The sequence below is a fragment of the Streptomyces sp. NPDC051286 genome (assembly GCF_044455345.1).
In the GTDB taxonomy this organism is placed as follows: Bacteria; Actinomycetota; Actinomycetes; order Streptomycetales; family Streptomycetaceae; genus Streptomyces.
In genome coordinates, this window is sequence record NZ_JBITER010000044.1 from 1 (window position 1) to 54,223 (window position 54,223).

Annotated in this window: 48 protein-coding genes and 2 pseudogenes; 37 read left to right on the forward strand and 13 right to left on the reverse strand. The window is 68.5% G+C overall.

Translation table 11 applies throughout. The features are described from left to right. Positions 1 to 135: 135 nt before the first annotated feature. Entirely contained in the window at positions 136 to 936 is an 801-nt protein-coding gene (locus ACIBB8_RS30440; protein WP_398957544.1) for an IclR family transcriptional regulator, read from the reverse strand. 354 nt (positions 937 to 1,290) lie between these two features. On the opposite strand from ACIBB8_RS30440, the gene allB reads away from it, so the two are divergent. The 14 genes from allB (at position 1,291) to ACIBB8_RS30510 (ending at position 13,670) form a co-directional block, all read left to right on the forward strand. After that, on the forward strand, positions 1,291 to 2,634 hold the full coding sequence (gene allB, locus ACIBB8_RS30445; RefSeq protein WP_398957545.1) for an allantoinase AllB: 1,344 nt from the start codon (positions 1,291 to 1,293) through the stop codon (positions 2,632 to 2,634). 2 nt (positions 2,635 to 2,636) lie between these two features. After that, on the forward strand, positions 2,637 to 3,752 hold the full coding sequence (gene alc / locus ACIBB8_RS30450) for an allantoicase (RefSeq protein ID WP_398957547.1): 1,116 nt from the start codon (positions 2,637 to 2,639) through the stop codon (positions 3,750 to 3,752). Between the two features lie 154 nt (positions 3,753 to 3,906). Further along, entirely contained in the window at positions 3,907 to 4,236 is a 330-nt protein-coding gene (locus ACIBB8_RS30455; RefSeq protein ID WP_398957550.1) for a putative quinol monooxygenase, read from the forward strand. 211 nt (positions 4,237 to 4,447) lie between these two features. Continuing rightward, complete coding sequence (locus ACIBB8_RS30460) at positions 4,448 to 5,158, forward strand: NAD(P)/FAD-dependent oxidoreductase (protein WP_398957552.1); 711 nt, start codon at positions 4,448 to 4,450, stop codon at positions 5,156 to 5,158. 441 nt (positions 5,159 to 5,599) lie between these two features. Next, positions 5,600 to 6,112 carry a cupredoxin family copper-binding protein gene (locus tag ACIBB8_RS30465; protein WP_398957554.1) on the forward strand — a complete coding sequence of 171 codons (513 nt, stop codon included), beginning with the start codon at positions 5,600 to 5,602 and terminating at the stop codon, positions 6,110 to 6,112. Next, the gene (locus ACIBB8_RS30470; RefSeq protein WP_398957555.1) at positions 6,109 to 7,059 is read left to right on the forward strand and encodes a metallophosphoesterase family protein; all 951 of its coding nucleotides are present in this window, start codon (positions 6,109 to 6,111) and stop codon (positions 7,057 to 7,059) included. Before ACIBB8_RS30465 ends, ACIBB8_RS30470 begins: the two co-directional genes overlap by 4 nt. Then, positions 7,056 to 7,487 (forward strand): hypothetical protein, encoded by a 432-nt coding sequence (locus ACIBB8_RS30475; RefSeq protein ID WP_398957557.1) that lies wholly within the window; start codon positions 7,056 to 7,058, stop codon positions 7,485 to 7,487. The genes ACIBB8_RS30470 and ACIBB8_RS30475 overlap by 4 nt, the downstream gene beginning before the upstream one ends. A 308-nt stretch (positions 7,488 to 7,795) precedes the next feature. Beyond that, the gene (locus tag ACIBB8_RS30480) at positions 7,796 to 9,295 is read left to right on the forward strand and encodes a hypothetical protein (RefSeq protein WP_398957559.1); all 1,500 of its coding nucleotides are present in this window, start codon (positions 7,796 to 7,798) and stop codon (positions 9,293 to 9,295) included. A gap of 5 nt (positions 9,296 to 9,300) precedes the next feature. Beyond that, on the forward strand, positions 9,301 to 9,666 hold the full coding sequence (locus tag ACIBB8_RS30485) for a hypothetical protein (RefSeq protein WP_398957561.1): 366 nt from the start codon (positions 9,301 to 9,303) through the stop codon (positions 9,664 to 9,666). Positions 9,667 to 9,713: 47 nt separating this feature from the next. Beyond that, the gene (locus ACIBB8_RS30490) at positions 9,714 to 11,276 is read left to right on the forward strand and encodes a hypothetical protein (protein ID WP_398957562.1); all 1,563 of its coding nucleotides are present in this window, start codon (positions 9,714 to 9,716) and stop codon (positions 11,274 to 11,276) included. Continuing rightward, positions 11,273 to 11,692, forward strand: a complete 420-nt coding sequence (locus tag ACIBB8_RS30495) for a hypothetical protein (RefSeq protein ID WP_398957564.1) — start codon at positions 11,273 to 11,275, stop codon at positions 11,690 to 11,692. Before ACIBB8_RS30490 ends, ACIBB8_RS30495 begins: the two co-directional genes overlap by 4 nt. Beyond that, positions 11,689 to 12,102: a hypothetical protein gene (locus ACIBB8_RS30500; protein ID WP_398957566.1), complete on the forward strand. Its 414-nt coding sequence runs from the start codon at positions 11,689 to 11,691 to the stop codon at positions 12,100 to 12,102. The genes ACIBB8_RS30495 and ACIBB8_RS30500 overlap by 4 nt, the downstream gene beginning before the upstream one ends. Then, positions 12,099 to 13,319, forward strand: coding sequence for an acyl-CoA dehydrogenase family protein (locus ACIBB8_RS30505; protein WP_398957568.1), 1,221 nt, complete (start codon positions 12,099 to 12,101; stop codon positions 13,317 to 13,319). Before ACIBB8_RS30500 ends, ACIBB8_RS30505 begins: the two co-directional genes overlap by 4 nt. A 48-nt stretch (positions 13,320 to 13,367) precedes the next feature. Further along, the gene (locus ACIBB8_RS30510; protein ID WP_398957629.1) at positions 13,368 to 13,670 is read left to right on the forward strand and encodes a DUF6529 family protein; all 303 of its coding nucleotides are present in this window, start codon (positions 13,368 to 13,370) and stop codon (positions 13,668 to 13,670) included. A 167-nt stretch (positions 13,671 to 13,837) separates the two neighbouring features. Here ACIBB8_RS30510 and ACIBB8_RS30515 read toward each other — a convergent pair whose 3' ends face one another. Further along, positions 13,838 to 14,041 carry a hypothetical protein gene (locus tag ACIBB8_RS30515; RefSeq protein WP_398957570.1) on the reverse strand — a complete coding sequence of 68 codons (204 nt, stop codon included), beginning with the start codon at positions 14,039 to 14,041 and terminating at the stop codon, positions 13,838 to 13,840. A gap of 144 nt (positions 14,042 to 14,185) precedes the next feature. On the opposite strand from ACIBB8_RS30515, the gene ACIBB8_RS30520 reads away from it, so the two are divergent. From ACIBB8_RS30520 to ACIBB8_RS30535, 4 genes are read left to right on the forward strand one after another with little or no spacing between them, the layout of a single operon-like run. Continuing rightward, positions 14,186 to 15,406: a sensor histidine kinase gene (locus ACIBB8_RS30520; RefSeq protein ID WP_398957572.1), complete on the forward strand. Its 1,221-nt coding sequence runs from the start codon at positions 14,186 to 14,188 to the stop codon at positions 15,404 to 15,406. After that, on the forward strand, positions 15,403 to 16,137 hold the full coding sequence (locus ACIBB8_RS30525) for a response regulator (protein WP_398957574.1): 735 nt from the start codon (positions 15,403 to 15,405) through the stop codon (positions 16,135 to 16,137). Before ACIBB8_RS30520 ends, ACIBB8_RS30525 begins: the two co-directional genes overlap by 4 nt. Positions 16,138 to 16,188: 51 nt before the next feature. Continuing rightward, positions 16,189 to 17,367, forward strand: coding sequence for a cytochrome P450 (locus ACIBB8_RS30530; RefSeq protein WP_398957576.1), 1,179 nt, complete (start codon positions 16,189 to 16,191; stop codon positions 17,365 to 17,367). Positions 17,368 to 17,383: 16 nt separating this feature from the next. Continuing rightward, positions 17,384 to 17,803: a PaaI family thioesterase gene (locus ACIBB8_RS30535; protein ID WP_398957578.1), complete on the forward strand. Its 420-nt coding sequence runs from the start codon at positions 17,384 to 17,386 to the stop codon at positions 17,801 to 17,803. Between the two features lie 143 nt (positions 17,804 to 17,946). On the opposite strand, the gene ACIBB8_RS30540 is transcribed toward ACIBB8_RS30535, so the two are convergent. Next, the gene (locus ACIBB8_RS30540; RefSeq protein ID WP_398957580.1) at positions 17,947 to 18,954 is read right to left on the reverse strand and encodes a Gfo/Idh/MocA family oxidoreductase; all 1,008 of its coding nucleotides are present in this window, start codon (positions 18,952 to 18,954) and stop codon (positions 17,947 to 17,949) included. 220 nt (positions 18,955 to 19,174) lie between these two features. On the opposite strand from ACIBB8_RS30540, the gene ACIBB8_RS30545 reads away from it, so the two are divergent. The 7 genes from ACIBB8_RS30545 (at position 19,175) to ACIBB8_RS30575 (ending at position 26,049) form a co-directional block, all read left to right on the forward strand. Beyond that, complete coding sequence (locus ACIBB8_RS30545) at positions 19,175 to 19,933, forward strand: GntR family transcriptional regulator (RefSeq protein WP_398957582.1); 759 nt, start codon at positions 19,175 to 19,177, stop codon at positions 19,931 to 19,933. 92 nt (positions 19,934 to 20,025) lie between these two features. Beyond that, positions 20,026 to 21,039 carry a sugar ABC transporter substrate-binding protein gene (locus tag ACIBB8_RS30550; RefSeq protein ID WP_398957584.1) on the forward strand — a complete coding sequence of 338 codons (1,014 nt, stop codon included), beginning with the start codon at positions 20,026 to 20,028 and terminating at the stop codon, positions 21,037 to 21,039. A gap of 194 nt (positions 21,040 to 21,233) precedes the next feature. Further along, complete coding sequence (locus ACIBB8_RS30555) at positions 21,234 to 22,217, forward strand: sugar ABC transporter substrate-binding protein (RefSeq protein ID WP_398957586.1); 984 nt, start codon at positions 21,234 to 21,236, stop codon at positions 22,215 to 22,217. After that, entirely contained in the window at positions 22,214 to 23,266 is a 1,053-nt protein-coding gene (locus ACIBB8_RS30560; RefSeq protein ID WP_398957588.1) for an ABC transporter permease, read from the forward strand. The genes ACIBB8_RS30555 and ACIBB8_RS30560 overlap by 4 nt, the downstream gene beginning before the upstream one ends. Further along, positions 23,233 to 24,087 carry an ATP-binding cassette domain-containing protein gene (locus ACIBB8_RS30565; RefSeq protein WP_398957590.1) on the forward strand — a complete coding sequence of 285 codons (855 nt, stop codon included), beginning with the start codon at positions 23,233 to 23,235 and terminating at the stop codon, positions 24,085 to 24,087. The genes ACIBB8_RS30560 and ACIBB8_RS30565 overlap by 34 nt, the downstream gene beginning before the upstream one ends. Before the next feature lie 188 nt (positions 24,088 to 24,275). Further along, entirely contained in the window at positions 24,276 to 25,439 is a 1,164-nt protein-coding gene (locus ACIBB8_RS30570) for an ROK family glucokinase (RefSeq protein ID WP_398957591.1), read from the forward strand. A gap of 13 nt (positions 25,440 to 25,452) precedes the next feature. Continuing rightward, on the forward strand, positions 25,453 to 26,049 hold the full coding sequence (locus ACIBB8_RS30575) for a hypothetical protein (RefSeq protein ID WP_398957593.1): 597 nt from the start codon (positions 25,453 to 25,455) through the stop codon (positions 26,047 to 26,049). 21 nt (positions 26,050 to 26,070) lie between these two features. Here ACIBB8_RS30575 and ACIBB8_RS30580 read toward each other — a convergent pair whose 3' ends face one another. After that, positions 26,071 to 27,576: a long-chain fatty acid--CoA ligase gene (locus tag ACIBB8_RS30580; RefSeq protein ID WP_398957595.1), complete on the reverse strand. Its 1,506-nt coding sequence runs from the start codon at positions 27,574 to 27,576 to the stop codon at positions 26,071 to 26,073. A gap of 463 nt (positions 27,577 to 28,039) precedes the next feature. On the opposite strand from ACIBB8_RS30580, the gene ACIBB8_RS30585 reads away from it, so the two are divergent. The 6 genes from ACIBB8_RS30585 (at position 28,040) to ACIBB8_RS30610 (ending at position 34,712) form a co-directional block, all read left to right on the forward strand. Continuing rightward, positions 28,040 to 29,062 (forward strand): AraC family transcriptional regulator, encoded by a 1,023-nt coding sequence (locus ACIBB8_RS30585; RefSeq protein WP_398957597.1) that lies wholly within the window; start codon positions 28,040 to 28,042, stop codon positions 29,060 to 29,062. A 375-nt stretch (positions 29,063 to 29,437) separates the two neighbouring features. Continuing rightward, entirely contained in the window at positions 29,438 to 30,496 is a 1,059-nt protein-coding gene (locus ACIBB8_RS30590) for a 3-keto-5-aminohexanoate cleavage protein (RefSeq protein ID WP_398957599.1), read from the forward strand. Positions 30,497 to 30,601: 105 nt separating this feature from the next. Continuing rightward, the gene (locus tag ACIBB8_RS30595; RefSeq protein WP_398957601.1) at positions 30,602 to 31,573 is read left to right on the forward strand and encodes a quinone oxidoreductase family protein; all 972 of its coding nucleotides are present in this window, start codon (positions 30,602 to 30,604) and stop codon (positions 31,571 to 31,573) included. A gap of 289 nt (positions 31,574 to 31,862) precedes the next feature. After that, on the forward strand, positions 31,863 to 32,780 hold the full coding sequence (locus ACIBB8_RS30600) for a TauD/TfdA dioxygenase family protein (RefSeq protein WP_398957603.1): 918 nt from the start codon (positions 31,863 to 31,865) through the stop codon (positions 32,778 to 32,780). A gap of 79 nt (positions 32,781 to 32,859) precedes the next feature. Further along, a complete protein-coding gene (locus tag ACIBB8_RS30605) occupies positions 32,860 to 34,155 on the forward strand; it encodes an MFS transporter (protein ID WP_398957605.1) in 1,296 nt (431 codons plus the stop codon). Continuing rightward, on the forward strand, positions 34,152 to 34,712 hold the full coding sequence (locus tag ACIBB8_RS30610; protein ID WP_398957607.1) for an RBBP9/YdeN family alpha/beta hydrolase: 561 nt from the start codon (positions 34,152 to 34,154) through the stop codon (positions 34,710 to 34,712). Before ACIBB8_RS30605 ends, ACIBB8_RS30610 begins: the two co-directional genes overlap by 4 nt. A gap of 220 nt (positions 34,713 to 34,932) precedes the next feature. On the opposite strand, the gene ACIBB8_RS30615 is transcribed toward ACIBB8_RS30610, so the two are convergent. After that, positions 34,933 to 36,054 carry a PP2C family protein-serine/threonine phosphatase gene (locus tag ACIBB8_RS30615; RefSeq protein WP_398957609.1) on the reverse strand — a complete coding sequence of 374 codons (1,122 nt, stop codon included), beginning with the start codon at positions 36,052 to 36,054 and terminating at the stop codon, positions 34,933 to 34,935. 412 nt (positions 36,055 to 36,466) lie between these two features. On the opposite strand from ACIBB8_RS30615, the gene ACIBB8_RS30620 reads away from it, so the two are divergent. Continuing rightward, on the forward strand, positions 36,467 to 37,495 hold the full coding sequence (locus ACIBB8_RS30620) for a helix-turn-helix domain-containing protein (RefSeq protein ID WP_398957611.1): 1,029 nt from the start codon (positions 36,467 to 36,469) through the stop codon (positions 37,493 to 37,495). A 410-nt stretch (positions 37,496 to 37,905) separates the two neighbouring features. Continuing rightward, a complete protein-coding gene (locus tag ACIBB8_RS30625; protein WP_398957613.1) occupies positions 37,906 to 41,295 on the forward strand; it encodes a S8 family peptidase in 3,390 nt (1,129 codons plus the stop codon). A gap of 547 nt (positions 41,296 to 41,842) precedes the next feature. Here ACIBB8_RS30625 and ACIBB8_RS30630 read toward each other — a convergent pair. Together ACIBB8_RS30630 and ACIBB8_RS30635 are read right to left on the reverse strand one after the other, a co-directional pair. Next, positions 41,843 to 42,580, reverse strand: coding sequence for a response regulator (locus tag ACIBB8_RS30630; protein WP_398957615.1), 738 nt, complete (start codon positions 42,578 to 42,580; stop codon positions 41,843 to 41,845). Then, complete coding sequence (locus ACIBB8_RS30635) at positions 42,577 to 43,515, reverse strand: sensor histidine kinase (RefSeq protein WP_398957617.1); 939 nt, start codon at positions 43,513 to 43,515, stop codon at positions 42,577 to 42,579. The genes ACIBB8_RS30630 and ACIBB8_RS30635 overlap by 4 nt, the downstream gene beginning before the upstream one ends. A gap of 240 nt (positions 43,516 to 43,755) precedes the next feature. On the opposite strand from ACIBB8_RS30635, the pseudogene ACIBB8_RS30640 reads away from it, so the two are divergent. Beyond that, a pseudogene (locus tag ACIBB8_RS30640) lies at positions 43,756 to 43,943 on the forward strand (transposase); the annotation flags it as partial. A 62-nt stretch (positions 43,944 to 44,005) separates the two neighbouring features. Here ACIBB8_RS30640 and ACIBB8_RS30645 read toward each other — a convergent pair. Together ACIBB8_RS30645 and ACIBB8_RS30650 are read right to left on the reverse strand one after the other, a co-directional pair. Next, the gene (locus tag ACIBB8_RS30645; RefSeq protein ID WP_398957619.1) at positions 44,006 to 44,473 is read right to left on the reverse strand and encodes a transposase; all 468 of its coding nucleotides are present in this window, start codon (positions 44,471 to 44,473) and stop codon (positions 44,006 to 44,008) included. Positions 44,474 to 44,568: 95 nt separating this feature from the next. Beyond that, positions 44,569 to 44,733, reverse strand: a pseudogene (locus tag ACIBB8_RS30650) (hypothetical protein); the annotation flags it as partial. 392 nt (positions 44,734 to 45,125) lie between these two features. On the opposite strand from ACIBB8_RS30650, the gene ACIBB8_RS30655 reads away from it, so the two are divergent. After that, a complete protein-coding gene (locus ACIBB8_RS30655) occupies positions 45,126 to 46,079 on the forward strand; it encodes a ParB N-terminal domain-containing protein (protein WP_398957631.1) in 954 nt (317 codons plus the stop codon). Positions 46,080 to 46,205: 126 nt separating this feature from the next. On the opposite strand, the gene ACIBB8_RS30660 is transcribed toward ACIBB8_RS30655, so the two are convergent. From ACIBB8_RS30660 to ACIBB8_RS30675, 4 genes are all read right to left on the reverse strand, one after another. Further along, positions 46,206 to 47,009, reverse strand: a complete 804-nt coding sequence (locus tag ACIBB8_RS30660; RefSeq protein WP_398957621.1) for an alpha/beta fold hydrolase — start codon at positions 47,007 to 47,009, stop codon at positions 46,206 to 46,208. A gap of 108 nt (positions 47,010 to 47,117) precedes the next feature. Next, positions 47,118 to 47,747 (reverse strand): hypothetical protein, encoded by a 630-nt coding sequence (locus ACIBB8_RS30665; RefSeq protein WP_398957623.1) that lies wholly within the window; start codon positions 47,745 to 47,747, stop codon positions 47,118 to 47,120. A 102-nt stretch (positions 47,748 to 47,849) separates the two neighbouring features. Beyond that, positions 47,850 to 49,787, reverse strand: coding sequence for an ABC transporter ATP-binding protein (locus ACIBB8_RS30670; RefSeq protein WP_398957633.1), 1,938 nt, complete (start codon positions 49,785 to 49,787; stop codon positions 47,850 to 47,852). A gap of 50 nt (positions 49,788 to 49,837) precedes the next feature. Beyond that, positions 49,838 to 51,046: a cytochrome P450 gene (locus ACIBB8_RS30675; RefSeq protein WP_398957625.1), complete on the reverse strand. Its 1,209-nt coding sequence runs from the start codon at positions 51,044 to 51,046 to the stop codon at positions 49,838 to 49,840. Between the two features lie 404 nt (positions 51,047 to 51,450). Here ACIBB8_RS30675 and ACIBB8_RS30680 point away from each other — a divergent pair, with 404 nt between their 5' ends. Both ACIBB8_RS30680 and ACIBB8_RS30685 read left to right on the forward strand, forming a co-directional pair. Continuing rightward, positions 51,451 to 51,660 carry an MbtH family protein gene (locus tag ACIBB8_RS30680; RefSeq protein ID WP_358862693.1) on the forward strand — a complete coding sequence of 70 codons (210 nt, stop codon included), beginning with the start codon at positions 51,451 to 51,453 and terminating at the stop codon, positions 51,658 to 51,660. 150 nt (positions 51,661 to 51,810) lie between these two features. Beyond that, positions 51,811 to 54,223, forward strand: a 2,413-nt coding sequence (locus ACIBB8_RS30685; protein ID WP_398957628.1) for an AMP-binding protein, incomplete at its 3' end; no start/stop codon positions are given.

Below are 54,223 nucleotides of genomic sequence, written 5' to 3' on the forward strand. Positions count from 1 at the left end.
TCGTGGACCGGCGGCACGGGCGGGGGGTTTGGCTGGCCGGGGGGCGGCGGGACGGGTTCACCCGCGCACCCCCCACCCACCAGGGGGGGGCCCGCGGGGCCCCGCCCCGGGGGCCACCGCTGCGTCCGTGTGGTCTCAGCCGGTCGGACCGCTGCTGGCCAGCGCGTCGGACAGCTCCTTCGCGACCTGCTGGAGGATCGGCACAATCCGTTCCGTCGCCGCCTCCGTCACCCGTCCCGCCGGGCCCGAGATCGAGATCGCGGCCAAGGTGGGGGAGTCCGGTACGGAGACCGCCAGGCAGCGGACCCCTACCTCCTGCTCGTTGTCGTCGACCGCATAGCCCGCTCGGCGGACCTGGTCGAGCGCGTCCAGGAAACCGTCCGGGGTGGTGATCGTCTTCTCGGTGGCGGCAGGCATTCCGGTGCGGGCCAGCAGCGCCCGTACCTCCTCCGGCGGAGTATGTGCGAGCAGCGCCTTGCCCACCCCGGTGGAGTGGGGGAGCACCCGGCGGCCGACCTCGGTGAACATCCGCATCGAGTGCTTCGACGGCACCTGGGCGACGTAGACGATCTCGTCGCCGTCGAGCAGCGCCATGTTCGCGGTTTCGCCGGTCTCCTCGACGAGCCGCGCGAGATACGGGCGGGCCCAGGTCCCGAGCAGCCGCGACGCGGACTCGCCGAGCCGGATCAGGCGCGGGCCGAGGGCATAGCGCCGGTTGGACTGCTGGCGTACGTAGCCGCAGATGACCAGGGTGCGCATCAGCCGGTGAATGGTGGGCAACGGAAGTCCGCTGCTCGCGGAGAGTTCGCTGAGCCCGACCTCGCCCCCGGCGTCGGCCATCCGTTCCAGCAGATCGAAGGCGCGCTCAAGTGACTGCACACCGCCGCTGGAACCGGCGGGTTTGGAGTCGGATGTGCTGGCGTGGGACGGCGGCACGTCAACGGTCCTTTCGAGGCGTAAGGGCAAGGCAGCAGCCTACCGGGAGGTTCCCCATCGGCCCACTGCTCCCGGTGCGGCGTCCTGGCCGGTCAGGGCCTGTTTGTCCGGGTGTCCGGGATCATCCGGACCGTTTCGCGATGCCGCACCTGGTCCATGCTACGTTCCACCTTGCGAAATTGGTCTTTTACTTTGTGGAAATCTCCAGTCGGATGTGCGGACTGGTCCGCCGGCTGTCCGGCGAGGAAGGTGGGGTCTTGACGGGCTGGAATCCCGAGTGAAGACTCCTTCAACAGTTCGTTGAATTTCTTCGGTGGCCGTGAGCCGCCGACCATCCGGAAGTGAGGAGCACGGGTGTCCGGTGCGGACGTGAACCTGGTACTGCGCTCGACGCGCGTCGTCACCCCCGAGGGGACGTGCCCCGCGGCAGTGGCCGTCGCCGGCGGCACGATCGACGCCGTCCTGCCGTACGGCACCGAGGTGCCGGCCGGCGCCCGGCTCCAGGACTTCGGTGACGACGTCCTGCTGCCCGGCCTCGTCGACACCCATGTCCACGTGAACGACCCCGGCCGCACCGAGTGGGAAGGCTTCTGGACCGCCACCCGCGCCGCCGCGGCCGGCGGGATCACCACCCTGCTCGACATGCCCCTCAATTCCCTTCCGCCGACCACCACCGTCGGCCATCTGCGTACCAAGCAGCAGGTGGCAGCCGCCAAGGCGCACATCGACACCGGCTTCTGGGGTGGCGCGATCCCGTCCAATGTGAAGGATCTGCGGCCGCTGTACGAGGCGGGGGTCTTCGGCTTCAAGTGCTTCCTGTCGCCCTCCGGGGTCGAGGAGTTCCCGGAGCTGGACCAGGAACAGCTGGCCCGCTCCCTGGCCGAGATCGCCGGCTTCGACGGGCTGCTGATCGTGCACGCCGAGGATCCGCACCACCTGGCGGCCGCGCCGCAGCGGGGCGGACCCGCCTACGCCGACTTTCTCGCCTCCCGGCCGCGCGACGCCGAGAACACCGCCATCGAGAGCCTCATCGCGCACGCCAGGCGGCTGAACGCGCGCGTCCACGTCCTGCACCTGTCGTCCAGCGACGCGCTGCCGCTGATCGCCGCCGGCAAGCGGGAGGGGGTACGCGTCACCGCCGAGTCCTGCCCGCACTTCCTCACCCTTACCGCAGAGGAAGTCCCGGACGGAGCAACGGAGTTCAAGTGCTGCCCGCCGATCCGGGAAGCCGCCAACCAGGATGCGCTCTGGGCCGGGCTCGCCGATGGCACGATCGACTGCATCGTCTCCGACCACTCGCCCTGCACCGCGGACCTCAAGACGCCGGACTTCGCCTCCGCCTGGGGCGGCATCTCCTCCCTCCAGCTCGGGCTGCCCGCCATCTGGACCGAGGCGCGCCGGCGCGGCCACTCGCTCGACGACGTGGTCCGCTGGATGTCCGCCGCCCCCGCCGAGCTGGCCGGACTGACCCGCAAGGGCGCCATCGAGGCCGGGCGCGACGCCGACTTCGCGGTCCTCGCCCCCGACGAGGCCTTCACCGTCGACCCCGCCGAGCTCTTCCACCGCAACCAGGTCACCGCCTACGCCGGTAGGACCCTGCACGGTGTCGTGAAGTCGACCTGGCTGCGCGGGCAGCGGATCGCAGCCGACGGCGTCTTCACCGAGCCCACCGGCCGCCTCCTCGAAAGGAACCACTGACCATGGCGGCGACAGCGCACTTCATCGGTGACGCAGACCCGTACGGAGGCGGCGATCCGTACGCCGACTACCGCACCGCCGACTTCCCCTTCGCCCACCTCGTCGATCTCGCCGACCGGCGGCTCGGCGCGGGTGTGATCGCAGCCAACGACGAGTTCTTCGCCGAGCGCGAGAACCTGCTGAAGCCGGAGCCCGCGGAGTTCGACCCGGAGCGCTTCGGGCACAAGGGCAAGATCATGGACGGCTGGGAGACCCGCCGCCGCCGCGGCGTCAGCGCCGCGCAGCCGCACCCCTCGGACGAGGAACACGACTGGGCGCTGGTACGGCTCGGCGCGCCCGGCGTCGTACGCGGCATCGTCGTCGACACCGCCCACTTCCGCGGCAACTACCCGCAGGCCGTCTCCGTCGAAGCGGCCTCCGTGCCCGGCTCCCCGTCCCCCGAGGAACTCCTCGCGCCGGACGTGACATGGACAACCCTCATACCCCGTACGGCCGTCGGCGGCCACGCGGCCAACGGCTTCGCGGTCGACGCCGGCCGGCGCGTCACCCATCTGCGGGTCAACCAGCACCCCGACGGCGGAATCGCCCGTCTCCGGGTCTACGGAGAGGTCGCTCCTGACCCCGCCTGGCTGGCCGCCCTCGCCACCTTCGACCTTGCCGCGCTGGAGAACGGCGGCCAGGTCGAGGACGCCTCCGACCGCTTCTACTCCCCGGCCACCAACACCATCCAGCCCGGTCGCTCCCGCACGATGGACGACGGCTGGGAGACCCGACGCCGCCGCGACAAGGGCAACGACTGGGTCCGCTACCGGCTCGCCGAGCAGGCAGAGATCCGGGCCGTCGAGATCGACACCGCCTGCCTCAAGGGCAACTCGGCGGGCTGGGCGAGCCTGTCGGTGCGGGACGGGAGGAGCGGCGACTGGGCGGAAGCCCTGCCGCGGACCCGGCTGCAGCCCGACACGAATCACCGCTTCGTCCTCCCGGAGGCCGTGCGCGCCACACACGTGCGGATCGACATCTTTCCGGACGGCGGTATCTCACGGCTGCGGCTGTTCGGCTCGCTGACGGAAGTGGGGGCCGCCCGCCTGGCCGCCCGCCACCAGGAACTGGGCGGCTGACGAGGACGGGCGGCCCCGCCGCCCTCGCGGGTGGCGGCGCCTGTCACTCCTTCGGGCGTGGCGGCTCCCGCCACTCCCTCGGATGCGCCCGATGCGTCCGCATTCAGGGCGTATGGGACGCTGGGTCCGTCGCACATCCCGAGCAGGAGTTGTCATGATCTTCATCGCCGTCAAGTTCACCGTCCACAGCGAAGAGCGCGACAACTGGCTGCCCGCCGTCGAGCCCTTCACCCTCGCCACCCGTCAGGAGCCGGGCAACGTGTTCTTCGAATGGTCGTACAGCGTCGAGAACCCGGACCAGTTCGTGCTCCTGGAGGCCTTCGCGTCTCCCGAAGCCGGAGAGGCGCATGTGAAGTCCGAGCACTTCGCGGCGGCGATGGACCAGATGGCGGACCTCGTCGCGGTGACCCCGGAGATCATCAATGTCGAGGTCCCGGGCGACGGTTGGTCCCGGATGACGGAGCTCAGGCCCAGCCGTCAGTAGTCCGTGAGTCCTGACGGTTCAGAACTCCTCGTGGCCATGCGTATCTCTGAGGTTCGCGGCGGTGACCCGCGCGAATGGCCTGTGTGACGCAGTCCGTGGAGTCGCTGGAGACCGCTGGAGACCGCGGGAATCCGCCGACGTCGGCGGGGGCTGGGATCGGCCTGGAGGTGGCCGCCGCCGCACGGGAGGCAGGCGTCGAGGCCACGTGCTGGTGGCAGGCGAACTGCCACTGCTGCGCTTCCTGGGCCCGCAGATCGCGCCCGTCTTCGCCGACCTCCACCGTGAGCACGGCGTGGACCTGCGGCTCGGTGCGCGGGTCACCGAGATCGTCGGCGAGAACGAGCAGGCCGCGAGCGTTCGGTTGGCCGACGGCACCCACATTGATGCGGATGCGGTCCTGGTCGGCATCGGAGCCACTCCCAACACCCAACTGGCCGCCGAATCCGATCTGCAGGTCAACAACGGCGTCGTGGTCGACGCCTCCCGGCGGACCTCCGACCCGGACATCCACGCGGCCAGCGATGTGGCCAACGCCCTTCACCCGATGTTGGGCAAGCACATCCGCGTGGAGCACTGGGCCAACGCCCTTCACCAGCCTGGGACGGCCGCGCGGTCGATGCTGGGCGAGCCCGCGCTCTACGACCGCGTCCCGTACTTCTTCACCGACCAGTACGACCTGGGCATGGAGTACGCGGGCTACGCCGAGCCCGGTAGTTACGAGGACGTGGTGGTGCGCGGCGATCTCGCAAGCCGGGAGTTCATCGCCTTCTGGCTGGCCGACGGTCGCGTCCTGGCCGGGATGAACGTCAACGTCTGGGACGTCAACGACGCGATCCAGCACCTGGTCCGCTCCGGCGAGCAAATCGACCGGGACAGGCTCACCGACCCGGATTTGCCGCTGGAACAGCTGACTTCCGGGTGACGTACGGCCGCGGGCCGCTTCACGGGTGGAGCCGTGGTGGCCCGGGCCGCGCCGGATCGACAGGCGATCGCGGCTCCGGCGCGCATGACGCCACCGGTGCCGGCCCCGGCCGGCGGTGCAGCAGGTCTTCGGTCGGGCCGAAGTGCAGTGTCTGTCCGCCTTTGCCTGCGGTCCATTACGGACACCGCAGAAACTCTCCTGACTTCAGGCGTACTGCTATCCGCCGTCACAGTGAAACAGCGAAGGATTCGCTCTGGATTCGCTTTGCTGAATGGAATCCACCGTCGGCCCACCTAAAGTGACCCACCGGGTTACGCCCCTTGGAATACCTCCCCCGGGGGCGTAACCCGGTCGCCTATCTGCCTGAAACGGGCCGACCCCGGATCGGTCTTGGATCACACCCGCCCGTGCGGCGGGGACCGCGTAGAAGGAACGATGGCCATGAATGCGAACTCCTCTGTGCTGGTCCGGCAGTCGCGCACGTGCCTGGCCGCTGTCGCCGTTGCCGGAGCACTGGGACTGCTCAGTGCGTGCGGCGGATCGTCACAGCCCAAACCAGCGGGCGCACTGAGTCCCGGCACTGGTCAGACCCTGCCTGGAACGCCCGGTGTCTCCGGAACGGGCGGCACGGTCACCCCACCACCAAGCACGCCCTCGACCTCACCTTCCGCCAGCCAGTCGTCCGCTCCGGCGGCCGCCAACGCGGTGACGATCAAGAACTTTGCGTTCTCCCCGGCCAAACTGACGGTCAAGGCGGGCACGAAGGTGACCTGGACCAACACCGACGCCGACACTCACACCGTCACCAGCAAACAAGGATCGGGCGGGCCGCTGAAGTCGGGAGGCCTGGCCACCAACGCCACCTACAGCTACACCTTCACCAAACCCGGCACCTACGCCTACTACTGCACCATCCACCCATTCATGACCGCCACCGTGGCGGTGACCCCATGACCGAACCCGCACACGACTCCACCGGCGACGGTGAGCATGGCATGAACCGCCGTCAGCTCATGCGGCACTCCGCCTGGTTCGGTGGCGCCGTCATCCTGACAGTCACCGGAGGAGAGGTGATCAGCCATATCGCCGGTTCGCCGGACCCCACCCCGGCAGGCAGCGCAGACCTGCGATTCATGCAGATCTCCGACAGCCACATCGGCTTCCGTGGCCCGCCCAACATGAATGTCACCGGAACGTTCACCGCAGCGCTCAACCAGGTCAACTCACTCGGATTCCGCCCCGACTTCGTCATGCACAGCGGCGATCTGACACACCTTTCCACCCCCGCCCAGTTCGACCAGGTCAAGCAGATGCTGTCGCAGCTGCGCACGGACCGGATCTTCACCGTGCCGGGTGAGCACGACTCGATTGGAGACAACGGACGCGCATACCGGCAAACCTTCGCCAAAAACACCCTCGGCGACGGCTGGTACAGCTTCGACACCCATGGTGTGCACTTCATCGCGCTGGTCAACACTCTGCACCTTGAGCGACTCGGCCACCTGGGCAGCGATCAGATCGACTTCGTCCGCAAGGACATCGCCGGCCTGTCGTCGGACACCGCAATCGTCGTGTTCAGTCATATCCCGTTGTTCGCGATGTATCCGAAGTGGGGCTGGGGCACCGACGATGCGGTGCAGGTGCTGTCGATGCTGCGCCGTTTCTCCTCAGTCACGTGCCTCAACGGGCACGTCCACCAGCTGTTCACCAAGACCGAGGGCAACATCACCTTCCACTCGGCCGCCCCCACCTGCTATCCGTTTCCCAAACCCGGCCACGGCCCCGGCCCCATTCCGCAGGTGCTGCCCGCCGGACGCCTCAAGGACGCACTTGGTATCCGCACCGTCAACTACCGGAAGGGCAGCCACACACTCGCGGTCAAGGACGAGAAACTCACATGAACACCCGGAGCTTGCCCGCCCTCGCATTGCGCTTGGTGCTCGCCACCACGCTCGCGGCAAGCGGATACATCCACGCCCAGCTCTACATCGACGGATACCGCTTCATCCACGTCATCGGCACGCTTTTCCTGCTGCAGGCGGGCGCCGCCTTCGCAGTTGCCGCACTTCTCCTGTTGGCGGCACCCCTGCTACTCCGAATGGCCGCCGCCGCAATTGCCATTGGCGCGCTCGCCGGGTTCGCCACATCCCGCACCATCGGATTGTTCGGGTTCACCGAACGCGGCTTGCAGCCCGCCCCGCAGGCGCTGCTCAGCCTCATCGCCGAGACGCTCACTCTGCTGACTGTCGTGGCCTGGCAGGCGTTCGAGGTCCGGCGACACCGCCGCACCCGGCCGCACCATGACAAGAACCAGCCGAGTGCGGCTTGACCCCCGCACCACGGGACCGGACAGATGAACCAGACACCGACGCGCCTCTCGCACGGCGGACACCACCCGGCGGCCGACAAGTGGCAGGCCGACCATCGACGAGAGATGATCGACAGGAAGCGTGCGCTGCATGCGCCGGCCGCGTGTCCGCGCGAACGGTAAAATTCTTCAGGAAAGCGCACCTGGCTGACCTATTGGGCTCGAATTTCTTGCACGGGCCACGGGAGGGTTGCGCACAATCTGCCGCACTTCGCCACTCCACCTGGTAGGAATCTCCCGAACATTTCGATCAGAAACGGGGCCTGCGCATGGGATGGCTCACCTTTGGTTACTTCATATCGTATGTTCCGTATGCCATGCTGGTAAAGGCGCTGGCCAGTGGAGTGACTCCGCTGTCGGCGAAGTCGGTCAACGGCTTTGAGTTGCTGCCCGCAGCCGTCCTGGGACAGCTCGTGGTGATGCCTGTGTTTCTAGCCCTGTCGGGTTGGTGGCGGCACATGCGGCGGGGTGGGATCGGGGGGCGTCGGATACCGGTGGCGGGTCGGGAAACGTTGGCAGCCGGCTTCTTTGCTTCGCTTATTGTCGGCACTACCACGATGAACTACACCTTTTCCGGTGTCTCGATCCTCTTCATGTTGTTGTTGATGCGCGGGGGGGTTCTGGTCGTCTCCCCGTTGGTCGACAAGGCGCGCAAACGGCGGGTGACAGCATCTTCCTGGGTGGCGTTGTGCCTCAGCCTGATCGCGGTTTCAGTGGCACTCGGTGATGTGAACAGCTACCACCTCTCGCTGGCTGCCGTGCTGAGTGTCCTGATCTATCTCGTCGGCTACATGGGCCGGTTCGAAATCATGAGCCGGGTGGCCAAGTCGGGGGTTCTCACAACAGACCGCCGCTTCTTCGTGGAGGAGCATGTCGCCGCACCCGTTTGGCTGGCTCTGCTGCTGGCGACAGGGGCGCTGGCCGGGCAAGCGCAGTTGCGTGCGGGTTTCACCACATTCCTCGGTACCCCTGCCGCGTTGGCGGCGGCGGGCATAGGCGTGGCGTATGAGGTGCTGTTCGTCTTCGCTTCGCTGATCTACCTCGACCGGCGCGCGTACACCTGGGGCGTGCCGGCATGGGCGTTCGCCAGCCTGATGTCCGGTCTGGTTGCCTCCTTCTCGCTGGCGTGGGTGGCCGGGCTCCAAGCTCCGGGGGACGCTCAGCTCCTCGCGCTCGTCTTTGGCGTCGGCGCGGCGGCGGCGCTGTCCTACCCGTCGGCCGTCACCTGGTGGCGGGTACGCACCCCCGGGGCGGTGTGCCGCGTGCTGTTCGTCTGCGGCGGGAACACCTCCCGTTCACCCATGGCCGAGGTCATCGCGTGGGCCCAGGCCGCGGAGGTGGGAGTCGCGCACGCCTTCCGGTTCTCCAGCGCGGGTGTTGCGACGACGCGGCCTGGGGACCCGATGGCTCCCGACGCCAGGTCCGCGCTCGCTGAGCTCGGACTGGGCCGAGTGCCGGGCCGGGGGAATCCCCGGCATCACCGGGCACGCCCGGTCACCCCTGAGCTCTGCCGGGACAGCTCCGTCATCTACTGCATGACCCAGGCACATCGCCACGGGGTGATCGCCATAGCGCCCGAGGCCGAGGGCCGCACCCTGCGTCTGGATCCGCGCTGTGACATTCCCAATCCGGAGGGGCAGCCCCCAGAGGTGTACGGCCGGTGCGCCAGGCACATCCAGCGGTCCGTCCGCGTCCGCCTGGGCGAACTACTTCGCTCCGACCTCCTCGCGGCGCACCGTCGAGCCGCAACACCCGGATGCGGCAGGTGATCGCGGTGATCGGCAGCGTCCCGGAGGCGTTGGTGGACGCTCGGTGCGAGGCGTTCGACCGCGGTGATCGGCCCACGCCTGATTACACCAACCGGCCGCCGTCGCTGGACGACGACGTCGAACGCCGTGCCCGCGCCGCCAGGCCGGGCGCGCCGCCGGCCAAGGGGGTCGCCGCCGCGGTCACCGCCGCCGCACGGGCCCACTCCCGCGACGCCCCGCGCTTCTACGGGCCGCCGACAGCCGGCTACGCGGATGTCCTGCGCCCATGGCTGGGCATCGACTCTGACCGTCCCATCGTGTGCACCCGGGCCGTCAATCGGTTCGTCCTGCCGCGGGCCCCTCGGGAGGAGTACGTCGAATGGATCGGCTGACGAGTGGGTGCGAAGCCGCCGTCACGCGGCGGGCTTGCATAGTCGCAGTGGTCGCCCAACCTGAGGATCTCACCACGCCTCGCCTGCGCGGCCTCACAGGGGTGGCCGACGCGCTGGAGGTGCGTGCCGACCTGGTCGGCGACCCCGATCCGCACCGGCTGCGCCGCCACTTCACCGGGCCGGTCACCTACAGCCTGCGCTCGCCGCGCCACGGCGGTCGCTCGGCTGCCGGCCCGGTCGAACGCCGCACCCGGCTCCTCCGCGCGGCGGACCACTATGACGTGGTCGATCTGGAGGCCGTGGACGACCTGGTCCCGGAACTGCTGGCGGGCATCCCCGCCCGGCAGCGGCGCGTCTCCTGGCACCAGCCCGAACCCGTACGCCCCGAGCGGAGCGCCGACCGCGGGGCAGGTGTGCTGGAGGCATCCGCGGAACTGCGGGAGCGGTTCGCCGCGATGGCCACCACACCTGCGCTGCTGTACCTCCTCGTGCCGCAGTCGGGAACCCAGTACGGGGCCGCCTCGCCGCTGCTGCTCACCGGGCTCGGGCGCTCCGACGTGACGGCGTTCGCGTCCGGTCCGGCCGGCACCTGGACCAGGGTGCTGGCGCCGTGGCTGGGCGCGCCCCTCGTCTTCGGCCGGGCCGGTGCCCCGGGGGCGGACGGAATGCCGAGCGTGGGCCAACTCCTGACTGACTACGGACTGCCGGCTCTGCCACCGCTCAGTGTCCTGTTCGGCATTGCCGGCCATGCCCCCGGACGCTCGCTGTCACCCCGGCTGCACAATGCGGCGTTGCGGGAGCTGCGGCTGCCCGCGCTCTACCTCCCCTTCCAGGTGGACACGTTCCCTCGCTTCTGGCACTGCGCCAACGGCTTCGGGGCGCTGGCCCGGCTGCCGCTACGCGGGCTGACCGTGACCGCTCCCCACAAGCAGAGCGCGGTCGAAGTAGCCGACATCGTCGGCCCGCAGGCGCTGCGGTGCGGCGCGGCCAATGTTCTGTGGCTCGACGCCGGGCGCTGGCGGGCGGCCACCACCGACACCGCCGCCGCCCTGCACGTCCTTGCCCGAGCCGGGGTCGATCCCAGCGGCCGCAGGGCCGCCGTCATCGGTTGCGGCAGCACCGGGCAGGCCGTCGCGCTGGCCCTGCTCCAGGCCGGAGCCCGGGTGACCCTGGTCAACCGAGGGTACGCGCGCGGCCGGGAAGCCTCCTCGCGCCTCGGGGCTCCCTACGTACCGCTCTCCCGGTTCTCCCCGGCAGGACACGCTGTGCTCGTCCACGCCACGCCCCTGGCGGAAAGGCAACCGTTTCCGGTCGCCGCCGTCGACCCGGACGCGGTGGTGTTGGAAACGGTCTACCGCGATCCTCCGACCGCGCTCATGAGCGCCACCCGCGCCCGCGGACTGATCGGCATCGACGGCAGGGACGTCCTGCTCGTCGAAGTGTGCGAACAATTCCAGCTGTTGACAGGCCATCCGATCCCCGATGCGCTGCCACTGCGTTCCCTCTGCTTCAGCCAGGTCGAGCGCGCCGACGTCCACGACCTCACCGAGGCGGGGGAATCGCTCCCGGCACAGTCCCCGATACAACCCACAAGCGGAGAGGCACGATGACGCCCCGTTCGGCCTCCCCCGCCGGACCGGCCGCACCGCGGCCGCCGGACACCCCCGACGTCTCGGCGCTGCTGGGCGACTGGGTCAACACCGACCAGGGCAGTTCGAAGGGCGCCCTACGGCTGCACGTGACGTGGCACGAGAAGGGCCTGTTCGTCAGAGCTTTCGGCACCGGCAGCCCGCAGCCGCGCGACTGGGGTGAGGTGTCGGCGGTCGTGTACACCTCACCAGGAACCCCATCGGCCGCCTGGTCGTTCTCGGCGATCTACACCTTTGGCCCGCTGCGCACTGTCCTGTGCGCCTACCACAAGACGGGCATCCTGGTGGCCACCACGAGCAGCATCTTCAGCGATGGCGGCGGCGGGGCCGACCACTGGGCCCGCTCGTTCTTCCACAGGGCGGAGGGGCGGGCATGACGGCACGGCCGGTGGATCCGGCGCCGCTGGCCGGTGGCTGGGTCAACTTCGACACCACCGCCACGGGTATCCACCTGGTCGATGCCGCGGTCGACGGCAGCCAGCTCATGCTGCGGATCACCGAGCGCGGCGGCCCGGACCCGTCACAAGAGGCACTCATACCGACCGCAACGCCCGTCACCGGTGCCACGCTGCCCGCCGTCCCTCTGGCCGATGACATGGACGCCCCCGAGGCCGTGGCCTTCCTCGCCGAAGGTCCGCTCGGCTCCCGCCAGGTCATCCTCTGCGGCTACCTCAACCGCGGCCTGTTGACCATCGATGTCCATGCCGTCCATACCATCGATCCGCAGATGCCGAACGTGATGTACCGCGCCCACTTCTACCGTTCGGAAGGGGCCGTCCTCCTATGACCGGCGACCTGGGCCACGGTCCAGCCCCCGTTCCGGTGGCCGGGGGCGACCGGGCCGTTCTCGATGCCGTGGCGAAGCTGGCCGCGGACAACTTCGCCCCCCGCGCCGAGGAGTACGACCGCAGGGCCGCCTTCCCCGCCGAGGACTTCGACGATCTGTTCTCCGGTGGGTTCCTGGCTGCCCCTGTGCCGCGGGAGCACGGCGGCCTGGGCTACGGCACCCAGCAGCGCAACACCCTGCCCCTGTGGGAGATGACCACCACGCTGGCCAAGGCCGATCTGTCGCTGGCCCGCTGCTGGGAGGGGCACGCCAACGCACTCGTCCTCATCGACGCCCTGGCCAGCCCGGAGCAGAAACGGCACTGGTTCACCGGCGTGGTCGAACACGGAGAGATTTGGGCCGCCTGGAGCGGCGAACCCCAGGCCCCCAAGCCGGGCGAGAGCGGTCACTTCGGCACCATGCTGACACCCGTCCGCAGCGGCTGGACCCTCCGCGGCAGCAAGGCGTTCGCCACCAGCGCCACCGGAGCCCAGTGGGCGATCCTGCTCGTCGATCCGGCCGGCCCCGGCGGAGCCCGGCACAGCCGGGAGGCCCAAGGAAGGCTCCTGCTGCTCGCCTGCGACCTGTCCGCCCCGACTGTGACTGTGGACAGTTCGTGGTGGGACCCGATCGGTATGCGCGGGACGGTCAGCCATGTGGTGCGGTTCCACGACACCTTCGTACCGCGGGAGCATCTCATCGGCCGCCCCGGCGGCTACTTCGAAGGCCACTGGCAGACCGCTTTCATCCCGCACTACGCTGCCAGCTTCCTCGGCGGCGCGCTGGCCGCGAACGAATACGGACTCGGGTATCTGATGCGGCAGGGCAAGGGCGGTGATCCCCATGTGCAGCAGCGGGTGGGCAGCATGGCGGTCAACATCGACACCGCCCGCCTCTGGCTGCGCTACGTCGCCGGTCTGTGGGACGAAGGCAGGGTCGAGGAGGCACGGATCGCCGGCAGCAGGGCCTGGCACGCGATCGGGCATCTGGCGGAAGAGACAGTGCACCACGTCATCCGCGCGTGCGGTGCCCGCAGCCTGATCCGCCCCAGCCCCGTGGAGCGGATCCTGCGCGACCTGACCTTCTACGAACTCCATGACAACGACGACCACGTCCTGGCGACCATCGGGCAGGCCGTACTCGGCGAGCAGCATGACCCGTCGTTCCACAGACCATGACTCCGAACCCCCAAGCCAGGTGAGGGAGCATGTCAGCGCAGGGAATCCATCGGCGGCGATGCATGGACGTGCGACGACGCCAGACTACTCAAAGCCCAACTCGGCTCCGCAGTAATGGGCCTGGCGCTCATTCAGCTGCTTCCAGCCCTCTGGATGTACGGCCGCCTGCCCGCACTGCGAACCGCACCGCACCGGGTCAACACGACGCACCGCCTCATCGGTCTGACCGCCTTCCTCCTCTCCCTCCCCATCGCTCAGCACTGCATCACCACCTACGGCGTCCAGCTGACCGACACCCGCCTGGCGCTGCACTCGCTCACCGGCTGCTTCCTCTACGGGGCCTTCGCATGATCTTCACGCCGCTCGCCGAGGCCGCGGTGACCCGGGTCCGGCCCCGCTGCCTGAGCCGGGCGGTCAGGGCCTCCCTCACGTGGGCTCCCGGCGTCGTGCGACTGCGCGTGCGGCGCTGTCGTCGACGCCGCACGACGCCGCTTGCACTCCCTGTCGCGGGGAGGCCGTCACTCCTTGAGCCGGTCCGCCGCCACCATCACCGAGGCGCCCGTCACCACCAGCACGATGTCGACGAAGACCGGGTGGCCACCGAGGAACTCCAGCCGCCGCACCACCGCCCAGAACCGGAACCAGCCCGTCCATTCGTGCAGCAGCCCGGCGATGCCCTGGATGAACACGATGAAGCCGGCCGACTCGCAGAGTTTCTTCATGGGGAGAGCCTCGCGGGCCCGTTCCGGCCGCGGCATCGGCCGCCGGTCTGCGGCACGGCGCCGAAAGTATCCGGTCCGGCGACTTTGGTCGCTTTCCGCTCCGCACGGCCGGTACGAGCCCGCCACTTGAGTAGTTTTGTCGATATGACGCGCACCGAGTACCGCTGGCTGCTGCCCTCGGCCATGGCCGATCCCGAGCTGCCCGGCGACCACGGCCGCCGGGCGCGCCGCACCGTACGGGACTGGGTCGTCGACATCACGGCCTTCCTCTGTGCGGCTGGCATCGGCCTGCTCGCGGCCGCCACGATCGAGGCCGACCACACCACCCCCCGCGGTGTCGTCCTCGCCGACTCGCTGATCGGCGCCGCGGCCTGCTGCGCGCTGTGGACGCGGCGCCGGTGGCCGGTCGGACTCGCCGTGGCCCTGACGCTGCTCGCCGCCGTCGAACCGGTCGCTGCCGGGGCGATGCTCGTCGCGCTGTTCAGCGTGGCGGTGCACCGGCCGTTCAAACCGGTGGCCGTCGTCGGCGCGCTGGCCCTGGCCGCCACCCCGGTACAGCCGTATCTGCGCCCCGACCCGAGCACCTCGTTCGTCGCCTCCACGATCATCGGTGTGCTGCTGGTCCTGCTGGTGCTGAGCTGCGGCATGGTTGTGCGGTCCCGGCGCCAGCTCGTCGTCACCCTGCGCGAGCGCGCACACCGGGCCGAGACCGAGGCCGAACTCCGCGCCGAGCAGGCGCAGCGGCTCGCCCGTGAGGCCATCGCCCGCGAGATGCATGACGTCCTCGCCCACCGCCTCACCCTCCTCAGCGTCCACGCGGGCGCCCTCGAATTCCGCCCCGACGCGCCCCCCGCCGAGGTCGGCCGGGCCGCCGGGGTGATCCGGGACAGCGCGCACGAGGCGCTCCAGGACCTCCGCGAGATCATCGGCGTCCTCCGCAGCCCCGGCGACAACGGGGAGGGCAACCGGCCGCAGCCCACCCTCGCCACCCTCGACGCGCTGATCGCCGAGTCCCGTCTCGCCGGCATGAAGATCACCCTCGACAACCGCATCGCCGACCCGGCCGCCGCCCCTGCCGCCACCGGCCGCACCGTCTACCGCATCGCGCAGGAGGGCCTGACCAATGCCCGCAAACACGCCCCCGGAGCCGAGGTCACCGTCACCGTCACCGGGGGGCCGGGCGACGGTCTCACCATCGAGGTGCGCAACCCGGCGCCCGTCGAACCGTTCGAGCGGGTCCCCGGCTCCGGCCAGGGCCTCATCGGTCTGACCGAGCGCGCCACCCTCGCCGGGGGCCGCCTCGACCACGGGCCCGAACCCGACGGCGGATTCGGGATCCGGGCCTGGCTACCGTGGACCTCATGACCAACCCCCTGGATCCTCCGGCCCAGCCCGTACGGCTGCTCATCGTTGACGACGATCCGCTCGTGCGGGCCGGGCTGACGTTCATGCTGGGCGGCGCCGCCGACATCGTCATCGTGGGGGAGGGAACGGACGGCTCCGAGGTCGCGGACCTCGTGGACCGGCTCCGCCCCGACGTGGTGCTGATGGACATCAGGATGCCGACCGTGGACGGACTGGCCGCGACCGAAGCGCTGCGCAGCCGCCCCGACGCCCCGGAGGTCATCGTCCTCACCACCTTCCACGCCGATGAGCAGGTGCTGCGGGCCATCCGTGCCGGGGCCGCGGGATTTGTCCTGAAGGACACGCCGCCCGCGCAGATCGTCGACTCGGTGCGCCGGGTCGCGGCGGGTGACCCCGTGCTGTCGCCCGCCGTCACCCGGCAGCTGATGGACCGGGCCGCGGGCGTCGCAGCGTGGACCGACGCCGACGACCACGCGGGCCGGGCCGAGCGGGCACGCCGGAGGATCGCCGGTCTCGCCGAGCGGGAGCGTGCAGTCGCGGTCGCCGTCGGACGCGGCCGTTCCAACGCGGAAATTGCCACGAGCCTCTATCTCAGCGTGGCCACCGTGAAAACGAACGTGTCACGCATTCTCGCGAAGCTCGAGTTCAACAACCGTGTCCAGATCGCGCTGTTGGTGCACGACGCGGGGCTGCTCGACGAGGAGGACGACGGGCCGGGCCACGTACGCTGAAACGGTTCGATCCGAGGTGATCGAACCGAACCGGCCGGGAGGGGCTGAACCGTGTCCGCAGTCGACATCGATCTTCGCGGGGTCCATGACTTCACCGCGAATCCCTACCCGACGTACGCGAAGCTGCGCTCCGAGGGACCGGTGCACACCATCCGCACCGATGACGCCGAGCGGATCTGGCTGATCGTCGGGTATGAGGAGGGCCGCGCGGCCCTCGCCGACCAACGGCTCAGCAAGGACTGGCGGACCTCGGACCGCTGGACCGGTGACGGCGATCTGATCAACGCCAACATGCTGGAGATGGACGCGCCACACCACACCCGGCTGCGCAGACTCGTCGCCCGCGAGTTCACCGCCCGCAGGATCGAGTCGCTGCGGCCACGGGTCCAGCAGATCACCGACGAACTGCTCGACGCGATGGTGCCCGCCGGGCGCGGCGACCTCGTCGACGCGCTCGCCTTCCCGCTGCCGATGACCGTCATCTGCGAGCTGATCGGCGTGCCGGACCTGGACCGCGACCGGTTCCGCCTGCTGTCGAACGGCATCGTCGCTCCGACGTCCCCGGACGCGGGAGGCGAAGCGGTCCGCGCGATGGGGGCCTATCTCGTGGAGCTCGTCGAGGACAAGCGGTGCGCGCCCGGCGACGACCTGATGAGCGCGCTGATCAGGCTGCGGGACGAGGAGGGAGACGGACTGTCGCCCGACGAACTCGTCGGTATGGCCTTTCTGCTGCTCGTCGCCGGACATGAGACCACCGTCAATCTGATCTCCAACGGGGTACGGGCCCTGCTCGGCCATCCCGGACAACTCGCCGCACTCCGCGCGGACCTCGGTCTGATCGACGGCGCGGTCGAGGAGATGCTCCGGTACGACGGACCGGTGGAGACCGCCACCTTCCGCTTCGCCCGGGAGCCGGTCGAGATCGGCAACCGGACCATTCCGCCGGGTGAGGCGGTCCTGGTCGCCCTGGCCGGTGGCGACCGCGACCCCGCCCGCTACCCGGACCCGGACCACTTCGACATCCGCCGCGACGTCCAGGGCCACCTGGCCTTCGGTCACGGCATGCACTTCTGCATGGGGGCGCCGCTGGCCCGGATGGAGGGCCGGATCGCGATCCGTACGCTGCTGGAGCGGTGCCCGGATCTCGCACTCGACCCGGCCGGTGCGGAGCTGGACTGGCTGCCCGGGATGCTGATCCGAGGGGTCCGGCACCTGCCGGTGCGCTGGTGAGGTAAGAAGGTGCGCCATGAGCGGACTTGACATGCAGATAGCGCAGAAGGTCCTCGACAGCCAGCCGTTCAGCGGGCTCGTCGGGGCACGGATCACCGCCTTCGGGGACGGCGCCGCCACCCTCGAAGTGGACATCCGGCAGGAACTCCAGCAGCAGAACGGCTTTGTGCACGGCGGCGTGCTGTCGTACGCCGCCAACAACTCGATCACCTTCGCCGCCGGGACGACCCTCGGGCCGGCCGTCCTGACCGGTGGCTTCTCGATCCAGTACATCCGTCCGGCGACCGGTCGCACCCTGATCGCCCGCGCCAACGTCGTGCACACCGGCCGTCGCCAGGCGGTGGTCCGCTGCGATCTGTTCGCTGCGGCGGACGGCGGTGCGGAAGTCCTGTGCGCGGTCGCCCAGGGAACCGTGCTCTCCGCCGAGGCGCGCTGAAGGGTCCCTCCTGGACCAGTCGAGCGGCCGAGGCGACCGAAGCCGCGGATATCGTCGGCCTCGCCGGACTCGGTGACCGCACGGGCCTGCTGATACGGGGCCGCGAGCGGCTGCCGGTCGCCCGGTAGCGAGGGGCCGCACCGTCAGTCGGTGCGGATCTCCGCCACCGCCACCGGCCGGTGCTCGCGCCGGGACAGCTCGCACGCCTCCGCGATCCGCAGCGCGTGCAGAGCCTCCCGGCCGTCGCACGGGTTGGCCGCCTCGCCCCGCACCACCTGGACGAACGCGTCGAGTTCCGCCTCGTACGCCGCGGCGAACCGCTCCAGGAACCCCGGCCACGGCTTGGCCGGCGCGGCGGGGCCCTGGGGTTCCACCGACGTCAGCGGCATACGGTCGTCCAGACCGACCGCGACCTGGTCGAGCTCGCCCGCCAGCTCCATCCGTACGTCGTACCCGGCACCGTTGCACCGGGTCGCCGTCGCCGTCGCCAGTGAGGAGTCGTCGAGGGTCAGCAGCGCCGCCGCCGTGTCGACGTCGCCCGCCGCCCGGAACATCGCGGGACCGGCATCCGAACCGGTGGCGTACACCTCCACCACCTCACGGCCCGTCACCCACCGCAGGATGTCGAAGTCATGGACCAGACAGTCACGGAACAGGCCGCCGGAGTGCGGCAGATACGCGGCGGGCGGCGGCGCCGGATCGGACGTCATGGCCCGTACGGTGTGGAGCCTGCCCAGCGCCCCGCTCCGCACGGCGGCGCGCGCCGCACCGTACCCGGCGTCGAAGCGGCGCATGAAGCCCAGTTGGAGCACGCTCCCGGCCCGCTCGACCTCATGCAGGGCGGCCAGTGTCCCCGCCAGATCCAGTGCGATGGGCTTCTCGCAGAACGCCGGCAGGCCCGCCCGTGCGGCCAGTCCGATCAGCTCCGCGTGGGCCGAGGTGGCCGAGGCGATCACGACGGCATCCACCCCCGCGCCCAGCACCTCGGCCACGGACCCGACGGCTGTCGCGTGGCCGATGCGGTCCGCGATCCCGGCCGCCCGCGCCCCGTCGATGTCCGTCACCACCAGGGTGTCCACCTCGGGGTGGCGGGCCAGTGCGCCCGCATGGAAGGAACCGATCCGGCCGGTGCCGATGAGTCCGATACGCATGGACCCAACGTGCCGCCCACCAGCTGCGCTGTCAACTATATGTCCTGACAAACTGGGGTGTGTTCGATGGATCGAGCCGCAGCACCCGCACCCCGTACGGCTCCGGCGCCCCATCGATTTCACGGGCGGAGCGACGCGGTGAGGCGCGGGCACTCGGATTGTCCGGACAACAGGACGACCTGACTACCGGTGTTCCGGACGTGACAGCTACGCTCCTGCCGTGTCCAAACCCACCGCCGACCCCGCCGCCCTCGAACTCGGCGTGGACCGCAGCAGCCCGGTCCCGCTCTACTATCAGCTGGCCCAGCAGCTGGAGGCGGCCATCGAGAAGGGCCGGCTCGCCCCCGGCAGTCTTCTCGGCAACGAGATCGAGCTCGCGGCCCGGCTCGGCCTGTCCCGCCCCACCGTCCGCCAGGCCATCCAGTCGCTCGTCGACAAGGGGCTGATGGTCCGTCGCCGCGGCGTGGGCACCCAGGTCGTCCACAGTCAGGTCCGGCGTCCGCTCGAACTGAGCAGCCTGTACGACGACCTGGAGGCGGCCGGGCAGCACCCCACCACCCGCGTCCTGCGCAACACGGTGGAGCCCGCCCCCGCCGCGACCGCCGCCGCCCTCGGCGTCCCGGAAGGCACCGAGGTCCACCTCGTCGAACGGCTGCGGTCCGCGCACGGCGAACCGATGGCCCTGCTCCGCAACCACCTGCCGGCCGGCCTCGTCGACCTGTCCACCGAACGACTGGAGGCCACCGGCCTCTACCGGATGCTGCGGGCCGCCGGAGTCACTCTGCACAGCGCCCGCCAGACCGTCGGCGCCCGCCTTGCCACGGCCGCGGAGGCGGCACAGCTCGCCGAACCCGAGGGCGCGCCGCTGCTGACCATGGAACGCACCACGTACGACGACACCGGGCGGGCGGTCGAATTCGGCTCGCACATCTACCGGGCGTCGCGCTACGCCTTCGATTTCCAGCTGCTTGTCCGCTGACGCCCGCATATCGGCCCGTTGACGGGGTCCCCGCTCCTCGCTAGAACTCCCCAAGCCGCACTCGGGCGGCCGGGAGAGAAGGCGGACCCACCATGCGTACTCCTCGCAAGGCAGCACCCCTGATCGCCATCTGCACCATCAGCCTCGCCGTCACCGTCGTCGCCGGATGCAGCAGCTCCGGTGGCAAGAGCTCCGAGGACAGGTCCGGCAGCGGCAGCGGGCAGGGAGCCAAGGGCGTCTCCACCCCCCGGATGAAGATCGCGATGATCACACACTCGGGGGAGGGCGACACCTTCTGGGACATCGTCCAGAGCGGTGCGAAGCAGGCGGCGGCCAAGGACAACGTCGAGTTTCTGTACTCCGCGAACAAGGAGGGCAAGGAGCAGGCCCAGCTCGTCCAGGCCGCCATCGACCAGAAGGTCGACGGGATCGTCGTCACCCTCGCCAAACCGGAAGCCATGGCGGACGTCGTCGCCAAGGCAGTGAAGGCAGGCATCCCCGTCGTCACCATCAACTCGGGCGCGCAGTTCTCCAAGGGCGTCGGCGCGATCGGCCATATCGGGCAGGACGAGAAGGTCGCGGGCGAGGCCGTCGGTGAGGAGCTCAACAAGCGGGGCCGCGAGAAGGCCCTCTGCGTCATCCACGAACAGGGCAATGTGTCGCTGGAGGAACGCTGTGCCGGGGTGAAGAAGACCTTCAAGGGGAGCGTCGAGAACCTCAGCGTCGAAGGCACCAACATGCCCGCCTCCACGTCCTCCATCGAGGCGAAGCTCCAGGCCGACCACGGCATCGACACGGTCGTCACCCTCGGCGCGCCGTTCGCCGCCGCCTCCGTCAAGGCCAAGGAGGGCTCCGGCTCCACGGCCGAGGTCGACACGTTCGATCTCAACGCCGAGGTCGTCAAGCGGCTGAAGGCCTCCGAGGTCGGCTTCGCCGTGGACCAGCAGCCCTACCTCCAGGGCTATCTCGCCGTCGACGAACTGTGGCTCGACAGGACGAACGGAAACGTCATCGGCGGCGGAAAGCCCGTGCTCACCGGCCCGGCGATCGTCACCGCCGCCGACGTGCCGCAGCTGGAGAAGTACACCGCGCGCGGTACCCGGTGACCCGCGTGCGGACCGCCGTGCCCACTCCGTGCCGGCACACACGGCCCGCCCCTGCCGGGCGGCGCCGAGTCGGGCTCGGGGATACTTGGCCAGCCGGACCGGGTGAAAACACCCCCGGTCGGCACCAAGCAGCACAGCGAGCAGCACAAGAAGGGCACCACGTCGTGGCAAGGGTTCGGACAGGGGTACGTGCGATGGGCGCCGTGCTTGCGGCGGTGCTCGGGGCCTCCCTCGTGGGATGCAGCAGCACCGGTGGCAAGCGGGCGGAGGAGCGCGCGGCCCAGGCCGCAGCCGAAGGACGGTCCGCGGTGAACACACCCCGCTGGACCTTTGCCATGGTCACCCACTCCGGCGATGGCGACACCTTCTGGGACATCGTCCAGAGCGGTGCGAAGCAGGCGGCCGTCAAGGACAACATCAAGTTCCTGTACTCGCACAGCGACGAGGCGCAGCAGCAGGCCCAGCTCGTCCAGGCCGCCATCGACCAGAAGGTCGACGGGCTGATCGTCACGCTCGCCAAGCCCGACGCGTTGAAGGACGTCGTCGCCAAGGCGACCCGGGCCGGGATACCGGTGATCACGGTGAACTCGGGCTCCGCCGAGTCCAAGGCGTTCGGCGCGCTCACCCACATCGGCCAGGACGAGTCCATCGCGGGCGAGGCCGTCGGCGACGAGCTCAACGCGCGCGGCCGCAAGAAGGCCCTGTGCATCCTGCACGAGCAGGGCAACGTCGGGCACGAGCAGCGCTGCGCCGGGGCGAAGAAGACCTTCGACGGGCAGATGCAGAACCTGTACGTCGAGGGCACCAACATGCCCGACGTCCAGGCGTCCATCGAGGCGAAGCTCCAGGCCGACAAGAGCATCGACGCGGTCGTCACCCTCGGTGCGCCGTTCGCCGACGCTGCTGTGAAGGCGAAGCAGACCGCGGGCTCCACGGCCGAGATCGACACCTTCGACCTGAATGCCAAGGTCGCCGCCGGACTCCAGGACAAGACCCTGGGCTTTGCCGTGGACCAGCAGCCTTACCTCCAGGGGTACGAGGCCGTCGACCTGCTCTGGCTCTACCGCTACAACCGCAATGTGCTCGGCGGCGGCCGCCCCGTCCTCACCGGCCCGCAGATCATCACCTCGAAGGACGCCGCCGAGCTGGCGGAGTACACGAAGCGGGGGACCCGATGACCACGACGGAGCAACCACCCGCCCTGTCCGGGGCCGACGAGCGGCTGCTGCGCACCTCACCGCTGCGCAGGCTCCTGGGCCGCCCCGAACTCGGATCGGTCGTCGGCGCGGCGGCCGTCTTCCTCTTCTTCTCGATCGTCGCCGACAGCTTCCTGCGCGCGTCCAGCCTGGGCACGGTGCTGTACGCGGCGTCCACCATCGGGATCATGGCGGCGCCGGTCGCCCTGTTGATGATCGGCGGCGAGTTCGACCTCTCCGCCGGTGTGCTGGTCACCAGCTCCGCGCTGGTCTCGTCGATGTTCAGCTACCAGATGACGGCCAACGTCTGGGTCGGCGTCTTCGTGTCGCTGCTGGTGACCCTGGCCATCGGCGCGTTCAACGGGCTCATGCTGACCCGCACCAAACTTCCGAGCTTCATCATCACGCTCGGCACGTTCCTGATGCTGACCGGTCTCAACCTCGGCTTCACCAAGCTGATCAGCGGCACCGTGTCGACGAAGTCCATCGGCGACATGGAAGGCTTCGGCTCGGCCCAAAAGGTCTTCGCCTCGGAGTGGACCGTCGGCGGCGTCGAGTTCAAGGTGACCATCCTGTGGTGGGCGGTGCTCGTGGCGATCGCCACCTGGATCCTGCTCCGTACCCGCTTCGGGAACTGGATCTTCGCGGTCGGCGGCGAGGCCGACGCGGCCCGCGCGGTCGGCGTCCCAGTGATCCGTACCAAGGTCGGGCTGTACCTCGGGGTCGCCTTCGCCGCCTGGGTCTCCGGGCAGCATCTGCTGTTCTCGTACGATGTGGTGCAGTCCGGTGAGGGCGTCGGCAACGAGCTGACGTACATCATCGCGGCCGTCATCGGCGGCTGCCTGATCACCGGAGGTTACGGCTCCGCCATCGGCTCGGCGGTCGGTGCGTTCATCTTCGGCATGACCAGCAAGGGCATCGTCTACGCGGAGTGGAACCCGGACTGGTTCAAGTTCTTCCTCGGAGCCATGCTGCTCCTGGCCACCCTGCTCAACGCATGGGTACGCAAGCGCGCGGAGGCGACGAAATGACGACCCCGGCCCCTCCGGCGCTGATCGAGCTGGACCACGTCAGCAAGTTCTACGGCAACATCAAGGCGCTCCAGGACGTCTCGCTGGTGGTCAACGCGGGCGAGATCTCCTGCGTACTGGGCGACAACGGCGCGGGCAAGTCCACCCTCATCAAGATCATCGCGGGCCTGCACCGGCACGACGCCGGAACGTTCCTCATCGACGGTGAGGAAACCACGCTCGCCAATCCGCGCGACGCCCTCGACCGGGGCATCGCCACGGTCTATCAGGACCTGGCCGTCGTCCCGCTGATGCCCGTCTGGCGGAACTTCTTCCTCGGCTCCGAGCCGACGAAGGGTGTCGGCCCGTTCAAGACGCTCGACGTCCGGCAGATGCGCGAGACCACCCGCTCCGAACTGCTGCGCATGGGCATCGACCTGCGCGACGTCGACCAGCCGATCGGCACCCTGTCCGGCGGCGAGCGCCAGTGCGTCGCCATCGCGCGCGCCGTCTACTTCGGTGCCAAGGTGCTCGTCCTGGACGAGCCCACCGCGGCGCTCGGCGTCAAGCAGTCCGGGGTCGTGCTCAAGTACGTCGCGGCCGCACGGGACGCCGGACTCGGCGTGGTTCTCATCACGCACAACCCGCACCACGCGTATCTGGTCGGTGACCGGTTCGTGCTGCTCAAGCGAGGTGCCATGTCCGGCAGCCACGCCAAGGACGGCATCACGCTGGACGAGCTGACCCGCCAGATGGCGGGCGGCAGCGAGCTCGAGGAGCTCAGCCACGAGCTGCGGCGGGCCACGTCGCCGGGGCGCCCGGACACCGAGGACACCCCATAGGGGTGTCCGGCGGATCACGGCCGGGGTCGACCCTGATCCGCCGGACACCCCCGCCGGGCGGGTCGCCACCGGGGCGCCGCGGACCCGGTCCGCCCGCCCGGCGCCCCGGCAGTGGCAGAATCGAGTCTGACGGGCGCCGTCCGTCGCCGGGAGCATCACCACCCGGCCCCCCAGACCGCGCAGGGACGATGAGCACGTACCGCGACTTCACACACCGCGGCTCCGCCCGCGCCACCGTCCTGCGGACCGTCGGCACCCGTGAGCGGCGCTCACACCTCACCGCACCCCGGGTGCCCACCGTCGGCATCGACATCGGGGGTACGAAGGTGATGGCCGGCGTCGTCGACGCCGACGGCAACATCCTGGAGCAGCTGCGCACCGAGACGCCCGACAAGTCCAAGAGCCCCAAGGTCGTCGAGGACACCATCGTCGAGCTGGTCCTCGATCTCTCCGACCGGCACGATGTGCACGCCGTCGGCATCGGCGCGGCGGGCTGGGTCGACGCGGACCGCTCCCGGGTGCTGTTCGCCCCGCACCTCGCCTGGCGCGACGAACCCCTCAGGGACGCGCTGGCCTCCCGCCTCGTCGTCCCCGTCATGGTCGACAACGACGCGAACACCGCCGCCTGGGCGGAATGGCGCTTCGGCGCCGGGCGCGGCGAAGACCATCTGGTCATGATCACGCTCGGCACCGGCATCGGCGGCGCGATCCTGGAGGACGGTCAGGTCAAGCGCGGCAAGTACGGCGTCGCCGGTGAGTTCGGCCACATGCAGGTGGTGCCCGGCGGGCACCGCTGCCCCTGCGGGAACCGCGGCTGCTGGGAACAGTACAGCTCCGGCAACGCCCTGGTCCGCGAGGCCCGGGAGCTGGCCGCCGCGGACTCCCCGGTCGCCCACGGCATCATCGAGCGCGTCAAGGGGAACATCCCCGAGATCACCGGGCCGCTCATCACCGAACTGGCCCGGGAGGGCGATGCGATGTGCATCGAACTCCTCCAGGACATCGGCCAGTGGCTCGGCGTCGGCATCGCCAATCTGGCCGCCGCGCTCGACCCCTCCTGCTTCGTCATCGGCGGCGGTGTGAGCGCCGCCGACGATCTGCTGATCGGCCCCGCCAGGGACGCATTCAAACGCCATCTCACCGGCCGCGGCTACCGCCCCGAGGCCCGGATCGCCAGGGCGCAGCTCGGTCCGGAGGCAGGCATGGTCGGCGCCGCCGACCTGGCCCGGCTGGTCGCGCGGAGGTTCCGCCGTACCAACCGCCGTCGCGTCGAGCGGTACGAGCGGTATGCGCAGATCTACGACCAGGCCGCGAGCACCATCCGCTCCACGCGCAACACCCGCACCTCCTAGGGATTCCCAGAACATGACCACAGCCGAGCACCCCGTTGTGCCGCGCCCGTCCTCGCCGCCCGGCGAGGACGGCGGCAGGCACCCGCAGGACCGGCGCCGGATGATCCGCCGACGCCTGATCACGGCGACCATCATCGTGCTGCTGATCGGCGTCCCGGCCGGCTATCTGCTGATCTCCGCAGAGCAGAGCCGCAGCTCCGGTCAGGACAAGGCGGCCGAGGCCGCCGCACAGGGGATGCGCGAGGGCTGGCCGTCCCGGATGCAGCGAAGGATCTTCGAACTGCCGATTCCCGGCAACGCCGTGGACGTCCAGTACTACGAGACCAACAACTGGAAGGCCAGCCGGATGTACGTGCAGTTCCGCACGTCGTCCGCCGGGCTCGACCGCTTCCTGAGCCACCTCGGCAGCGGTCGCGCCGCCCTGCAGGACGGCGAGGTCACCGTCGGCGCCCGCGACGCCAAGATCGCCGGCTGGTACTTCGGCCCCGGCACCGACTGGGCGGGCACCACGCACACCAACAAGGACCCGCGTCCCACCCAGAACATCACCGTCGACATGACCGATCCGGCGTCCCCCGTCGTATATGTCGTGTCCTCGGCCACCCCTTGACCGGAGGCCTGCAGGGCGCTCTCAGCCCTCGAACGCCTCGTGCTGGAGCACGATTTCACGCTTGAGGATCTTGCCCGTAGCTCCCTTGGGGAGCCCGTTGGTGAACGTGACGATCCGTGGGTATTTGTAGGCAGCCACCCGCTGTTTGACGTAGTCGCGTAGCTGATCGGCAGTGGTCCGTGCGCCGTCCCGGAGTGTTACTACGGCGGCTACCTCCTCCCCGTGCACCTGGTGTGGCACGCCGACCACTGCCGCCTCGGCGACGGCAGGGTGCTCGTAGAGCACCTCCTCGATCTCGCGCGGGTAGACGTTGTACCCGCCGCGGATGATGAGGTCTTTCTTCCGGTCGACGATGAAGTAGTAGCCGTCTTCGTCGACTCGGGCGAGATCACCGCTGTGGAACCACCCGTCCCGGATGGCTTCCGTGGTCGCACCGGGACGGTTCCAGTAGCCCTTCATGATGTTCTCGCCGCGGATCGCGATCTCACCGACTTCGCCCGGGCCGGCTGTGGTGCCGTCGTCCGCCACGAGCCTCAGTTCGACCCCGCGGATGGGCAGCCCGATCGAGCCGGCCTTGCGTGGCCGGTTCGGAGGATTGAAGGAGGCGACCGGAGAAGTCTCCGAGAGTCCGTAGCCCTCCAGTACGGTGACGCCGAATTCCCGCTCGAAGCCGTGGAGTACTTCGACCGGCAAGGAAGCGCCGCCGGACACGGCCAGGTGCAGCCGTGAGAGGTCATAGCCGTCGGGGATACCGGCGTGGAGCAGGGCTGTGTACATCGTGGGGACGCCCAGAAAGACGGTGGCCGCATCCCGGTGAATGATCTCCAGCGCCTTTGCCGGTTCGAATCGTGGCAGCAAAGTCAGGGTGGCGCCCGCAGCGACAGCTGTGTTGAGGGCGCAGGTCTGCCCGAACGCGTGGAACAGTGGCAAGCCGCCGAAGAGTACGTCGTTCGGCCCGACGTGGAGCAGTGTCTCGACCGTGGTGGCCGCGTTGGTCATCAGGTTGCGGTGGGTCAGTTCGGCGCCCTTCGGGGTCCCTGTTGTTCCCGAGGTGTAGAGGATCACGGCGGTGTCGTCCTCTGCCCGGTCGACGATCTCGGGCATCGGTTCGGTGGTCTGCAGCAGGATGTCGAATGCAGCTGGGTCCGTGACCAGGCATAGGGCCCCGACCTCTGCGGCGGCCGTCGCGACCTCGTCCGCGAACAGTGGGAACGTCACCACGATGCGGGATCCGGAATCCCTGAGGGTGAATTCCATTTCACGGGCTTTCAGCAGCGGATTCATCGGTACCACTACGGCGCCTGCGCGGAGGATGCCGTAGTACGCGATGGGGAAGTAGGTGACGTTGGGCATGACCAACGCCACGCGATCGCCCGGCCGGATGCCCTTGGCCTGCAACAGGGTGGCGACCCGGGCGCTGGCATCGTTCAGTTGGGCATAAGTGAGGACGATCTCGTCCTGGAGAATGGCGATGCGGCCGCCATCGGCTGAGGCGGATTCCGCCAGGAGTGAGGCGAGGTTGTTCATTCGGCTTCCCCCTTCGATCGGATCTGGTGGCGGTCACCCATGCTGCGGGAGCAGCAGAGGCCGGCCCTGCGCCGCATGGTGATCACGCTCGTCATGGTGGCCTCACTCGGGTCGTGCATCCGTCGGGTCCCCAACGCGTGCGGCTTTTCCCTGGCTGAGGGACCGGAAGTCTCGTGCAGGATCCTTCTCCATTCTGTGCGGAAGAATCCCGTGGATTTAAACCGGACCATTCCGCCCGGAGTTATCGATCTGCATAGGGTTCCGTGCCATTTTTCCAGAGGGCTGGTCAACGGTGGGAGTATTTGCCATGGTGTTCTCCGCGGGAATTCCGGTCGGCCGGGACGTCGAATCCGGGAGGCGAGCTCCATCGGAGTGGTGCAACGCTAGGTCACGGCCTGGCGCAGCGCTTTACTTGACGTGACACCTTACTTACCATTTGGGGACAGAGCCTTGGAGTGCGCCCTTGAAGCCACTGGTCCGCAACGCAGCGCTGAACAGCTACGTCGAGCTCAGCCAGTCCCTCGGTATCGACCCACGGGCGCTGATGAAGAGCGTGGGTCTGGACCCCGTGGGCCTCGCGGTCCAGGACAGATGGATCTCTGGCGTGGCCGTGACTCAGCTGCTTGAACTCTCGGCGGTGGCCTCGCACCGCGAGGACTTCGGCCTGCTCCTCGCTGAGCGCCGACGCTTCGCCAATCTCGGCCCTATCAGCTTGGTCATCCGCGAGGAGCCCGATGTCCGCAGCGCACTCGCGTTACTGATGCGACATGACTACATGTACAACGAAATGCTCCGTAGCCGACTCTCCGAGGCAAGCGGCCTGACCACCCTCAAGGTGGGCCTGGAGTTGGGTGAGGCGAGGGAAGCCCGGCAGGCCACGGAGCTGGCCGTGGGCGCCTTCCATGGAGTTCTCCGTACTTTCCTCGGTGCTCGGTGGCAGTCGGTCTCCGTGTGTTTCACGCACAGCGCTCCCAAAGATCTCGGTACCCACCGGCGCATCTTCGGTCCGGTAGCGGAATTCGACCAGGAATTCACCGGGATCGTTTTCTGTACAAGCGACCTCAATACTCCCAATACGATGTCGGACCCGCTGCTCCGGAACTATGCGCGGCAGTACTTCGAGTCCATCGCAGTCTCGAGGGACACGACCGTACTGGACCGTGTGCGCGAATTGATCGAAGTACTGCTGCCGAGCGGGCGCTGTTCGATCGAGCAGGTCGCATCCAGCCTCGGCGTCGACCGGAGAACCGTCCACCGGTACCTGGCGAGTTCGGGCGAGACGTTCTCCTCCCTCCTCAACGCGACGCGTACCGAGCTCGCGGAGCAGCTCGTGGCGAACCCGCGCCGCTCGTTGACAGAGATCTCCGGGCTGCTGGGATTCTCCGGACCGAGCGGCTTCTCACGCTGGTTCCGTGAGCAGTTCGGCAGCAGCCCGAGGGAGTGGCGCATCAGGAGGGCCAGGCAGCAGCACTCCGGCGAGGAGTGAGCACCGGCGATCAAGAGCCGGAGGTCGGAGCAACCCGCCACCTCGCCCTGGGCCTTCCTGGGCCGGGGCGATGCCGACAGGGCCAAAGCCTGTCCCCAAGCGATAAGTCAGTTGTCACCCAGGGGCAAGCGTGGCGCGTAACCGGCCCTTAACGTTGCATTACCGCAGGGGATACCGAAGGCCCCACAAGGACGAGCAGGAACCCTGCTGCAGCCGCGTGCTCCCTCTGGACTCGCTGATCGTATCTGAGCCGCCGGCGGGCCTGGGAACCCCTTCTGCGAGCTCACGCCGCCCCTCGCCAAGCCCTTCAGGCCGTGCGTTGCGGGCAGCGATGCGCGCGGCGAGTGAAGACCCGTCCGACAAAGGAGATGGACCGTGCACTTCCTCGACGACTCCCTGTACCCGGAGAACCAGGAGAAGTTGGTGATCCAGGCGGCCCCCTACGGGCCGGAGTGGCTGCCCGGTGACGCCGACGACCTGCCGCTCACCATGGATGAGCACGTGCAGGCGGCGGTCGACTGTTACAACGCCGGCGCCACGGTGCTGCACATTCACGTGCGCGAGCTGGACGGTCACGGCTCCAAGCGCATGTCCATGTTCAACGAGCTGATGGCCCGGCTGCGCGAAGCCGTGCCGGACATGGTCCTCCAGATCGGTGGGTCGATCTCCTTCGCCCCCGAGGACGAGGGCTCCGATGCCAAGTGGCTGAGCTACGACACTCGCCACATGCTGGCAGAGATCAACCCCAGGCCGGACCAGGTGACGATCGCGATCAACACCAACCAGATGAACATCGTCGAGCTCTTCGACGACGAGGACATCGACGGCACCTCGATGGCCAAGCCGGCGTACTACAAGGCCTACCGGGACATGGTGGTCGAGGCAGGACCGGACTTCTACCTGGAGCACCTCGAGCGGCTCCGCGGCAACGGCATCCAGCCACACTTCCAACTCGCCAACATGGCGCAGCTGGAAACCGTGGAGCGGCTTATCCGCAAGGGCATCTACCACGGGCCACTGGTGCTCAACTACGTCGCCATCGGCGGCGGGTTCGCCGGCCGGCATCCGGCCGACCTGATCGAGTTCATCCGCCGCGTCCCGGACGGCGCCGTACTCACCATCGAGGCCTCCATGCGGGCGGTGGCGCCGATGAACGCGATCGGCATCGCCCTGGGCACGCACGTGCGGGTGGGCAACGAGGACAACCTGTGGCGGCGCAAGGGCGAGCGGATGTCCTCCGTGAAGCAGGTCGAGCAGATGGTTCAGGTCGCCGATGCTCTCGGCCGTGAGATCGCCACCGGGCAGGAAGCGAAGAAGATCTACAAGATCGGCGAATGGTACGCGGACGCCGACGAGACCCTGGCCCAGCTCGGCATGGTACCCAACCGCCGCCCCGGCCGGCGCGGCTTCATGCTGCGCGACGTCAAGAGCTGACCCACCCCCACCAGTGGCGGTCTCGGGGCCGATCCTGCATCCGCCCCCGCTGATCCGGATCGGCCCGCGACCGCCGTACCCACACACGAGCAGACGGAGCAACTTGTGGCACACGCCATTCGCTTCCATGAGACCGGCGGCCCCGACGTCATGCGGTGGGAGGAGGTCACCGTCGGCGGCCCGGGCCCGGGCGAAGTACGGATCCGGCACGTCGCCGTCGGACTCAACTTCGCCGACACCTATTTCCGCTCCGGTCTGTACCCGGCTCCGCTGCCTGCGGGGCTCGGTGTCGAGGCCTCCGGTGTGGTCGAGGCTGTGGGCGGGGGGGTGACGCATGTCGCCGAGGGCGACCGCGTCACCTACACCGGCAGTCCGCTGGGGGCCTACAGCACCGAGCGGGTCATGCCCGCCGGGTCGCTGATCAAGCTGCCGGCCGGGATCAGCTGCGAGACCGCCGCTGCGATGACCATGCGCGGCCTCACCTCCGCGTATCTGATGCGCCGGATCCATCCGCTGAAGGCCGGCGACACCGTGCTGCTCCACGCGGCGGCGGGGGGCGTCGGCCTGATCGTCTGCCAGTGGGCGAAGCTGCTCGGAATCACCGTGATCGGCACGGTCTCCAGCGAGGAGAAGGCCGAGATCGCCCGCGCACACGGCTGCGAACACATCATCTACTACCGGCGCGAAGACGTGGCCGAGCGGGTGCGAGAGCTGACTGCAGGCGCCGGAGTTCCCGTCGTCTTCGACAGCATCGGCAAGGACACCGTCGCCGGATCCATGGCCTCGCTGCAGCGCCGCGGTCTGCTGGTGTGCTTCGGCACGGCCTCCGGTGTACCGCCCCTCGACGCCATGCAGCTCGCCATCCACGGCTCGCTGTTCGTGACCCGGCCCGCGCTGGCCGACTACATCGCCGAAGCCGCCGAGCGGGACGCCTTGGCGGGCGAGCTGTTCGGGCATGTCGAGTCCGGACGTATCAAGATCCAGATCAATCAGCGCTACTCCCTCCAGGACGCGGTACAGGCACACCGCGATCTGGAAGCGGGACGGACCACGGGATCCTCCGTCTTCGTCCTCTGAACACTCCGTGCCACGCACCTTCGAACACGCCAAGCCCGGCACCTTCGAACCCGCCGTGCCTGGTGCCGCTCCCGGCAAGCTTTGCCCCGTCGCGCCGCCCAGCACGCACGCTCGCTGCGTTGGCCGAAAGTCCTGGTAGCTCCTTCCCCGAGCTCTCAGCTCCGTTCGAGCAGGGGAGACCCCATCCCAGGACGTTCGGCCGCCTTGCGATCGCACGCACCGGACGACGCTCCTCATAGGGCACACATGGCCGGTCACGGCACCAGCACATCACCCCAGGAGTGAGCACATGCCCCGGACAGTCCACCCGAAGGAAGCCACGCCCGCCCTGGTGCGCCCGGGCGTCCTCCATACATCGATCAAGGTTGAGCCGCTGACCTGCACCATCGGCGCCGAGCTCTTCGGAGTGAATCTCGGCGACGTCTCGCGCGACGACGACCTGTTCGCCGAGTTCAGGGAGCTGCTGCTGAAGTACAAGGTCCTTTTCCTGCGGGACCAGGACATCACGCGCGCCGAGCACGTCGCCATCGCCTCGCGCTTCGGCCCGCTGGAGGACCACCCTGTGGTCGGCAGCGATCCGGACCACCCGGGGCTGGTCCGCATTTACAAGGACCTGGACAGCAAGCCCGAGCACTACGAGAACGCGCTCCACTGCGACGGGACCTGGCGCGAGTGCCCGCCCATGGGGGCCGTGCTGCGCTGTGTGGAAACGCCTGAGGTCGGCGGAGACACGGTCTGGGTCAACATGGCCGAGGCCTACCGCAGGCTGCCGGAGCACATCAAGACGCAGATCGCGGGTCTGCGCGCGCGGCACAGCATCGAGGCGACCTTCGGCGCCGTCATGCCTATGGAACAGCGCCACCAGCTGAAGGCCCGGTACTCGGACCCGGAGCACCCGGTGGTGCGCGCCCACCCGGAGACCGGCGAGCAGATCCTCTTCGTCAACGCTTTCACCACGCACTTCGTCAACTTCCATACGCCCCAGAACGTGCGCTTCGGCCAGGACCACGCGCCCGGGGCGAACAACCTCCTGAACTACCTGATCAGCCAGGCAGCCGTCCCCGAGTACCAGGTGCGCTGGCGCTGGCAGAAGAACAGCTTCGCCATCTGGGACAACCGCTCCACACAGCACTACGCGGTCCAGGACTACTGGCCCGCCGTCCGCAAGATGGAGCGCGCCGGAATTGTCGGCGACAGGCCCTTCTGAGCCCTGACCAGAGACGAGAAGGGTGACGCCCATGGGAGTTCACACTGCCGGCACGGTCGTGCCGGGCACGTCTCACGCCATGCCGACTGTATCTCGCGGCTACGCCCGGCTGGTGTTCGCGCTGAGCTTTGGGCTCCTGCTGATCGACTACATGTCACGGCAGGTCCTCAACGCGGTCTTTCCTCTGCTGAAGGCGGAGTGGCTGCTTGCCGATGCCCAGTTGGGTTCTCTCAGCGGCATCGTGGCTTTGATGGTGGGTGTGCTCACCTTCCCCCTGTCGCTTCTGGCGGACCGCTGGGGCCGGGTCAAGAGCCTGGTCATTGCCGCGACAGTGTGGAGTCTGGCGACGCTGGGCTGCGCCGCCGCCGCGAGCTACGGCCAGATGTTCCTGGGGCGGTTCATGGTCGGTGTCGGTGAGGCGGCCTACGGGAGTGTCGGCATCGCGGTGGTCCTCAGCGTTTTTCCCGTCACCCTGCGGGCCACACTCTCCGGCGCGTTCATCGCGGGAGGCGCCTTCGGATCGGTGCTGGGCGTGTCGATCGGTGGCGTCGTCGCCCAGCAACTCGGCTGGCGATGGGCGTTCGGCGTCATGGGTATCGCCGGACTGGTCATGGCCGCGATCTACGGCATTGTGGTCACGGAGGAGAGGCTGGGTTCAGGTGCCAGCGGCGGCAGCGGCAGCAGCAGCGGCACATCCGGCGAACGGGCCCCGATCCGGACCTTGTTGCCGCGGCTGTTCTCCTCGGTCTCCGTGCTCTGCGCCTACATCGGCAGCGGGCTGCAGATGTTCATTGCGATGGCCCTCCTCGCCTGGATGCCCAGCTTCCTCAACCGTTATTACGCCATGCCTCCCGCGAGGGCCGGCGTGATCGCCGGGGCCTTCGCATTGATCACAGGGATAGGCATGATCCTCTGCGGGTTCGTCACCGACCGCCTCAGCCGGAGGATCGGCGCCCGGAAGTGGACCGTCGCGATCATCTGCAGTCTCGGGTCGCTCGTGCTGCTGACGGCCGGATTCCACCTGCCGGTCGGCCCGCCGCAGCTCTTGCTGATCGGCGCCGGGACCCTGCTGTCCAACGCCACGGCCGGGCCGGCGGCCGCCATGGTGTCGAATTTGACCCCTGCCGCTGTCGCGGCGACGGCCATGGCCACGCTCACCCTGGCCAACAGCCTGCTCGGGCTTGCCCCGGGGCCCGCGGTGACGGGCATGCTCGCAGACCGCATGGGACTGCTCGGCGCACTGCAGCTGGTCCCATGTGTCGCGGTCCTGAGCGGCGCGGCCTTCGTCATCGGCAAGCTCCGCTACGAGCACGATCTACGCCGCTTGGGCCTGCTTCCCGCCGTGACTCTCACGAATCCGGAGCTGTCGTCATGAGTCTCACCGCATCACCGACCGTCGTCATCGTCCCCGGACTGCGCGATCACGTGCCGGACCACTGGCAGACCATCCTCACCAACAAGATCGCCAACGCCCGTACCGTTCCGCCGTTGACGAGCGGGAGGTTGAGCTGCAGCGCTCAGGTCGCCGTCCTGAACGACGTACTGTCGGACATCTCCGGGCCAGTCGTAGTGGTCGCCCACAGCGCCGGAGTGATGACCATCGCGCACTGGGCGCAACGACACCGGCGTCCGATCAAGGGCGCGCTGCTGGCGGCGCCGCCGGACTTCGGTACGCCGCTGCCCGAGGGCTACCCCGCCCTGGAGGTCCTGCGCGAAAACGGCTGGCTGCCTGCGCCGCGGACAACCCTGCCCTTCCCCAGCATCGTCGGGGCGAGCACGAACGATCCCCTCGCCGATTTCAACCACGTCGCCGATCTCGCCCGGGCATGGGGGAGCCGTCTCGTGGATCTCGGCCCGGTCGGACACCTCAACCCTGCATCCGGTTACGGCGAATGGCCTCGGGCGGAAGAGTTCATCCGCGAGCTCAGCTGAGTTCTGTCTGACGTGTCCGTCTGACGCCCGGCCGCGCTCTCCTCGCACTCCCTCCTGCCCGCTCCTGGGCGGGAGGAGCCGTGCTCCCACTCCAGGGGGCTCAGGTCGATGATGTGAGCACCGAGGGTGCCATCACCCATCCTGAAATGCTGGCCTGGTTCGCAGCGCCTCCCGCGGGTGGCTGGCGTAACGGTCGATTGCGTGATGCGCCGTGGTGTGCTCAGCGGAACGGTGACCGTCGGACGGACAGGATCGCGACGTCGTCGTGCTGGCCGCCCTCTCCGGCGAACGCGCGCGCGTCGTTGTAGAGGGCGTGCGGCAGGTCGGTGGGGGAGAGAGATACGCGCTCGGTGAGGCGTTCGGTGACGGGGTAGAACGTGCCGTCGGCGTCGCGGGTCTCGGTGAGCCCATCGGTGGTCAGCAGCAGCGTCGCGCCGGGTGGGAAGGTGAACCAGTCGACGGTCGCGGGTTCGGCGGCGAGCTCGGCGAGACCGAGGGGGACGCCGGAGCCGAGGGCCGGCGTGATGACGGTGGTGTTGTGCAGCAACTGCGGCGGAATATGTCCGCAGTTGATGACTTGTACCTCGTCGTGCGCGTCGATGTTGATGACGAGCGCTGTGACGAACCGTTCGTCGTCTCCGGTCTGTGCGGCGTAGGAGTTGTGCCGTACGACAGAGGCATCGAGGGCATCGACGAGCGCGGTCAGCGTGGGCTCTCGGTGGGCCGCCTCACGGAAGGCGCCGATGACGGCGAACGCGGCGCCGACCGCGGGCAGGCCCTTGCCCTGGACATCGCCGATCAGAACCCGGGTTCCCCACGGAGAGACGACGACGTCGTAGATGTCGCCGCCAATGAGCCGGTCCTCCTGTACGGGCTCGTACACGCCGTCGACCAGGACGTCGTCGGTGAGCAGAGGCAGAGGGCGCAGGATGTGGCGCTGCATCGCTGCAGCGGTGGAGCGCAGCCGCAGCGTCTCGTGCTCGCGGTGGATACGACGGCGGCAGGCGTAGACGGAGGCCGCGCCCAGGGCGAGGGTGAGCAGCATCATGAGGATCCTGTCGAGCCACGACCGCCCGTCACCGTGCCGGACCAGCACGGTGACGGTGACCACAAGCGTGGTCCATGCAGACACGAACTTCGTCTGGCGTACGGTGCACAGCGCGGACGCCGTCCCCGGCAGGAATACAAGGAGCCCGAGAAGCCACACCGGGGACTCGGACAAGGCACCGAGGAGCAGTACCAGGAAGGTCACTGACGCCACGCCGATCATTACTTCGGCATTGCGCGGTGTTTCGATGGCCTCGAAGGGACGCGTGACTGTCTTCGGACGTTTATGGGGCATGGGACCTTCTGGGCAGGTGGTGTACTCCCCGTACGTTAGGCAGGCCCGGCCGTGGGTGAGCCGCGCCCCGCCGGACGATGTCCCCTGTGCGGTGGCCAGCACTACGTGCAGGGTGTGTGTGGCCCGTGCACTCCTTCGACGGTCGCCTCCCGGCAGCAGCACACACCGCTCAAGCGTGGTCGACAGATCAGCGCGCAGGGCACGAATCACAGCACCAGCCATGTCGCGGAGCCCTCGTTGCGTGGTGTCTCACACCCGGGAAGCCGGTCCGGGCGTCCCAGGTGACGTGCACAACAGGCAGCAGCCAATGGCAACATCCCGAGAGTGGGATACGGTTCGGCCGGGAAGAACCTGCTCGGTGCACCCGAGCTGCGCCAAGGTCCAGACACGGAGGCCGCCCGAGGGGAGCTGGATGCTGCAGGCATTGGGATTGGGACCGGCTGAAGAGGCCATCTACACTGCACTGCTGGCCCGCCCGGCATCCTCTGCGCAGGACCTCGCCCGGCAGACCGGACTCGAGAAAGCCGAGACCACCCGCATCCTGCTTGACCTGACGACACGTGGCCTGGTGGCAGTCGCCAGCGAGGCCGAGAGCGGGACACCTGACTCGGCTGACTGTCGGACCGGTCGCCGGCCCGCCCGCTACCGGCTCACACCCCCCTCAGTGGCCCTGGCCCCGTTCCTCGTCGAGCAGCGCAACGCACTGCACCGGGCCGAGACCGCGTTCTCGATGCTGACCGAGCAGTACCGCAGTACCGCCGCACACCCTGCGGGCAGCGTCGTGGAGGTGGTCGTCGGCGTGGAGCAAGTGGCACACCGCTTCCACCAACTGCAGCGCGGCGCCCAGCGGGAGTTGCTGGTCTTCCTCGTCGGCGAGCCCATAGCGGTGCCGCGCGAGGATGCCGACATGTCGGAGAGCTCCGCGCTGGACCGCGGAGTCGACTTCCGGGTCGTGGCCGCCAAGGACTATCTCGATGGTCCCGGCATGGCGAAGGACGCACGGGCGGGCATCGCGGCGGGCATCGAGCTTCGCCTGGTCGACTCGCTGCCGCTGAAGATGATCGTGTCGGACCGGGAGCGCGCCATGGTGCCACTGGACATGGCGGACTCCGGCGGCGAGCCGAGCGCGATCGTGGTGCATCGCAGCGGCCTGCTGACGGCCCTGGTCCATCTGTTCGAGAAGGAATGGGCCCAGGCCCGGCCGCTGTACACCACCACCACGGGTGTGCGCGCGGAGGCGACAGCCGATGAGCAGCCGACCGAAGGGGAACTGGAGGTCCTTGCCCTGCTGCTGGCGGGGATCTCCGACCGGCGGGCGGCCTCCCAACTCGGCCTGTCCATACGCACCGTGGAGCGACGGACACGCCGTCTGATGGATCTGGCCGGAGCGGATTCGCGCCTGCAACTCGGATGGCACGCCGCACGCGCGGGCTGGCTATGACCTCCTCCTCGGCCTGAGGGCGGGGGAGCCTCCGTCTCTTGATGGTCGCCGAGCGAGGGCGACCGCCAACTCCCGACGGGTTACTGCTTCACCGCCGGTGAAACCGTGATCCTGGCTGAAGGCATACACCGGTGCGGCGCCGCGCGTACGCCGATGGCGGGCCCGCTGACGACGCCGGCGACCGGTTGGCGGTGACCTCGACGGGGTGCAGGGCGCAAGCAAGCCGGCCGTCCCCGACGGGCTTACACCATCGGTCAGGTCCGAAGTCCCACCGAGCCGATGAAAGTGACCGCGTGACGGAAATCCGCCATGCGGGAAACCCGTCACGCGCGGCATCCCCACTCAATCCACTCGTCTGTCAGGCTGCAGCCGCAGTTTGGTAGACGTTCATGGCTCACATAGGGAGATTCATGCGTTCCATCACGCGTATGGCCTTGGGCACGGCGACCGCCGCCGTCCTGGCCGTCACGGCGGTCACGCCTTCCGGGGCGGCGGATACACCGCCTGACGGTTCCTCGGGGAAGAGGCCCATTGTCGGCGGCGGGACCGCAGCGGCGGGTGGCAAGCAGGTGACGGTCACGCTCGTCACCGGCGACAAGGTGCTGGTGACCACGGACACGTCGGGTCACAGCTCTGCGGCCGTGCTGCCCCGTGAGGACGGCACGCAGCCGATAGTCCAGACCTATCAGATGGGCAAGGACCTCTACGTCTACCCCGAGAATGCCTCCCAGGCGATCGCCGAGGGCAAGGTCGACGAGCAGCTGTTCAACGTCACTGGGCTCATCCGCCAGGGATACGACGACACACACACCGACACGCTGCCGCTCATTGCCACCTATCGGGACAGTGTGAATGTCGCCGACAGCGCGCCGACGGCTCCGCGCGGAGCCGAGCGGGGCCTGAGCCTCCCGGCTGTGGACGGCGTCGCGCTCAGCGCCGGCAAGGACACCGCCGCCGCCTTCTGGCAGGACGTCACCAACCCGCGTTCCCGTTCTGGCTCGACGCTGAAGAAGCTGTGGCTGGACGGCAAGGTCGAGGCCACGCTGGACCGGTCCACCGCGCAGGTGCACGCGCCGGAGGCCTGGGCGGCCGGCTACGACGGCAAGGGAACCAAGGTCGCCGTGCTGGACACGGGTGCGGACGCCGAGCACCCGGACCTGGTGAACCGGGTCGCCGCGTCCAAGAACTTCACGGATTCCAAGAACACCGACGACCGGGTGGGCCACGGCACCCACACCGCCTCCACGGTCGGAGGATCCGGAGCGGCCAGTGACGGCCGCAAGAAGGGCGTCGCCCCCGGTTCCTCCCTGCTCGTCGGCAAGGTCCTCAACGACGGCGGCTACGGGCAGGACTCCTGGATCATCGCGGGTATGCAGTGGGCCGTCGACCAGCAGGCCGACGTCGTCTCCATGAGCCTGGGCAACCCCAGGATCGGTGACTGCACCGACCCGATGGCCCAGGCCACGAAGGAGCTGTCGAAGAGCAAGCACACCCTGTTCGTCGTCGCCGCCGGCAACTCCGGCCCGGGCATCGAGACCGTTTCCTCGCCCGGGTGTGTGCCCAGCGTGCTGACCGTGGGCGCCGTCGACCGCGACGACACCACCGCGCCGTTCTCCAGCCGCGGCCCGGTGGCCGTCACCCACTCCCTCAAGCCCGAGATCGCCGCCCCCGGCGTCGACATCTCGGCGGCCAGTGCGGGCGGCCGTGGCGTCTATGCCTACCGGACGATGTCGGGCACCTCCATGGCCACCCCGCACGTCGCGGGCGCTGCGGCCGTCGTCCGCCAGGCGCACCCGGACTGGACCGCGCAGCAGATCAAGGCCGCCCTGGTCTCCTCTGCCCGCACCGGCGGCAAGGTCGCCGGTGCCGAGCAGACCGGCGGTGGGGTGCTTGACGTGTTCGGCGCGGTGAACCAGAAGGCGCTCTCCGCGCCGGCTGTCCAGGCCGGCAGCTACAACTGGCCGCAGGACCCGTCGGACCGCACCACCGTGCAGGTGCCCTTCACCAACACCAGCGACAGCGACCTGACGCTCCATCTGAAGGTCAGCGGTGTCCACGGCAACGACGGCAGCGAGGTCACCTCCGGAATCATCAGACCGGAGGAGAACAAGGTGACGGTCCCGGCGGGGGCCACCGCTCAGGTGCCGCTGCAGATCGACCCCACCGCCCATCTGAAGCCCGCCCAGTACGGCGCTGTCACCGGCCGGATCCTGGCCACCGGCGGCGATGTGCACGTCTCCGTGCCCGTCACGCTCTACGTCCAGCCGGAGACGGTCACCCTCCGGGTCAAGGTCATCGACCGCAACGGCAAGTCCGCGACCGGCCCCTCCTCCCTGGACGTCGCCAGCATCGACGCCGACAAGGGCGAGCGCCGCAGCAACGCGGGTGCGCCCGAGCAGACCTACCGCGTGCGCCCGGGCGACTACCTCATCAGCAGCTTCGTGACGACGCCCGACGCGAACAACGCGGCTGAATCGATCAGCTATCTCGCCCACCCGCAGATGCGGATCACCAAGGACACCACCGTTGTCCTCGACGCCCGCAAGGCCCACCAGCTGAGCCTGCACACCGACCGTCCCTCGACGCTGCAGGGCACCACCGTCAGCTACGCCCGCACGTGGGACGACACCTGGCTGCTGTCCGGATCACTCATGGCAGGCAGCGCCATGCAGAAGTTCTACGCAGACGTCGACGGGCGCGCTCAGAAGGGCACCTTCGAGTTCCGGCCCACCTGGCGCGCGACCGGTTCCGAGGACGGCTCGTCCTACGTCTACAACCTGTCGTTCCCGACCGAGGGGCCGCTGCACTCCGACCAGGCCTACCAGCCGAATGACTCCCGGCTGGCCCAGGTCACCGAGAAGTGGCATGCCATGGGCAAGGAGGCCGACTACATCGACGCGCTGTTCCTCCGTCCCTCCGGGAGCAGCAACACCCTGCTCCCCGTGAGCCTGTTCCAAACGGTGCACGTGCCCGGTACCCGCACCGCCTACTACACGACCGGCGATGACGCCTGGTTCCACGGCGCGATGACCAGCTTCCCGTTCGCCGCGTTCATGAGCGATCAGGATCGCACCTACAAGGCCGGACAGCGGAGCGCCGAGGAGTGGTACGGCGGCCCCCTGCGGCCGGCCGCGGCGCGCGACGCCGACGGCAAGCTGATGCTGAGCGCCGAGCGGCAGGGCGACCTGATCGGCTTCCAGAACGCGCTCTGGGTCGACGGCTCCGGCGACCACTGGACCTACGGCGGGTCGTTCGGCGACATCGGCAACCTGAGGCTGAAGCGCAATGGTGAAGAGATCGCCCGGCGCATCGACCCGTACGGCGTGTTCGAGGTGCCGGACGAGGACTCCGCGTACGAGCTCACCCAGCACCTGGAGAAGATCTACACCGGGGACAAGAACTGGCTGCGTTCCACCGCTGCCGACACCACCTGGAGCTTCCGCTCGCACCGGGAGCCGGACGTCTACTCCCGCGGCCTGCCGATCCTCCACCCGGCGTACGACCTGCCGGTGGACGGCATGAACACCCTTCCCGCGCAGAGCGGCATCAAGGTCGGTCTGTCGGTCGAGGGCCACGCCGGGTACACCCCGGCCGCGATCACAGCGGCCTCGCTGTCCTACTCCTACGACGGCGGCACCACCTGGACCCAGGCGCCGACCCAGCAGCACGACGGCAAGTGGACGGCCGTCGTCGACCACACCGGCGCCTCCGGCAAGCAGGTCACGACGAAGGCCACCTTCACCGACGCCAACGGCAACGCGGTCACCCAGACCATGACCCGCGCCTACGACGTTCGGTAACCACACAGTCCGGCCGGTCGGCCTCCCGTGACGGGCGGCCGGCCGGCCATCTGCTGTTCCCACCTACCAGGCCCACGAAGAGCTCGGCCGGGCCGTGCGCACGATCTTCCTGCGGCTACCTGGCCGGCCCCGATCGCCTACGACGGCAGTCAGCCGCCATCGCACTCGTCACATAACGGCATGAACAGGTGTCCACTCCGCGGACAGGGCCCGAGCTTCCGACGAGCTCAGTCACCTCTGCGCGGTCAGTGGGTAAGAGCCGCGTGGGCTCAGCCATCCCAGGACAGTGGGTCCGGTCGGCCTGCCCCCGTCTCGATCGACTACCCGCCGGTCCGTAATGGCGTCGATTGCCTGGCCAGCGTCGTTCAGCACCTCGGCTCACCTGCCCTAACCCGCGGCGCGGAGCACCTTCCGGGCCGCTTTGACGTCGGCTTCGCGGCCGAGGACTTCACCGAACTGCAATGGCTCACCACCCGTGACACGAAGCGGACCTTTCCCTTCTGAACCAAGGGGCTCCGAATCAAGGGGCGTTCGAGTGGTCACGCAATCAAGGGGCGTGGGGTAGTCGGTCACGTCGATCCGCCGAGCTACCCGGTGCGACGAGCCCCGTCTCGTAGGCGAGGACGACGGCCTGGGCGCGGTCGCGCAGGGAGAGCTTGGTGAAGATCCGGGTCACATGGGTCTTCACCGTGGCTTCGCTGAGCGTCAGTTCACGCGCCAACTCGGCATTGGACAGGCCGTGACCCATCAGCGTCAGCACCTCGAGCTCACGCGGTGTCAGCGCGACGAGGTCCCGGTGGGTGGCCGGGACCGTGGCACCCCGGACGCCCTGGGTGACGCTGCCGCTGTCGGGCGCGGCGAAGCGCTCCACCAGCCGGCGGGTGATCGACGGCGAGAGCAGCGCGTCACCGGTGTTCACCAGACGGACCGCGGCGACGAGATGCTCGGGGGTGACGTCCTTCAGCAGGAAGCCGCTGGCACCGGCGGCGAGGGCGGCGTAGACGTAGTGGTCGAGGTCGAAGGTGGTCAGCATGATGACCCGGCAGTCCGGAGACTGGGCGATGATCCGGCGGGCGGCCTCGAGCCCGTCCATCTGCGGCATGCGGATGTCCAGCAGCGCGACATCGGGACGCAGTTCACGCACCGCCGCCACCGCTTCCACGCCGTCGGACGCCTCGCCCACCACATCGACCCCACGGACTGTCAGGATCAGGCGGAAGCCGGTGCGGACCAGCTCCTGGTCGTCCGCGATCACCACGCGCGGGGCGGGCTCGGGGGGAGTCACGGCCGGTCCAGGGGGATGCGGGCGCGGACACGGAAACCGCCGCCCAGGCGGCGCCGGGCGTCCAGGTCGCCGCCGTAGACGGCGACCCGCTCCCGGAGGCCCAGCAATCCGTGTCCCGCTCCGTCCGTCGTTGTCTTCGGCACCTCGTCGCTCCCGGTCAGCACGCTCGGCCCGCCGTTGAGCACCTCGACCCGGAGCCAGTGGTCGGCATAACGCACCATCACCTTGGCCTTCGTACCGTCCCCGTGTTTGAGGGCGTTGGTCAGCGCCTCCTGGATGATCCGGTAGGCGGTGACGTCTATCCCGGTCGGCAGCGGCCTCGGCTCCCCGGAGATCAGCACCTCGACCGGCAGTCCCGCGAACGCGATCCGGTCGATCAACGGGCTGAGCCGGCTCAGACTCGGCTGCGGTGACAGGTCGTTATCGCTCGGCTCGTCCTCACCGCTCTGCGAGGGCGCGAGCAGACCCAGCAAGTGCCGCAGATCGGTCATCGCGTTGCGTCCGGCGGTCTCCACGGCGCTCATCGCGGCCGCGGCCTCGTCGGGCATCGTGGCGAGCACCTCGCGGGCCGCGCCGGCCTGGACCACCATCAGGCTGACGTTGTGGCTGACGATGTCGTGGAGGTCCGACGCGATCCTGGCCCGCTCGGCGTCGACTGCGGTCCGCGCCGCACTCTCGCGTTCCCGCTCCAGCAGCCAGCCGCGCTCCTCCAGTGCTTTGCGGTGCAGCCGTCGTGCCCGCAGGAGTGCCGTGCCCAGCCAGCCCGCAGTGGCGCACGCCAAGGCCAGGGCGATGACCAGCCAGTACTCCCCGGAACCCCACACACCGTCAGCTTCGCAGGTCGCACTGTGCTCCGCATCCTCCTTCGAGCCAGAGGCGTCACCCCCCGGGAGGATGCACAGGAAGAACTCCGGCGTGTATGCATCGTCCTTCATTCCACTTCTCCGTTCCCGCCGCCGCTCACCTGGGGGTTGGGCGGTACGGACTCGGAACCGTGTAACAAATTCTTCATGCTTCTCGGGCGGTTTCCATCGATGGTTGCGAATCAGTTGAATCGCGATGCTATGCCCCAGTCTCCCACGGCCTCGGCGGGGGTCCGGTCACCGAGGGCCATTCGAGGTCTGTTGCTGAGTTGACGGGTGACGTCCTTTAGGTTGCGGATGGGTCGACGGGGGCAGTACTCGGGGATGGCCGGCCGGATCGAGAATTCCCAGATCGGGGTGTTCCTGGCTTACGGATCCGAGCGGGACGGGTGGTGACAGACCGCGAGTTGCATCTCCCGAAGGACTGGACTTCGGACCCCGAGCGCTGCCGGTCGGCCGGTGTCGGCGAGGATGTCGAGTTCGACACCAAGCCGGACCTGGTCCTGCGCGTGCTAACGGCCTGGTGCACGACAGAGAGTGGATCAGGCCGTAAGAAGTAATCTCAATTGGTGAGCCTGCGGTAGCTGATGAGGGTGCAGGCGATGCTCGTGACGGCGAGAAAGTGCTCGGCTTTGCGTTCGTGGCGTCGGCGGAGACGGCGGCAGCCGGCGAGCGAGGTCCCCCTTTTCAAGGCCCGCAAGTTCACGGAGTCGATCGCACAGCGGGACCAGTCCAACTTGCCGCGGGCGCCGAGTTCGTCGAGGACCAGGCGGTGGAGCTTGGCCCACACCCTGGCCTGCGTCCACGCGGAAAGACGCCGATGAGCCGTTGCCCCGGACGGCTCGAACGAAGCTGTGGGCAACTGCTGCCACGTGCAACCCGACGTGGCCACGAACACGATCGCGGCCAGCACCTCACGATCACCATGCCCGCGCCGTCCACCACCCTGAGGCCGCGAGGGCACCTCCGGCACCACCCGTTGAAACAACTCCCACAACTCATCCGGAACCAGCCGCTCAACGATCCCCACGATGACCGTCGGCCCACCGACCCCACCAAATGAGATGAGTTCCAAGGGTCGTAGCTGCCGTCGTCCTTCCCGCCTCGGTTCCTCTCCCGGTAGACGGTGGACGTGCTCTTCCCGATCGCTGCGGCGATCGCGGCGGGAGGCTTTCCGGCGCGCAGGCCGTCAGCGATGGCGATGTGGTCATCCTGGGTGAGGCAGCCCCTGGCGCAGCAGCTCGAAGTGCCGCCGTCTGGCCGCCGTCGGTTTGCGATTGGCCCCTCCACGGGACATGCGAACGATCTCCTTCCTGGGTGTTCGCAACCATCGATGGGAACCGCCTCAGTTCACCTGGGCGAATCCGCCACCCAGCTTTGCAGGACCCAGCGGGTGGGTGGCGGTGGCGGTGGCGGAGGCGGCTGCGAGAGATGCTCGACAGGGGATGACGCAAAAGGCGATCGTGTGTTTGATTTACCCGTGATCCGAGGGGGTGGGGGCTGGACCGAATCTCGTGAGCGACAGTGACAAGCAAGTCTGCGCAGCAACGTTTCGATCTGGGGTAATCGAATTGGCTGAACTGGACACTGTCTTACCTGATGCTTCGCGGGTCGGGGCCGTCGCCGGCCTGAGGCGGGAGTCCGCGGCTCTTGAGGAGGACCGTGAGCAGAACTTCGCTTCTGTGCCGATTTCTTCTCTGCGGCCCGGCAACTCTCCGCGCACGGAAGGGCATAGCAGAGAGCATATAGCGAGGCTGGCGGAAGTGGAGGCGCCGCTTCCGCCTATCCTTGTCAACCGGCGAAACATGCAAGTAATCGACGGGACGCACCGATTGCTGGCCGCCATGCTAAGAGGCGACGAGACGATCAGGGCCGTGTTCTTCGATGGCACCGTGGAAGACGCCTTCCTGCACGCGGTCAAGGCGAACGTGGAACATGGGCTCCCGTTGTCGCTGGCGGACCGTCAGGCCGCCGCCGGCCGGATCGTTTCCACACATCCGCACATGTCCGACCGTGCGATCGCGCGCGTTTCCGGGCTGGGGGCGAAGGCCGTGGCGGCGATCCGGAGGCGTTCAACTGACGCCGGGGAGCGGTTGAACGCGCGAGTCGGCCGAGACGGGAAGGTGCGGCCGGTGAACAGTGCCGAAGGCCGGCGCCGGGCGGCGGAGGTGATCACCCAGAATCCGGAGGCCTCGTTGCGGGAGGTCGCCCGGATTGCGGGGATCTCGCCGGCGACGGCCGGTGACGTCCGCAAGCGGCTTCAGGCGGGCGAGCCGCCCACCCCGGAGAAGAGCGCCGCGCCCGAGCCCCGTGGCGACGACAGGGCGCCCGACCGGGAGGCCAGGCCGAGACGGGAGCGGCTGGCGCGGCTCATCCAGCCGGATCCGGGTTACGTCCTCGACAAACTGCTGAAGGACCCGTCACTGCGCCACAAGGAAGAGGGGCGGCAGCTTCTGCGTCTGCTGCAGAACAACGCCATGGGGCCGCAGGAGTGGGGGCAGCTGACCGCCGTGGTGCCGCCGCACTGCAGCGCTCTGGTCGTGGATCTGGCGCGGCAGTACGCACAGACGTGGCTGAAGTTCGCGCAGGAAATCGACGAGCGCATGCGTTTTATCGGCGAATCCGTGACCGGATGACCGTCATGATCTGATGCAGTTGTTGACAACTTCGTAGGGCTGCACGCGGCCGGCGGGGTCACTCGGAGCGAGAATGGCTCGCCCGGGTGGCCCCGTCTCGCACTTCTGTCGGTGCTTGTCCTTCTGTCAGTGCTTGTCGAGAAATTCAATGATCGCGGAATTTACCGTCTCCGGGCTCTCCAGATATCCCATGTGGCCGCAGTCGGGCACTTCGACGTAGTCGCAGTCCGGGATGGCGTCGGCGACCTCGGCGGCGAGATGCGGGGGAGTAATCAGGTCGTCGGTGAAAGCGATGACCCGGCACGGGACCTCGATTCCCCGAAGAGACTCCCGGCGGTCCTCGTCGGTGTTCACCCAGGTCTGGCCGCCGGACTTCTCACTGCTGCCGCCGGACAACTCGAAGATCTCCAGCCACATGGCGGCCTTCGCGTCGTCGTTCAGCGTCCTGGGCGACAGCATCTCCACCACCGAACGGAGGGCCGCGTAGCGGGGAGGCAACTCCACGCCGCTCTCGAGAAGCGTCCGGTCGGCCGCCGACCATGCCCGCCGGACGGCGTCCGACCGCGACCTGGTGGCGATCAGCACCGCGGACCGCACCAGTTCCGGGGACTCCAGTGCCAGCTGCTGGGCGACCATCGCACCCATCGATGCCCCCACGACGCGGCAGGGCGCGAGGTCGAGCGCCTCGACCAGGCCCCTGGTGTCGGCGACGAGGTCGGCGAGCGAGTATTTCCCGTCAGGCGCGTCCGAGTTCCCGGCACCCCGGTTGTCGAAGGTGACTGTTTCGTATCCTGCCGCATTCAGCGCGGGTGTCTGGTTCACCGTCCAGACGTGGCCCGCCGCCGCCGATCCCATGATGAGGAGTACCGGCTCTCCGTGGCCGGACCGTTCGTAGGAAACCTGGATACCGTTGGTATTCACGTAAGGCATTCGATGCACCTCGCATTTCTCTTCGTCCGACCGTCAAAAAAGCGATGCAGTTGCCGGTTCGAGTTGCCATGTGCCAGTTTCCGGTTGTCTGTGACCAGTTGCCAATTGCTAGCTGAACATGACATTTCCTCGCGGCCAACTATGGCACCGAGCGATATCCCTGATCAACTGTTCGGTATTCATTTCGAACACGGAGTTCCGCGTGACAGGCCGTACGGCGCGGCGATCCGGTAGACACCGGGTTCCGGAGCCGTCAGCCGGGTCCAGCCGTCCGCCTCGGCCAGGCAGCCGTCGCGCGACGCAGGCCCCTTCACGCGCCTGCCGTCCGCGTCGACCCCCGGCGATCACCGTCGTCGTCCGCACACCGAACGCCGCCATCACATACGACGAGACGACGCTGTACGACATCGGGTAGATCCCGCCGTACCAGTCGAAGTCGTACGCGGAACCGGGGTGCCGTCCGACGAAACCGGCCCATGCGTCCTGGCTCGCGATGTCACCGCCGCTGTTGGCGACGAACCGGAACCACAGCAGGTGCAGCAGCCCCGCGGTGACCACAGCGATCGTCACCGGATCCCGCAGCAGCCGCCCGGCTCCGGCGGGCGCGTTCCCGGCGGGCGTGCCGCGGCCCTCACGCCCGACAGGGAGTGCGCCGTCCCGGGCGTCGGCGGCTGAGTCGGCTGTTGAGCTGGCCGCTGAATCGGCTGTCGAAGGGCTGTCGGGTTCCGCCGTGGTCATCGATGCCGGCCCTCCCCCTGGCCGGCCGCGCGTGCCCAGGCGCGGTCGGTTGCCTGGGGACACTACCAAACGCTGTGCGGCGAGCCGCCGGCCGCCGGTGGCTCAGGCCGGGCCCGGGGCACCGGCCGCGGAACCGACCTCCTCGCCGGTGTTCTCCTGCAGGGCGAACTGCGTCCGGTACAGCTCCGCGTAAAGCCCGTTCAGGGCCAGCAGTTCCTCATGGGTTCCGCGCTCGCGGATCCGACCTGCCTCGACGACGAGGATCTGGTCCGCGTCCCGGATGGTCGAGAGCCGGTGCGCGATCACAAGCGAGGTCCGGTCGGCCAGCGCGGCCTTGAGGGCCCGTTGGATGGCGGCCTCGGACTCTGAGTCCAGGTGCGCGGTCGCCTCGTCGAGGACGACGACCGGCGGCGACTTGAGCAGCAGCCTGGCCAGGGCGATGCGCTGCTTCTCGCCACCGGAGAGGCGGTAGCCCCGGTCGCCCACCACTGTGTCGAGACCCTGCGAGAGGGAGGAGATGGTGTCCCAGATCCGTGCCGACATGCACGCCTCGACCAGGTCCTGCTCGGTGGCCTCGGGACGGGCGTACAACAGGTTCGCGCGGATGGTGTCATGGAACAGATGGGCGTCCTGAGTGACCACACCCACCGTGTCCCGCAGCGACTCGAGGGTCAGGTCCCGGATGTCGTGTCCGCCGACGCGTACGGCGCCCGCGTCCGGGTCGTACATCCTGGGCACCAGCTGGGTGATCGTGGTCTTACCGGCCCCGGACGGGCCGACCAGCGCCGTCAGCTTCCCCGCCGGCGCGACGAAGTTCAGGTCGTCCAGGATCCACGCTTCGTCGGCCCGTTCCGGCTGCGGAACCGAAATCGCCTCCAGGGAGGCCAGCGAGACGTCCGCGGCGGACGGGTAACGGAAGGACACCCCGGAGAACTCGATGTCGGGAGCGGCCGGCGCGCCGGACTCGGCGGCGGGCAGGGGCACAGCGCCGGGGCGTTCCTCGATCAGCGGCTTCAGGTCCATCACCTCGAAGACCCGGTCGAAGCTGACCAGTGCCGTCATCACCTCCACCTGCATGGAGGCCAGCTGACTCACCGGGCTGTAGAGCCTCAGCAGCAGGGTGAGCATCGCCACCAGCGTGCCGAGTTCGAGAACGCCGTCGATGGCGAGACTGCCGCCGAGCCCGTACACCAGTGCTGTGGTCAGCGACGTAAGGACCGTGATGCCGATGAAGAACATCCGGGCGTAGACGCTCTCGGCGATCGTGAGGTCCCGTCTGCGGGCCGCCGCCTTCGCGAACTGGGCGGCCTCCTCCGCCGGCCGCCCGTAGAGCTTCACCAGCATGGCTCCGGACACGTTGAACCGCTCGTCCGCCATCGAGCCCATCCGGGCGTCGATCTGCATGCCTTCCCGGGTGAGCCGCTGCAGAGCCCTTCCGATCATCCTGCCGGGCAGGAGGAGCAGCGGAAACAGGACGAGCGAGGCGAGGGTGATCTGCCAGGAGAGATAGAACATCGCGCTGATCACGAGGACCAGGGTCAGCGCGGCTGAAACCGCCTGCGACAGCAGCGTCGTGACGGCCTGCCGGGCACCGTTGATGTCGGTACTGACCCGGCTGATCAGAGAGCCGGTCTGGGCCCGGGTGAAGAACGCGATCGGCTGCCGCAGCAGATGCTCGAACAGCGCGGTACGCAGCTCGTACACCAGCCCCTCCCCGACCCGGCCCGAGGAGTAGGCCTGGACGTACGACGCCAGCGCGTTCACCAGGGCCAGGGCGGCGATGGTCACGGACAGCCACACGACGACCGAGAGCTTCCTGGGCAGGATGCCGTCGTCGATGAGCATCTTGAGGATCAGCGGACTCGCCGCGGCGATCGCCGCGTCCAGAGCGGTCGTCACCGCGAGCAGGATCAGGGACCAGCGGTATCGCAGGGCGTACGGCACGATGCGCCGCACCGTGCCCGGCTTGATCCTCTGCCGGGTGACCCCTTCCTCATCGAGCCGCGGACGCATCAGGCCCAGTGCCGGGCCGCCCATCATGGACACGAAAAGCTTCCTCGCTCTCGGGTTCTCCGGCGTCGGCGTCGGCGCTAGGCCGCGGCGGCGGTCAGACGGACCGGCAGATACTCGGGGCCGTTGACGACGATTGACGTCAACCGGGTTGGGGTGCCGTCGAGTTCGATACGAATGGATCTGTGCAGAAGCTCGTGGTAAAGGAGGCGGAGCTCGGCGCGGGCCAGCACGCTGCCCAGGCAGAAGTGCTCACCGAATCCCAGGGCCAGATGCCGGTTCGGTTTACGACGGATGTCGAACTGGTCGGGATCGGTGAAGACGGACTCGTCACGGTTGGCGGAAGGCAGCCAGAACGTCACACGGTCACCGGCCTCAATCCGGTGACCGTGTATCTCGATCGGCCGCACCGCGGTACGCATGATGTGCGTGGCCGTGGAGGTCCAGCGGAGCACCTCCTCCACCGCTGACGGCAGGAGGTCGGGCTCCTTCGCCAGTGCAGCCCACTGGTCGGGGTGCTCCAGGAAAGCCAGCATTCCGCCGGCCGCGGCGATACGCGTGTTCTCGGTGCCGCCGACCAGCAGGTTGTCGCAGTTCAGAATGATGTCTTCCGGCGACAGGGGAACACCGTCGACGACGGCCGTCGCCAGAATGCTTACCAGGTCGTCCGAGGGATTCGCCGCCTTGGCTGCCTGGAGTTCCTCGAAGTAGCCCATGATGTCCAGATGGGCGAACCTCTGGGTCAGTGGATCGCCGGCGCCGAAAGCCTGACTGGTCAACTTGAACAGGTGATCCCAGTCGGAACTCGGCACGCCCATCATTCGGCAGATCACATACAGCGGCACACGTGCGGCGATGTCCGCCACGAAATCACATGACCCGCGCTCCAGGGCGTCGTCCACGACCCGGCGGGTGACCTCGCCCATCTCGGGTTCGAAACCACGGACCGACCTGAGTGCGAACCACTCGTCGACCAGCCCCCTGAGCTGACGGTGACGCGGCGGATCCGTCAGCGCCAGCGTACGTCCACCACCCGGATCCTCGCCGTGTTCCGCCGGACGCAGAAGAATTCCCCGCGCCGAACTGAACGTCTCCGCGTCACGGTATGCCGTCCGCACGTCCTCGTACCTGGTGAGCGCCCAGAAACCGGGCAGTTCGGTGGGAGGATGCCAGTACGCGGGGGCATTGGCCCGAAGCCAGCGCCACTGCTCGAACGGATCGCCGTGCGCGTACAGCTCGGGATCCACCAGGTTGATCTGCGGAGGGTGCTGGGCCGACACGCTGTGCATGCGGATACCTCACAGGAATTGCTCGAATTTTTTCGAGACCGGATACTCAGCGGTTACGGCGAATGCACTGCGGGCAAAGACCGTTGCGATCCACGAATAGGCCTGGCACGGTGGCACGCTGCGCGGACGGCCGTCAAGTTGCGACGGCACGGTACCGGCCCCCGAAGAAGTCGACCACCTGCGTGTTCATCATGTTCAACTGGCGCATCGACACACTTGAACACCCATTGGTCACGCCATTGTTGAACGCGCGTCGAAGCTTGCCGATCGCTGTTGGACGCCCGCAGAGGGCTGATGCATAGTGAGGTCCGGCAACCAGGAACTCGGCGGACCGACCGGAATGGTGCCGACAGCACCCCTTAGCGTTGCGATCCACATCATTCACTCGAGAAGGGGACGGTGCAGTGACGAATCCGTTCGACGATCCCGACGCCAGCTATCTGGTCCTGGTCAACGACGAAGGCCAGCATTCGCTCTGGCCGGTCTTCGTGGACGTACCCGACGGTTGGCAGACGGTATTCGGTGAGGCAGGCCGCCAGGAATGCCTTGACTACATCGAGAAGACCTGGACCGACATGCGGCCGAAGAGCCTGATCGAGGCCATGGAGAAATAGGCCATCTCGCAACTCTCCCCGGGGGGCGTCGGCTTGGCCGGCGCCCTTTCAGGGATCTGGACCGTCCAGCCGCGTACCAGATCCGGACGCACACGCAGCACGGATCGTGAACTGCCAGGTCGCAATACCGAATCATAGGGGTGGGCGGTAATGGCCGCATACGACGGCGAGCTCTGCGAACTGACGGCGGCTCAGCTAGGCATTTGGAATGCGCAGCAGCTGGCTCCGGACAATCCGATCTACAACATCGCGGAGCGCGTCGACATCCACGGAGCCCTCGACCTTGACCTCTTTGTCGAGGCGATGCGCCGCACGCTCGACGAGGCCCAGACCTACCACCTCCGCTTCCATGTGGACTCGGGCGTTCCCCACCAGTACCTCGCTACCTCGCACGACCACCCGATCCGTGTTGTCGACCTCACCGGCGAACCCGATCCCGGCGCTGCGGCCGAGCAGTGGATGCAGCAGGACGCACGAAGCCCGGTGGACCTCACCACTGGGCCGCTCTTCGTACAGGCCGTGTTCCGGCTCGCCGAGGACCACGTCGTCTGGTACCAGCGCTCGCACCACCTCGTCTTCGACGGCTACAGCGGAGTGGTCCTCTCCGGCCGGCTGCAGGAGATCTACTCGGCGCTCCTGGAGGACCGTGAGCCCACGGGCGAAGCGCTGGAACCGCTGTCCCTGCTGATGGACGCGGACCGTGCGTACCGCGACTCGGAGGAGTTCCAAGAGGACCGCGCCTTCTGGCTCGACACCCTGGCCGGCTTTCCCGAGGAGACCGGTCAGGGCGGCCACCGGTTCCGCGACCTGCCCGACGCCCCCATACGGCACACCGAGGAATTCGGCGCCGAAGAGACCACCGCCCTCAAGGCTTCCGCGCGGCGGCTGAAGACCAGCCTCGCCGGACTGATGATTACGGCCGCCGCCCTGTACCAGCACCGCATGACCGGCGCACGGGAGATCGCCGTCGCCGTGCCCGTCCTGGGCCGGGTGGGCAAGCGGGAACTCCGGGCCCCCGGCCTCACTGCGAACCTCCTCCCGATCCGGCTCACCATCGCACCGGACACCCGCGTCCAGGACCTCGTCCGACAGGCGTCGAGGAAGATCCGCGACGGACTGCGCCACCAGCGGTACCGCTATGAGGACATGCACCGCGACCTCAACCTGATCGACAGCGCGCCCCTGTGCACCCTCTACATCAACGTCATGTCCTTCGCCTACCCGCTGCAGTTCGGGGACTGCGTCACCACCGTCCGCAACGTCGTCCCGGGACCGATCGACGACCTCGGGATCGACGTCTACGACCGTTCGGCCGACGGCAGCATCCAGATCGCGTTCGGCGCCAACCCCGATCTCCACACCAGTGACGCCGTGGAGGACGTTTCCCGACGATTCCAGCAGGTCCTGAACTGGCTCACCGCGGCATCTCCCGACGACTCCGTCAGGGAGGTGGATGTTCTCGGTGCTGAGGAGCGGCGTCGGGTGTTGGTGGAGTGGAACGACACGGGTGTGGTGTTCGGGGGGTCGACGCTGCCGGGGTTGTTTGAGGCGCAGGTGGCGCGGGCGCCGGGTGCGGTGGCGGTGGTTGCTGGTGATGTGTCGCTGTCGTACGCGGAGTTGGATGCGCGGGCGAATCGGTTGGCCCGGCTGCTGATCGGTCGTGGGGTGGGGCCGGAGTCGGTGGTGGGGGTTGTGCTGGAGCGTGGCGTTGATCTGGTGGTGGCGTTGTGGGGTGTGTTGAAGGCGGGGGCTGCGTATCTGCCGGTGGATCCGGAGCTTCCGGTGGAGCGGATCGGCTTCATGCTGGGTGATGCGGGTGCGGCGACTGTGGTGACGGTGGGTGCCTTCGAGGAACTTGTTTCCGGTGAGGTGTCGTCCGTGGTGCTTGATTCTCGGGAGGTTGGCGGGGAGTTGGCGGGTTTGGATTCCTCTGCTCCTGGGGTGGCGGGGTTGGTTTCGCATGCGGCGTATGTGATTTATACGTCGGGTTCGACGGGGGTTCCGAAGGGTGTGGTGGTTTCGCAGGCGGGGGTTGTGAATCGTCTGTTGTGGATGCAGCAGCGGTATGAACTGGCTGCGGGTGAGCGTGTGTTGCAGAAGACTCCGTTCGGTTTCGATGTGTCGGTGTGGGAGTTGTTCTGGCCGCTGGTGGCCGGTGGTGTGCTGGTGATGGCTCGGCCGGGGGGTCATCGGGATCCGGGGTATTTGGCTGGGCTGATTCGTGAGCAGGGTGTGAGCACGGTTCATTTTGTGCCGTCCATGCTTGAGGTGTTCTTGGGTGATGCGGCTGCTGTGGGGTGTGGTGGGCTGCGGCGGGTGGTGTGCAGTGGTGAGGCGTTGCCGCCTCATGTGGTGCGGCGGTTCTTCGAAGTGTTCGAAGGGGTGGAGCTGCACAATCTGTACGGTCCGACCGAGGCGTCGGTGGACGTCACGTCGTGGGAGTGCGACCCGGGCTTCGCGAAGAATGGCGTGGTGCCGATCGGCCGGCCGGTGGCCAACGCTCAGGTGTATGTGCTGGACGCACAGCTTTCTCCGGTTCCCGTAGGAGTGGTCGGGGAGTTGT

Bases quoted from the DNA above. Each gene is read 5' to 3' on its own strand.
- ACIBB8_RS30560 (WP_398957588.1), top strand. From the start codon at position 22,214: ATGACCACGACGGAGCAACCACCCGCCCTGTCCGGGGCCGACGAGCGG.
- ACIBB8_RS30525 (WP_398957574.1), top strand. From the start codon at position 15,403: ATGACCAACCCCCTGGATCCTCCGGCCCAGCCCGTACGGCTGCTCATC.
- ACIBB8_RS30675 (WP_398957625.1), bottom strand. From the start codon at position 51,046: ATGCACAGCGTGTCGGCCCAGCACCCTCCGCAGATCAACCTGGTGGAT.
- ACIBB8_RS30565 (WP_398957590.1), top strand. From the start codon at position 23,233: ATGGGTACGCAAGCGCGCGGAGGCGACGAAATGACGACCCCGGCCCCT.
- alc (WP_398957547.1), top strand. From the start codon at position 2,637: ATGGCGGCGACAGCGCACTTCATCGGTGACGCAGACCCGTACGGAGGC.
- ACIBB8_RS30465 (WP_398957554.1), top strand. From the start codon at position 5,600: ATGAATGCGAACTCCTCTGTGCTGGTCCGGCAGTCGCGCACGTGCCTG.
- ACIBB8_RS30520 (WP_398957572.1), top strand. From the start codon at position 14,186: ATGACGCGCACCGAGTACCGCTGGCTGCTGCCCTCGGCCATGGCCGAT.
- ACIBB8_RS30505 (WP_398957568.1), top strand. From the start codon at position 12,099: ATGACCGGCGACCTGGGCCACGGTCCAGCCCCCGTTCCGGTGGCCGGG.
- ACIBB8_RS30605 (WP_398957605.1), top strand. From the start codon at position 32,860: ATGCCGACTGTATCTCGCGGCTACGCCCGGCTGGTGTTCGCGCTGAGC.
- ACIBB8_RS30455 (WP_398957550.1), top strand. From the start codon at position 3,907: ATGATCTTCATCGCCGTCAAGTTCACCGTCCACAGCGAAGAGCGCGAC.
- ACIBB8_RS30550 (WP_398957584.1), top strand. From the start codon at position 20,026: ATGCGTACTCCTCGCAAGGCAGCACCCCTGATCGCCATCTGCACCATC.
- ACIBB8_RS30670 (WP_398957633.1), bottom strand. From the start codon at position 49,787: ATGATGGGCGGCCCGGCACTGGGCCTGATGCGTCCGCGGCTCGATGAG.
- ACIBB8_RS30615 (WP_398957609.1), bottom strand. From the start codon at position 36,054: ATGCCCCATAAACGTCCGAAGACAGTCACGCGTCCCTTCGAGGCCATC.
- ACIBB8_RS30475 (WP_398957557.1), top strand. From the start codon at position 7,056: ATGAACACCCGGAGCTTGCCCGCCCTCGCATTGCGCTTGGTGCTCGCC.
- ACIBB8_RS30575 (WP_398957593.1), top strand. From the start codon at position 25,453: ATGACCACAGCCGAGCACCCCGTTGTGCCGCGCCCGTCCTCGCCGCCC.
- ACIBB8_RS30495 (WP_398957564.1), top strand. From the start codon at position 11,273: ATGACGCCCCGTTCGGCCTCCCCCGCCGGACCGGCCGCACCGCGGCCG.
- ACIBB8_RS30480 (WP_398957559.1), top strand. From the start codon at position 7,796: ATGGGATGGCTCACCTTTGGTTACTTCATATCGTATGTTCCGTATGCC.
- ACIBB8_RS30555 (WP_398957586.1), top strand. From the start codon at position 21,234: ATGGGCGCCGTGCTTGCGGCGGTGCTCGGGGCCTCCCTCGTGGGATGC.
- ACIBB8_RS30470 (WP_398957555.1), top strand. From the start codon at position 6,109: ATGACCGAACCCGCACACGACTCCACCGGCGACGGTGAGCATGGCATG.
- ACIBB8_RS30515 (WP_398957570.1), bottom strand. From the start codon at position 14,041: ATGAAGAAACTCTGCGAGTCGGCCGGCTTCATCGTGTTCATCCAGGGC.
- ACIBB8_RS30570 (WP_398957591.1), top strand. From the start codon at position 24,276: ATGAGCACGTACCGCGACTTCACACACCGCGGCTCCGCCCGCGCCACC.
- ACIBB8_RS30625 (WP_398957613.1), top strand. From the start codon at position 37,906: ATGCGTTCCATCACGCGTATGGCCTTGGGCACGGCGACCGCCGCCGTC.
- ACIBB8_RS30500 (WP_398957566.1), top strand. From the start codon at position 11,689: ATGACGGCACGGCCGGTGGATCCGGCGCCGCTGGCCGGTGGCTGGGTC.
- ACIBB8_RS30610 (WP_398957607.1), top strand. From the start codon at position 34,152: ATGAGTCTCACCGCATCACCGACCGTCGTCATCGTCCCCGGACTGCGC.
- ACIBB8_RS30580 (WP_398957595.1), bottom strand. From the start codon at position 27,576: ATGAACAACCTCGCCTCACTCCTGGCGGAATCCGCCTCAGCCGATGGC.
- ACIBB8_RS30535 (WP_398957578.1), top strand. From the start codon at position 17,384: ATGAGCGGACTTGACATGCAGATAGCGCAGAAGGTCCTCGACAGCCAG.
- ACIBB8_RS30620 (WP_398957611.1), top strand. From the start codon at position 36,467: ATGCTGCAGGCATTGGGATTGGGACCGGCTGAAGAGGCCATCTACACT.
- ACIBB8_RS30635 (WP_398957617.1), bottom strand. From the start codon at position 43,515: ATGAAGGACGATGCATACACGCCGGAGTTCTTCCTGTGCATCCTCCCG.
- ACIBB8_RS30600 (WP_398957603.1), top strand. From the start codon at position 31,863: ATGCCCCGGACAGTCCACCCGAAGGAAGCCACGCCCGCCCTGGTGCGC.
- ACIBB8_RS30665 (WP_398957623.1), bottom strand. From the start codon at position 47,747: ATGACCACGGCGGAACCCGACAGCCCTTCGACAGCCGATTCAGCGGCC.
- ACIBB8_RS30540 (WP_398957580.1), bottom strand. From the start codon at position 18,954: ATGCGTATCGGACTCATCGGCACCGGCCGGATCGGTTCCTTCCATGCG.
- ACIBB8_RS30660 (WP_398957621.1), bottom strand. From the start codon at position 47,009: ATGCCTTACGTGAATACCAACGGTATCCAGGTTTCCTACGAACGGTCC.